50 protein-coding genes and 1 tRNA gene (1 of these 51 running past the window's edge) are annotated in these 57,671 nt (G+C 60.1%); 24 read left to right on the top strand and 27 right to left on the bottom strand.

The genetic code is table 11. From position 1 onward, the window contains the following. Positions 1–352: transposase (locus AU074_RS21880; RefSeq protein ID WP_143503636.1), on the top strand; the 352-nt coding region annotated here is incomplete at its 5' end. 40 nt (positions 353–392) lie between these two features. On the opposite strand, the gene AU074_RS21885 is transcribed toward AU074_RS21880, so the two are convergent. The 3 genes from AU074_RS21885 to AU074_RS21895 form a co-directional block, all read right to left on the bottom strand. Then, positions 393–1,691: an NAD(P)/FAD-dependent oxidoreductase gene (locus AU074_RS21885; RefSeq protein WP_076016476.1), complete on the bottom strand. Its 1,299-nt coding sequence runs from the start codon at positions 1,689–1,691 to the stop codon at positions 393–395. Between the two features lie 60 nt (positions 1,692–1,751). Further along, positions 1,752–1,925, bottom strand: a complete 174-nt coding sequence (locus tag AU074_RS21890) for a DUF3094 family protein (protein ID WP_076016477.1) — start codon at positions 1,923–1,925, stop codon at positions 1,752–1,754. An 89-nt stretch (positions 1,926–2,014) separates the two neighbouring features. Next, a complete protein-coding gene (locus AU074_RS21895; protein WP_076016478.1) occupies positions 2,015–2,644 on the bottom strand; it encodes a DUF1780 domain-containing protein in 630 nt (209 codons plus the stop codon). A gap of 102 nt (positions 2,645–2,746) precedes the next feature. Here AU074_RS21895 and AU074_RS21900 point away from each other — a divergent pair, with 102 nt between their 5' ends. From AU074_RS21900 to AU074_RS21910, 3 genes are all read left to right on the top strand, one after another. Next, positions 2,747–3,214 carry an FAD/FMN-containing dehydrogenase gene (locus tag AU074_RS21900; protein WP_076016479.1) on the top strand — a complete coding sequence of 156 codons (468 nt, stop codon included), beginning with the start codon at positions 2,747–2,749 and terminating at the stop codon, positions 3,212–3,214. After that, the gene (locus AU074_RS21905) at positions 3,211–3,900 is read left to right on the top strand and encodes an energy-coupling factor ABC transporter permease (protein ID WP_076016480.1); all 690 of its coding nucleotides are present in this window, start codon (positions 3,211–3,213) and stop codon (positions 3,898–3,900) included. Before AU074_RS21900 ends, AU074_RS21905 begins: the two co-directional genes overlap by 4 nt. Positions 3,901–3,965: 65 nt before the next feature. Next, a complete protein-coding gene (locus AU074_RS21910) occupies positions 3,966–4,181 on the top strand; it encodes a hypothetical protein (protein WP_003215917.1) in 216 nt (71 codons plus the stop codon). Here AU074_RS21910 and yacG read toward each other — a convergent pair. The 4 genes from yacG to AU074_RS21930 are packed head-to-tail and all read right to left on the bottom strand — an operon-like array spanning position 4,178 to position 7,078. Beyond that, a complete protein-coding gene (yacG, locus tag AU074_RS21915; protein WP_063027056.1) occupies positions 4,178–4,378 on the bottom strand; it encodes a DNA gyrase inhibitor YacG in 201 nt (66 codons plus the stop codon). The two genes, AU074_RS21910 and yacG, sit on opposite strands and share 4 nt — an antisense overlap. Beyond that, positions 4,375–4,998: a dephospho-CoA kinase gene (gene coaE / locus AU074_RS21920; protein WP_076016481.1), complete on the bottom strand. Its 624-nt coding sequence runs from the start codon at positions 4,996–4,998 to the stop codon at positions 4,375–4,377. The genes yacG and coaE overlap by 4 nt, the downstream gene beginning before the upstream one ends. Then, positions 4,995–5,873: an A24 family peptidase gene (locus tag AU074_RS21925; protein WP_371916642.1), complete on the bottom strand. Its 879-nt coding sequence runs from the start codon at positions 5,871–5,873 to the stop codon at positions 4,995–4,997. Before AU074_RS21925 ends, coaE begins: the two co-directional genes overlap by 4 nt. Then, positions 5,870–7,078, bottom strand: a complete 1,209-nt coding sequence (locus AU074_RS21930; RefSeq protein ID WP_076016482.1) for a type II secretion system F family protein — start codon at positions 7,076–7,078, stop codon at positions 5,870–5,872. The genes AU074_RS21925 and AU074_RS21930 overlap by 4 nt, the downstream gene beginning before the upstream one ends. A 200-nt stretch (positions 7,079–7,278) precedes the next feature. On the opposite strand from AU074_RS21930, the gene AU074_RS21935 reads away from it, so the two are divergent. From AU074_RS21935 to AU074_RS21950, 4 genes are all read left to right on the top strand, one after another. Further along, complete coding sequence (locus tag AU074_RS21935; protein WP_076016483.1) at positions 7,279–7,692, top strand: pilin; 414 nt, start codon at positions 7,279–7,281, stop codon at positions 7,690–7,692. Positions 7,693–7,778: 86 nt separating this feature from the next. After that, positions 7,779–9,188: an O-antigen ligase gene (locus AU074_RS21940; RefSeq protein WP_076016484.1), complete on the top strand. Its 1,410-nt coding sequence runs from the start codon at positions 7,779–7,781 to the stop codon at positions 9,186–9,188. 39 nt (positions 9,189–9,227) lie between these two features. Further along, a tRNA-Thr gene (locus tag AU074_RS21945) sits at positions 9,228–9,300 on the top strand. A gap of 136 nt (positions 9,301–9,436) precedes the next feature. Beyond that, positions 9,437–9,742: a DUF6388 family protein gene (locus AU074_RS21950; protein ID WP_076016485.1), complete on the top strand. Its 306-nt coding sequence runs from the start codon at positions 9,437–9,439 to the stop codon at positions 9,740–9,742. A gap of 134 nt (positions 9,743–9,876) precedes the next feature. On the opposite strand, the gene nadC is transcribed toward AU074_RS21950, so the two are convergent. Then, positions 9,877–10,725, bottom strand: a complete 849-nt coding sequence (nadC, locus tag AU074_RS21960) for a carboxylating nicotinate-nucleotide diphosphorylase (protein ID WP_010175009.1) — start codon at positions 10,723–10,725, stop codon at positions 9,877–9,879. Between the two features lie 281 nt (positions 10,726–11,006). Here nadC and AU074_RS21965 point away from each other — a divergent pair, with 281 nt between their 5' ends. The 5 genes from AU074_RS21965 to AU074_RS21985 all read left to right on the top strand — a co-directional run bounded on the left by AU074_RS21965 (position 11,007) and on the right by AU074_RS21985 (position 17,439). Continuing rightward, the gene (locus tag AU074_RS21965; RefSeq protein WP_076016487.1) at positions 11,007–13,166 is read left to right on the top strand and encodes a DUF1631 domain-containing protein; all 2,160 of its coding nucleotides are present in this window, start codon (positions 11,007–11,009) and stop codon (positions 13,164–13,166) included. 61 nt (positions 13,167–13,227) lie between these two features. After that, positions 13,228–13,791, top strand: coding sequence for a 1,6-anhydro-N-acetylmuramyl-L-alanine amidase AmpD (gene ampD, locus AU074_RS21970; protein ID WP_076016488.1), 564 nt, complete (start codon positions 13,228–13,230; stop codon positions 13,789–13,791). Beyond that, entirely contained in the window at positions 13,788–14,624 is an 837-nt protein-coding gene (gene ampE, locus AU074_RS21975) for a regulatory signaling modulator protein AmpE (protein WP_076016489.1), read from the top strand. The genes ampD and ampE overlap by 4 nt, the downstream gene beginning before the upstream one ends. 1,559 nt (positions 14,625–16,183) lie before the next feature. Next, the gene (locus tag AU074_RS34945; RefSeq protein WP_371916643.1) at positions 16,184–16,888 is read left to right on the top strand and encodes a methyl-accepting chemotaxis protein; all 705 of its coding nucleotides are present in this window, start codon (positions 16,184–16,186) and stop codon (positions 16,886–16,888) included. Between the two features lie 119 nt (positions 16,889–17,007). Next, positions 17,008–17,439 carry a hypothetical protein gene (locus tag AU074_RS21985; RefSeq protein WP_076016491.1) on the top strand — a complete coding sequence of 144 codons (432 nt, stop codon included), beginning with the start codon at positions 17,008–17,010 and terminating at the stop codon, positions 17,437–17,439. Here the strand turns inward: AU074_RS21985 and AU074_RS21990 are convergent. Together AU074_RS21990 and cra are read right to left on the bottom strand one after the other, a co-directional pair. Then, entirely contained in the window at positions 17,386–18,162 is a 777-nt protein-coding gene (locus tag AU074_RS21990) for a TatD family hydrolase (protein ID WP_076016492.1), read from the bottom strand. The two genes, AU074_RS21985 and AU074_RS21990, sit on opposite strands and share 54 nt — an antisense overlap. 5 nt (positions 18,163–18,167) lie before the next feature. After that, positions 18,168–19,163 (bottom strand): catabolite repressor/activator, encoded by a 996-nt coding sequence (gene cra / locus AU074_RS21995; protein WP_076016493.1) that lies wholly within the window; start codon positions 19,161–19,163, stop codon positions 18,168–18,170. A gap of 293 nt (positions 19,164–19,456) precedes the next feature. Between cra and ptsP the strand changes: the two genes are divergently transcribed. From ptsP to AU074_RS22015, 4 genes are read left to right on the top strand one after another with little or no spacing between them, the layout of a single operon-like run. Beyond that, the gene (ptsP, locus tag AU074_RS22000; protein WP_076016494.1) at positions 19,457–22,315 is read left to right on the top strand and encodes a phosphoenolpyruvate--protein phosphotransferase; all 2,859 of its coding nucleotides are present in this window, start codon (positions 19,457–19,459) and stop codon (positions 22,313–22,315) included. Further along, positions 22,316–23,236 carry a 1-phosphofructokinase gene (gene pfkB, locus AU074_RS22005; protein WP_076016495.1) on the top strand — a complete coding sequence of 307 codons (921 nt, stop codon included), beginning with the start codon at positions 22,316–22,318 and terminating at the stop codon, positions 23,234–23,236. It begins immediately after the preceding gene. A gap of 11 nt (positions 23,237–23,247) precedes the next feature. Beyond that, positions 23,248–24,957, top strand: a complete 1,710-nt coding sequence (locus AU074_RS22010; protein ID WP_076016496.1) for a PTS fructose-like transporter subunit IIB — start codon at positions 23,248–23,250, stop codon at positions 24,955–24,957. Between the two features lie 55 nt (positions 24,958–25,012). Beyond that, on the top strand, positions 25,013–26,554 hold the full coding sequence (locus tag AU074_RS22015) for an alkaline phosphatase (RefSeq protein WP_076016497.1): 1,542 nt from the start codon (positions 25,013–25,015) through the stop codon (positions 26,552–26,554). Between the two features lie 149 nt (positions 26,555–26,703). Here the strand turns inward: AU074_RS22015 and AU074_RS22020 are convergent, their stop codons facing one another. Then, positions 26,704–29,229 carry a sulfite reductase flavoprotein subunit alpha gene (locus AU074_RS22020; RefSeq protein WP_076016518.1) on the bottom strand — a complete coding sequence of 842 codons (2,526 nt, stop codon included), beginning with the start codon at positions 29,227–29,229 and terminating at the stop codon, positions 26,704–26,706. A 133-nt stretch (positions 29,230–29,362) separates the two neighbouring features. Continuing rightward, the gene (locus tag AU074_RS22025) at positions 29,363–31,654 is read right to left on the bottom strand and encodes a TonB-dependent siderophore receptor (RefSeq protein WP_076016498.1); all 2,292 of its coding nucleotides are present in this window, start codon (positions 31,652–31,654) and stop codon (positions 29,363–29,365) included. 219 nt (positions 31,655–31,873) lie between these two features. On the opposite strand from AU074_RS22025, the gene AU074_RS22030 reads away from it, so the two are divergent. The 4 genes from AU074_RS22030 to AU074_RS22045 all read left to right on the top strand — a co-directional run bounded on the left by AU074_RS22030 (position 31,874) and on the right by AU074_RS22045 (position 33,950). Next, on the top strand, positions 31,874–32,554 hold the full coding sequence (locus tag AU074_RS22030) for a Fe2+-dependent dioxygenase (protein WP_076016499.1): 681 nt from the start codon (positions 31,874–31,876) through the stop codon (positions 32,552–32,554). 2 nt (positions 32,555–32,556) lie between these two features. Next, the gene (locus AU074_RS22035; RefSeq protein WP_076016500.1) at positions 32,557–33,342 is read left to right on the top strand and encodes a tetratricopeptide repeat protein; all 786 of its coding nucleotides are present in this window, start codon (positions 32,557–32,559) and stop codon (positions 33,340–33,342) included. Positions 33,343–33,408: 66 nt separating this feature from the next. Next, positions 33,409–33,675, top strand: coding sequence for a CopG family ribbon-helix-helix protein (locus AU074_RS22040; protein WP_076016501.1), 267 nt, complete (start codon positions 33,409–33,411; stop codon positions 33,673–33,675). Next, entirely contained in the window at positions 33,675–33,950 is a 276-nt protein-coding gene (locus tag AU074_RS22045) for a type II toxin-antitoxin system RelE/ParE family toxin (RefSeq protein WP_076016502.1), read from the top strand. The genes AU074_RS22040 and AU074_RS22045 overlap by 1 nt, the downstream gene beginning before the upstream one ends. A gap of 58 nt (positions 33,951–34,008) precedes the next feature. On the opposite strand, the gene AU074_RS22050 is transcribed toward AU074_RS22045, so the two are convergent. From AU074_RS22050 to AU074_RS22070, 5 genes are all read right to left on the bottom strand, one after another. After that, positions 34,009–35,172, bottom strand: a complete 1,164-nt coding sequence (locus AU074_RS22050) for a type III PLP-dependent enzyme (protein ID WP_076016503.1) — start codon at positions 35,170–35,172, stop codon at positions 34,009–34,011. A gap of 474 nt (positions 35,173–35,646) precedes the next feature. Then, positions 35,647–36,804 carry a betaine/proline/choline family ABC transporter ATP-binding protein gene (locus AU074_RS22055; RefSeq protein ID WP_008437274.1) on the bottom strand — a complete coding sequence of 386 codons (1,158 nt, stop codon included), beginning with the start codon at positions 36,802–36,804 and terminating at the stop codon, positions 35,647–35,649. Continuing rightward, positions 36,801–37,454, bottom strand: a complete 654-nt coding sequence (locus AU074_RS22060) for an ABC transporter permease (RefSeq protein WP_010175055.1) — start codon at positions 37,452–37,454, stop codon at positions 36,801–36,803. Before AU074_RS22060 ends, AU074_RS22055 begins: the two co-directional genes overlap by 4 nt. Before the next feature lie 11 nt (positions 37,455–37,465). Continuing rightward, positions 37,466–38,359, bottom strand: coding sequence for a glycine betaine ABC transporter substrate-binding protein (locus AU074_RS22065; RefSeq protein ID WP_076016504.1), 894 nt, complete (start codon positions 38,357–38,359; stop codon positions 37,466–37,468). A gap of 38 nt (positions 38,360–38,397) precedes the next feature. Next, complete coding sequence (locus AU074_RS22070; protein WP_003215977.1) at positions 38,398–39,114, bottom strand: ABC transporter permease; 717 nt, start codon at positions 39,112–39,114, stop codon at positions 38,398–38,400. 331 nt (positions 39,115–39,445) lie between these two features. Between AU074_RS22070 and AU074_RS22075 the strand changes: the two genes are divergently transcribed. The 3 genes from AU074_RS22075 (at position 39,446) to AU074_RS22090 (ending at position 42,682) form a co-directional block, all read left to right on the top strand. Continuing rightward, the gene (locus tag AU074_RS22075; RefSeq protein WP_076016505.1) at positions 39,446–41,029 is read left to right on the top strand and encodes a peptide chain release factor 3; all 1,584 of its coding nucleotides are present in this window, start codon (positions 39,446–39,448) and stop codon (positions 41,027–41,029) included. Positions 41,030–42,024: 995 nt separating this feature from the next. After that, entirely contained in the window at positions 42,025–42,300 is a 276-nt protein-coding gene (locus AU074_RS22085; protein ID WP_076016519.1) for a hypothetical protein, read from the top strand. A gap of 112 nt (positions 42,301–42,412) precedes the next feature. Then, on the top strand, positions 42,413–42,682 hold the full coding sequence (locus tag AU074_RS22090) for a hypothetical protein (protein WP_076016506.1): 270 nt from the start codon (positions 42,413–42,415) through the stop codon (positions 42,680–42,682). A 108-nt stretch (positions 42,683–42,790) separates the two neighbouring features. Here the strand turns inward: AU074_RS22090 and AU074_RS22095 are convergent, their stop codons facing one another. From AU074_RS22095 to AU074_RS22140, 10 genes are all read right to left on the bottom strand, one after another. Further along, positions 42,791–43,762 (bottom strand): peptide ABC transporter ATP-binding protein, encoded by a 972-nt coding sequence (locus tag AU074_RS22095; protein ID WP_076016507.1) that lies wholly within the window; start codon positions 43,760–43,762, stop codon positions 42,791–42,793. Beyond that, positions 43,762–44,730, bottom strand: a complete 969-nt coding sequence (locus AU074_RS22100; protein WP_017138287.1) for an ABC transporter ATP-binding protein — start codon at positions 44,728–44,730, stop codon at positions 43,762–43,764. The genes AU074_RS22095 and AU074_RS22100 overlap by 1 nt, the downstream gene beginning before the upstream one ends. Before the next feature lie 10 nt (positions 44,731–44,740). Beyond that, positions 44,741–45,652: an ABC transporter permease subunit gene (locus AU074_RS22105; protein WP_076016508.1), complete on the bottom strand. Its 912-nt coding sequence runs from the start codon at positions 45,650–45,652 to the stop codon at positions 44,741–44,743. A gap of 10 nt (positions 45,653–45,662) precedes the next feature. After that, on the bottom strand, positions 45,663–46,673 hold the full coding sequence (locus AU074_RS22110) for an ABC transporter permease subunit (protein WP_003171721.1): 1,011 nt from the start codon (positions 46,671–46,673) through the stop codon (positions 45,663–45,665). A 76-nt stretch (positions 46,674–46,749) separates the two neighbouring features. After that, positions 46,750–48,348 (bottom strand): ABC transporter substrate-binding protein, encoded by a 1,599-nt coding sequence (locus AU074_RS22115; protein WP_076016509.1) that lies wholly within the window; start codon positions 48,346–48,348, stop codon positions 46,750–46,752. Positions 48,349–48,429: 81 nt separating this feature from the next. Beyond that, positions 48,430–49,827 carry an OprD family porin gene (locus tag AU074_RS22120; protein ID WP_076016510.1) on the bottom strand — a complete coding sequence of 466 codons (1,398 nt, stop codon included), beginning with the start codon at positions 49,825–49,827 and terminating at the stop codon, positions 48,430–48,432. Between the two features lie 170 nt (positions 49,828–49,997). After that, a complete protein-coding gene (locus AU074_RS22125) occupies positions 49,998–51,542 on the bottom strand; it encodes an ABC transporter substrate-binding protein (protein ID WP_371916644.1) in 1,545 nt (514 codons plus the stop codon). Positions 51,543–51,905: 363 nt separating this feature from the next. Beyond that, positions 51,906–53,534, bottom strand: a complete 1,629-nt coding sequence (locus tag AU074_RS22130; RefSeq protein WP_076016512.1) for an ABC transporter substrate-binding protein — start codon at positions 53,532–53,534, stop codon at positions 51,906–51,908. A 258-nt stretch (positions 53,535–53,792) separates the two neighbouring features. Then, positions 53,793–55,394, bottom strand: a complete 1,602-nt coding sequence (locus AU074_RS22135) for an ABC transporter substrate-binding protein (protein ID WP_076016513.1) — start codon at positions 55,392–55,394, stop codon at positions 53,793–53,795. Between the two features lie 103 nt (positions 55,395–55,497). Then, positions 55,498–57,671, bottom strand: partial view of a dermonecrotic toxin domain-containing protein gene (locus AU074_RS22140; protein ID WP_143503638.1) — the 3' portion only. 934 nt of this gene lie beyond the right edge of the window; only the last 2,174 of its 3,108 coding nucleotides appear in the window; its start codon lies off the right edge, out of view; it ends in the stop codon at positions 55,498–55,500.

Here is a 57,671-nt window from a genome sequence, read left to right on the forward strand (position 1 = left end):
GGTAGCACTGACGATGGCGTTTCAACGAGGCGAGTTTGAAAGTGCCGATGCCTATATCGCGTTCCTAGGAATGGACTTGAGGGTGTCTGACTCGGGGCAAATGAGCGGACGTCGATCACTGAGTAAAAAGGGGGACTCGGAGATCCGTCGGTTGCTGCATAACGCGGCGTCAGCAGGTATCAAGTCAAACGCTTGGAAACCGCTCTATCAAAGCTATCTGGGCAGAGGCCTGAAAACGACTCAGGCCTTGGTTATCATCGCTCGCAAGCTAGCGCGTATCGCGTTCTCCCTCATGAAAAACCAAAGTGAATACCAGTCGAAAGCGGTTTTGGGGGCTTCCCCTAAACCATAGAATCTCCCACACTAATCGAGTCCTATCCGGGAACGTGCTGTCAGTGCAGTTTCAGGCGCGGCTCAGTGCCTCGCCCAATCTTGCTCCCCAGCATCAGCATCGCCGTGCGGAAGAAGCCATACAGCGCCATCTGGTGCATGCGGTACAGCGACACATAAAACATCCGCGCCAGCCATCCTTCCAGCATCACGCTGCCCGTCAGGTTACCCATCAAGTTACCCACAGCCGAAAAACGCGACAGCGAAATCAGCGAGCCGTAGTCGGTGTACTTATACGACGGCAGGTCCTTGCCCTCGATCCGCAGCTTCAGCGACTTGGCCAGCAACGACGCCTGCTGGTGAGCCGCTTGGGCCCGTGGCGGCACATTGCGGTCGGTGCCGGTTTGCGGGCAGGCCGCGCAGTCACCAAAGGCGAAAATATTCTCGTCACGGGTGGTTTGCAGGGTCGGCAGCACTTGCAGTTGGTTGATACGGTTGGTTTCCAGGCCATCAATGTCCTTGAGGAACCCTGGCGCGCGAATCCCGGCAGCCCAGACCTTCAGGCTGGCCGGAATCACCTGGCCGCTGCTGGTGATAAGGGCGTCGGCCGTCACTTCACTCACGGCGGAGTTGGTCAGTACCGTCACTCCGAGTTTTTCCAGGGTTTTATGCACAGGCCCGCCAATACGCTCCGGCAGGGCAGGCAACACCCGTGGGCCGGCTTCGATCAGGGTGATGTGCATGTTTTCCGGCTTGATCTTGTCCAGGCCATAGGCAGCGAGTTCGTGCGCGGCGTTATGCAGTTCGGCGGCCAGCTCGACCCCCGTGGCACCGGCGCCGACGATGGCGACGCTGATCTGCTCTACCACGTCCGTCTGTCCGGCGTGGGCGCGCAGATAGTGGTTGAGCAACTGCTGATGGAAGCGCTCGGCCTGTTTGCGGGTGTCGAGGAACAGGCAGTGTTGCGCTGCGCCCTCGGTGCCGAAGTCATTGGTGGTGCTGCCGACGGCGATCACCAGGCTGTCGTAGTCCAGCACGCGCGCGGGCACCAGTTCACGGCCTTCTTCGTCGAGGGTGGCGGCCAGCTGGATTTTTTTCTGCTCGCGATCAAGCCCGCTCATGCGCCCCAGCTGGAACTCGAAGTGGTTCCATTTTGCCTGGGCAACATAATTGAGTTCGTCTTCCGAAGAGTTCAGCGAGCCCGCCGCCACTTCGTGGAGCAGGGGTTTCCAGATGTGGGTGAGGTTGGCGTCCACCAGCGTGATGCTGGCGGTGCCGCGCTTGCCCAGAGTCTTACCCAGGCGGGTAGCCAACTCCAGGCCGCCGGCGCCGCCGCCGACGATAATAATACGATGGGTCATGGGGATATCTCGCAAGGCTAAAAGAAATCGATGCAGTTACCCGAGCGAGCGCAAGGCAGCTCATAGCGTCAGGTAACTCAGAAGGCGGCTCAGCAAACCCAGGCCGATCACGGCAACCACCACCACGGCAAGGAGCAGCCAGGGCCGGAAAGGCTTGCGCTCGACTTGGTTCTGGGACAGTTGCAGGTACTCTTCGACATGCTGTTGGTCGTCGGGGTTCAGGCGGCTGGTCATAAAGGCCTCGTCAGGTAGACGTTGCTAAAGGGCGCCACGTTACAGTCGGGTGATTGGCGGCATTGACAGAAGCATAGTCGTTGACCCGATCACAGGCTGATGCCCACATCAAACACTATGCTGCGGCCCAGATTGTTGCGCAAGAAGTCCGGCGCGTCCGGATGCGCGAACAATACGCGGGCAAACGTCGGGCCCACCAGGGACAGCGAACGCCAGCCCTGGCGCAGGTACTCGGTGGGCGGCGGGAAATGACTGTTGAGGTCGAGTACTTCGCGCTTGAGGCTGGCGAAGGCGACGAGGTCGAGCTCCCCCAGGTCCATCCCGCGTTCTTTATAGTTGTGGGCCTTCTTGCGTAGGGTCGGCGCCAGGCGTAGCAGGAATTCGTGGGCGGGAATGCGCCGAGGCTTGGCTTCTCGCCGAACCAACTGGCTCAGGGAGAACGCGCTGCGCCGCCGCAACAGTTCGTCGCGCCACTCATCGTTCAGGCGCCGGCCTTCGTCGAGCACGAAAAACACCTCGAAACTGGCGTCGCGAAACAACACATCCGGCGGCTCCTGCCCGGCAGCATGGAACTCTTCGGCGCGGTAGGGCACGTTCAAGCCTTGTAACAGGCGCTGGCAGACCCAACGCTCACGCTCCCATTTGCGGGCATTGGACAGGAACGCGTTGGCTTGTTCGGCCGCTACGGTGAGCAGGCGCAAATAATCTGAGTCATCCATGTCACCAGCTTAGCGTCCAAATGATGACCGCAGGAAGTCCCGCGTCAAAAGGTCGGTGTAGACTGGCCACTCGACAGTTTCCCATGGCATGAGGAGTATGCAGTGAAGTTTTTTGTGGTGCTGTTCTTGAGTCTTTTGCCCGTGTGGGCCCAAGCCGTCGAAGTGGGTGAGCGTGTTGCACCCTGGACCTTGCTTGACCAGTTCGACCAGGCCTACACCCTGGATGACCAGGCGCAGACCTTGCTGGTCGCCCGCAGCATGGACGCCGCCAAAATCGTCGACGCGGCGCTGCAAGGCCAGCCCAAGGGTTATCTGGAGGCACGGCATGCGGTGTTTCTCGCCGATATCCAGCGCATGCCCCGGCTGATTGCGAAGATGTTCGCGGTGCCGGCCATGCAGGCCTACAACTATCGCGTCATGCTCGACCGTGATGCCCGTGTAACCCCGCGCTATCCGGCACCTGTGGATAAAGTGCTGTGGCTGCAACTGGATCACGGGAAGTTGGTGGCGCAGCACGAGTACGACTCCGCCGCTGAACTGCGCCAGGCCCTGGAGCAGGTGCAGCCGTGATCAGCGCAGCGGTGCTGGCGCCGGAAACCCTTAGCATCGGCTGGTTGCTGTATGCGCCGGTGGTGATGTGGGCGCTCCTGCGATCGCCGTGGGTCGAGCTGTTTGCTGACCGGCGGCGCCAGCATTTGCTGTTTGGCACGGTGTTCGCGCTGTTCATGTTGTGGTTGGTACGTCGGGATTTCGATACAGGGGTGTCCTACCACTTCATCGGCATGACCGCCGTGACCTTGCTGCTTGATTGGCCCCTGGCGATCGTCGGCGGGTTTGCCGCACAGCTCGGCCTGGTATTGCTCGGTCGCCAGGACCTGGCAGCCGTGGGCATCAACGGCATGCTGCTGGTCGTGTTGCCGGTACTGGTCACTGAAGGCTGTGCGCTGCTGGTGGAGCGGGCGAAGCCACGTAATCCCTTTGTGTATATCTTCTGTTCGGGCTTTTTCGCAGCAGCGCTGTCGGCCTTGATGTGCCTGCTGGTGGGCCTGGGCTTGTTGTGGTTCGACGGTCGTTTCGCGATGCCGGAGTGGATCGAGGATTTCGTCGGTTACTTGTGGCTGATCATTTTTCCCGAGGCCTTTATCAACGGCATGGTGATCAGCGCCCTGGTGGTGTTTTGCCCGGAGTGGCTGGAGACGTTCAACCGTACCCGCTACCTCTCGGCGCCCTGGAAGGATGACGATACCGGGCCTTGATCCAGGTCAAATCCCGCACACGCGAGTGGTCTCATGCTCTGCAAAATTTCCAGGAGCACGGAATCATGAGTGTGTACGAATGGGCACGGCAAGAGTTACGCAGAAGCCAGGACGCGGCGCAGGAAATCGGCTTTGACCCGGGCTTGACCCTGCGCGCCATGCTCAGTGCGGTGGTGCAGCAGAGCAAGGGCGTGCGCAGTTTTGAAGACCTGGCCGACGAGCTGCAATACCTCGCAGAGAATCTCGACGACCAGCAGGACTATGGCTTTATGCGGCCTTAGTGTTTGGGCTGAAAGTCTTCTGAGAACAGTTCGTCCTCGGCGTCCGGGCTGACCGGGATCTTGTGTTCTTCCGACGCCCAGGCGCCCAGGTCGATCAGTTTGCAACGGTCCGAGCAGAACGGGCGGTTGGGGTTTTCCGCTTTCCATTCCACGGGTGCGCCGCAGGTTGGGCATTCGACGGTCAAGGGTTGGCTCATGATCGGCCTCCACGCAAAGTAAGGTAAAAGTGGTGCAGTCGCTCGACCTCGGCATGCAGCCGGGCCAGGTCCTGGTCATTGACCAGCACGTCATCGGCATGGCGCAGGCGGTCTTCACGGGTGGCCTGGGCCTTGAGAATCGCCTGCACCTGCGCTTCGCTGATGCCATCGCGCTGCAGGGTACGCTGAATCTGCAACGATTGCGGCACGTCGATCACCAGCACCCGCTGGGTCATGGTGTACTGGCCGGACTCGATCAGTAACGGCGACACCAGAATTGCGTAAGGCGATTTGGCACGCGCCAGATGGCTGCGAATCTCCTCGGCGATCAGCGGGTGCAGCAACGCTTCCAGCCAGAGGCGTTCCTCGGGCACTTCGAAGATCAGCTTGCGCAGCGCCCCACGGTCCAACTGCCCGTCAGGCTGCAGCACGCTTGCACCGAAATGCTCGGCAATTTGCGCAAGGGCCGGGCGCCCGGGTTCGACTACCCAACGCGCAGCGTGGTCGGCGTCAATCAGGTCCACGCCTAGCCGTACGAAGTGTTCGGCTGCCGCGCTTTTGCCACTGCCGATGCCGCCAGTGAGGCCAAGAATCCAGGGTGTTGCAACAGGAGTGGTCATCTGAAACCGACAGACTGCAAATAGAAGTCGGTTATTTGACCACCCCAGAGCAATGCAATCCAGCCGGCAATTGCCAGATACGGACCAAAAGGCATTGGAACCGACACTTGGGCTTTGCGCAGGCGCAATAGAATCAGGCCACCCATCACGCCCACCAGGGACGACAGCAGCAGCGTCATCGGCAGGATCTGCCAGCCGCCCCAGGCGCCGAGCATTGCCAGTAGCTTGAAATCACCGTAACCCATCCCGTCCTTGCCGGTGATCAGCTTGAACAGCCAGAACACCGACCACAGGCTCATGTAGCCGGCCACGGTGCCCCACAGCGCATCGGGCAATGACACAAAAACGCCAAAGCTGTTGAGGATCAGGCCCAGCCACAGCAACGGCAGCACCAGCGCATCTGGCAGCAGTTGATGGTCTACGTCGATCAGGCTCATCGCCAGCAAGCCCCAACTCAACACCATTGCCGCGCCGGCTGCCCAGCCGAAACCGAAATGCCAGGCGACAACCGCCGAGATCAACCCGCACGCCAATTCGGTGAAGGGGTAACGCGCGCCGATAGGTGAATGGCAACTTGAGCAGCGCCCTCTGAGCAGGAGGTAACTGAGCAGCGGAATATTCTCCCAGGGGCGAATCGGGTGGTTGCAGTGTGGGCAACAGGAGTTGGGGCGCATCAAGTTATAGGGCGCCGCGATGGGCTCGGCGGGAAGGCCAAGGACTTCATGGGCCTGGGCTCGCCATTCACGCTCCAGCATCTTCGGCAGGCGCCATACCAGCACGTTGATAAAGCTGCCGACAATCAAGCCCAGCAGCAATGCGCCTGATACAAATACCCATGGCTGATAAACAAGGATCTCAGTCAGTGACGTGCTCAAAAGGCGGTACCGAGTTGAAAGATCGGCAGGTACATGGCGAGCACCAATGCCCCGACGATGCCCCCGAGTACCACCATGATCAGCGGTTCCATCAGGCTGGTGAGGTTGTCCACCAGGTTATCGACGTCGGCCTCGTAGTGGTTGGCGACTTTTTCCAGCATGGTGTCGAGGGTGCCCGACTCCTCGCCGATAGCGGTCATCTGGATCGCCATGCCTGGAAACAGGCCGCTCACGGCCATGGATTCATTCAATTGGGTTCCGGTTGATACGTCGTGCCGCATATGATTGATTGCCTGTTTGAACAGTCCATTACCCGTAGCACTGGCCACGGAATCCAATGCTTGCACCAGGGGGACGCCAGCCGCAAAGGTGGTCGAGAGCGTGCGGGCGTAGCGCGCTACCGCCGATTTTTTCAGCAGTGTGCCTGCCACCGGTGCTTTCAACAAACTGGCATCGAGCCAGTGGCGAAAGCCTGTGGACGAGCGATAGGCTTTGCGCAGTCCCGCGAAACCGGTGCCCGCGACCAAAATCAGTACCCACCAGTGGTGTTGCATGAACTCCGACAGACTGATGACCGCCAAGGTAAAGCCCGGCAGCTGCGCGTCGACGCCGGCAAACAGGCCCTGGAACTGTGGCACAACGTGAATCAGCAAGATCGCACTGACAAGGGTGGCGACGGCCAGCACCGTCATGGGATAGGTCATCGCCTTCTTGATTCTGGCTTTCAACTGCTCGCTTTTTTCCAGGTGGGTGGCGACTCGTTCCAGCAGCGCTTCGAGCGCGCCCGCCTGCTCCCCCGCCGCAATCAGGTTGCAGTACAGTTCATCGAAGTAGCGCGGCTGTTTCTGCAAGGCGACAGACAGGCTGCTGCCGGCGGCGATCTCCTGTTTCAAGGCTTGTACGAGGCTGCGCATATGCCGGTTGTCGAAGCCTTCGGCGATGATATCCAGTGCTTGCAGAAGCGCGATGCCGGCCTTTAATAGCGTCGCTAACTGGCGGGTGAAGAGGGCAATCTCCGCGGGTTTGACCGACGGAGCGAGACCCGGCCAGCCCGTAGATTTTTTGCGTACGCGGCCAGGGTTGATGCCTTGCTGGCGCAACAGTGCTTTGACCAGTGCAGGGTTGTGACCGCTGGTTTCTCCCGAGACCTTGCGCCCTTTGCGGTTGATGCCTTCCCAGACATAGATCGCTGAAACATCATTCATTTCGCAGTTCCGCACACAGACAGTGGAAGATTTATAGCTTAGTCAGGTGACGGATTCGGGCAGGGTCGCCTTGAACGAAAAAATGTCAGTTTGTGCGTCTTGTTCAGCATTGGCCGCGCGGGGGTGAGTACACTGGCGCGGTTGCCGAGCGGGGTGCAGGAAGCGCCTCGCGATAGGTTTTATTCTGGAGAGTGAATGTGATGCGTCAGAAAGGTTTTACCTTGATCGAATTGTTGATCGTCGTGGCAATCATCGGCATTTTGGCCACCATCGGCCTGCCCATGTACACCAAGCACCAGGCCAAGGCCAAGTTCACCGCAGGGCTGGCCGAGGTCTCCGCATTGAAGGCCGGCTTTGAAGACACGCTGAACCAGGGTACTGCGCCAACCCTGGCGTTGATTGGCGGGACCAGCCCAACGGCCAACTGCAGGATTGACGTGACCGGCGACATCGCCACCGGTGCTGGCACGATTGCCTGTGAAATCCTCGACGCACCCGCGCCGGTCCTGGGCAAAATCATCACCTTGACCCGTAATGCCACGACTGGCTGGAAGTGCACCACCACGGCAGAAGACCAATACGCTGCCAAGGGTTGTACTTCCGGCGGCGCCTGATCCGAAGGTCGGCTACTGTTTACGCAACAATCGAGAGCGTGTGCGTAAACCGCTCCATACCTGCCACAAGGAAGTAGAGGGTGCCGATGACGTTGTCTGTTCAGCAGCGGGGAAACATATTCCTCATCGTGGTCATGTGTCTGCTGACGCTGGCTATCTGCGCGCCGTTCAGTAGTCATGACTGGCAGCGTGTGGTGCAGATATCGGTGGCGATATGTGCGGTGTTGTATGGGCTGTGTTTGCCGCAGGCCGGGCGATGCGTTGATAGGCCGACAGCGCTCGGGGTGTCGCTGATTGGGGCAGCGGGGCTGGTTTCGGCCCTGTTGGCCCATCAGCCACTCTGGGCGTTGACGGAGCTGGCGCTGCTCATCGGTTGTGGCGCCATTGCGGTTGCTTTCAGCCAGGTCAGGCGCAATGGGGACGAGTCCCTGGATCGCGTACTGATCCTGTTCGTATTGTTGTTGTGCCTGTTTAAAAGTGCTCAATATCTGCACGCTGGCATCCTCGCCTTTACCAGCGGTGAAACGGTCGTAAACCCCGATTTGCTGTTGTCCGGATTTTCCAACAAGCGCTTCTACGGTCAGTTCCAGACCTTCACCCTGCCACTGCTGGCCCTTCCCTTGCTGGTTTCAAACGTCGCTCGTCCAGCGCGGGGCGCGGTGTTTGCGCTGCTCTGTGTTTGGTGGCTGATCGCGATCAGTGGTGGTACCCGCGGCACGTGGCTCGGTATGGGTATTGCGAGCTTCGTACTGGTGTTTTTGGGGCAGCATGGTCGCCGCTGGGTGGCCTGGCAGTTGGCGGCACTGGTTAGCGGGTTGTTGCTGTACTGGCTGGTGTTCAGCGTGCTGGCAACGTACCTGGGGATTGAAATTTCCAACGCCGCTGCAGACCGCCTGACCACCAGTTTGTCCGGGCGTGGACCTATCTGGTCGCAGGCCTGGAACATGATTCTTGAGCGTCCTTCGCTGGGTTTCGGGCCGATGCATTTTGCCGACATCGCCAACGACATTGCTGCTCACCCACACCAGGCAATTCTGCAATGGGCCAGCGAATGGGGTGTGCCGTCAACGCTGTGCGTGATTGCGTTGGTTGCGTGGGCGGGTTGGGCAACCGTGGGTGTGTTACGCGATCGTGGGTTGTTGTGGGCGCGCGTGGACCTACTGCGCCTGTGCCTGTTTGCCTCGCTGGTCGGTGCGCTGACCCAGGCCATGGTGGATGGCGTGATTGTGATGCCTGTTTCGCAACTCTGGCTGGCGCTGGTGGCCGGGTGGTTGATGGCATTGCATGTGTGGCGAACTCCACCGGTCGCCCCGGCGCCATTGCTTTACAAAATGTGGATGATGGCGAGCGTCGTGGCCGTCGGCTTGTTGGTGTTCGTCGCGATTCGTGATGTGCCTGGCCTCACGGCGCGTAGCGAGCACTACATGGGCCTGAGTAACGGTCACCTGCAGCCGCGCTTTTGGGTGCAAGGTGTGATTGCCCTCGAAAAGCAGTGAGTTGCCGGACGCCCAAGGCAGTGCTAGCTTTAGCCCACCGCCCGTGTAGCTCAGCCGGTAGAGCAGCGCACTCGTAACGCGAAGGTCGCAGGTTCGATTCCTGTCTCGGGCAAAAAGGCAACACAGTTTTCAGATGATCCCAGAATGGTTCTGAAGGCCAGACGAACCGGTATTCATGCCTGTTCTTTTGTATCTGCGCAACCTTGATGACCCAGATGCATCCCCATTCCTCGATCTAAGAGAACGACATGACCATACAAGAAATGACCCAGGAAGCGCGGCACGAAGCAGCCCTCAAAAAGTACGTTGCGGAGTCGCCGGAACTGCTGGATGAGATCAAGGACCTGAGCGCCGATGATCAAAGGGACCAGATCCAATGGTCATTTGAAGATGAGGCCGAAGCCCAGGGCTTGCAGCCATGGGAACTGACCCTGAAATACACCACCACCCCGGAAGAATTCGAGGCGGCACGCCTGGCTTTGCACAAGGAGGCTGCCGAGGTGCTGGGTGTGGACTGGAACGAGTATTGCGGGATGAACAATCTCGCGATCTGACACGAGTTTACTGTGGCGAGGGAGCTTGCTCCCGCTGGAGTGCGCAGCGCTCCCAAGTTTTTTGGGGTCGCTTCGCAACCCAGCGGGAGCAAGCTCCCTCGCCACAAAAGCTTGCGCTTACATTTAGGGGCGTTTCAGAGACTAAGCCGCATCGACAAATCCACCGCCTTCACATCCTTGGTCATCGCCCCGATGGAGATGTAGTCCACGCCGGTTTCAGCGATGGGCAGCAAGGTGCTTTCGTTAATCCCTCCACTGGCTTCCAGCTTGGCTTTGCCGCCGTTCAGGCGCACCGCTTCGCGCATGTCATCCAGGCTCAGCTCATCCAGCATGATGATGTCGGCGCCCGCCGCCAGTGCTTCGCGCAGTTCTTCCAGGCTTTCCACTTCGATTTCCACCGGCTTGCCCGGGGCGATCTTGTGGGCGGCGCTGATGGCCTGGGCAATGCCACCGCAGGCCGCGATATGGTTTTCCTTGATCAGGAACGCGTCATACAGGCCGATGCGGTGGTTGTGGCAACCGCCGCAGGTCACTGCATATTTTTGCGCCAGGCGCAGGCCGGGCAGGGTCTTGCGGGTATCCAGCAGCTTGACCTGGGTGGACGCGACAAAGTCCGCCAGGTATTGAGCTCGAGTGGCAACGCCTGACAGCAATTGCAGGAAATTCAGCGCGCAACGCTCACCACTGAGTAGCGAACGGGCTGGCCCTTCGAGGTGAAACAGCACCTGGTTCGGGCTGACACGTTCGCCGTCACGCACCTGCCAATGCACCGCGACACGCGGGTCCAACTGGCGAAACACCGCCTCCACCCAAGCCGTGCCGCTGATAACGGCGGCATCCCTGGTGATGATCGTGGCCTTGGCCAGGCGTTCGGCCGGGATCAGCTGCGCGGTGATATCGCCGCTGCCGATGTCTTCCAGCAGTGCGCGACGCACGTTGGCTTCGATTTCAGCGGTCAGGTCGGCTAGACGAAGATTGGGCATAACAGGCTCCACAAACAAAGTGCCTGGATTATAGGGGCAGGGCGGGCCCGAACCCAAGACGACAGGCGCCACTGGCGCGGCTTGAGGTGCTCATTTACACAGCGATCACAGAGTTTGCTGGCGCAACAACCTCCATTTGCAAGATAATCTCGCGCCTTGCAATTGGCGTCATAGCTTTGACGTTACAGTGATAGCCCGATTTTCGCAGTGCTCCGGGGTACTTTGCCCCGTCGCCGTCCGATCTTTCACAAAATCGAATACCGCCGTTTCAGGAGGCCAGGATGCACAAAGACGGGAAGGTGGTGCCGATCAATAAGGCACGGGCGACGCCGTCGCCGCTCGCCCGCCTGCCGGTGGTGTTGCTCCAGGTCCGTGACAAGGCGGCGCAGCAGCTTAAACAGGGGCTGCAGGAGCTGTTCGATAACGCCGACGACACCCTGTTCGAAATGGCCGACAAGTCCCGCAGTAACGTCGACCACGGTATTTTCTTTGAAGCCATGCGCGACTTGCGCCTCAAGCGCAAGAATTTCGAGCGCGGCTTCATGGAGCAGCTCTACGAGGCGTTTGCCAATCTTGGCAACGTGGAGCGCGGTGAGCTGCAACTGATTCCGGTGGTGTCCTACGCGGCGGTGCCCGGCGCCTCAAGCGACGAGCTGGAAAAAGCCGTCGCCCTCGAGGCCATGCTGGGCAAGGTGCTGCGCCGTGATGGCCTGGCCCTTGCGCAGTTGACGGCACGCCTGAACGCCTTGCTCGACAAACGCCTGGATGATCGCGATAACCCACTGGGCCCGGCAATGCTCTGCGCGTTCTTTCTGCAAGCGGGACGCAGCCTTGGCGTGGAGATTCGGGTCAAGCTGATCATCCTCAAACTGTTTGAAAAATACGTCCTCAGTGACGCCGACTTGTTGTACGGCGAAGCCAACCAGTTGCTGATCGCCACCGGCGTATTGCCCGAACTCAAGGCGGTGCCATCGCGGCGTGCGGTCGCCACCGCCGATTTGCCTGAGGACACCCCACCGACTACCGGCCATCCCGCAGACGATAGCGGGCAGGAAGTCTTCGCGGCGTTGCAGGAATTGCTGACTGCGGTGCGCGGCAGTGTGGCCCCCACCCTTGAAGCCAGCGCCGAGACCCAGCCAATCTCCACCCGTGACTTGCTGCGCCTGCTCTCGCATTTGCAGCAATACGTGCCTGCGCCCGAGGTCGAGGATGACTTCGACCTGCGCAACCATCTGGAACAATTGTTGACCCGGGTCAGCGTAAAGAGCGGCAAGTCACGGGTGGTTGAGGACGCCGACGAGGACGTAATCAACCTGATCGCCATGCTCTTCGAGTTCATTCTCGATGACAGCACGGTGCCTGAGTCCCTCAAGGCCCTGATCGCCCGCCTGCAGATTCCGATGTTGAAAGTGGCGGTGCTCGACAAGAGTTTTTTCAGTCACGCCAACCACCCAGCGCGACGCCTGCTCAATGAAATCGCTGCGGCAGCCATGGGCTGGAGCCGGCGCGACGATTATCAGCGCGACAGCTTGTACGTGCACATCGAGCAGGTAGTGCAGCGCTTGCTGAACGATTTTGTCGATGACCCGGCGATTTTTTCCCAGTTGCTGGCAGAGTTCACCGCGTTTACCCATGACGAGCGGCGCCGCAGCGAGTTACTGGAGCAACGTACCCGTGATGCGGAAGAAGGACGGGCCCGTACCGAAATCGCCCGCCAGCGGGTGGCCGAGGCCCTCAATCTGCGGCTGTTGGGCAAAGTCTTGCCCGAGTTCGTGGTGCAGTTCCTGCAGCAGGCCTGGAGCCAGGTACTGTTGTTGGCCTGCCTGAAGCACGGCGAACACTCCCCACAATGGGCGGCCGGGTTGCGCACCATGGATGAGTTGATCTGGAGTGTCGGCCTGAGTGAAGACACCGAAGCGGGGCGGCACTTGCTGGAGCAGTTGCCTGAATTGCTCAAGGCGCTGCGGGACGGGTTGAGCGGCGCCGCGTTTGATCCTTTCATAACGCGGGAATTTTTCACGCAATTGCAGACGCTGCATGTCCTGTCTTTCCGGGGCAATGCCGACGGAAAGTCTTCGTTGTCGCAAGTTGAGGTGCGCGAGGCATTCGTCCTCAGTCCCGCCGCACTGGCCGTTTCGGTGAGCCTGCCGGACGATGACCCCGACCTGCTCAAGGTTCGCCAACTGCGAGTCGGTTGCTGGGTCGAATTCCAGGAAGACCCTGAAAACACCCTGCGCTGCAAGCTGACGGCGATTATTGCGCCGGCCAATACCTGTATTTTTGTCAACCGCACCGGCCTCAAGGTATTGGAAAAAAGCCCGGTAGAACTGGCATTGGAGTTCAAGCGCGGCGCGGTGCGAACCCTCGATGATGCGTTGCTGTTCGACCGCGCACTGGCCTCGGTGATTGGCAACCTGCGCCAACTTCATCGCGCCAAGTGATCGCAACCGGATAGCGGAACGCGGCATACTGAGTCACTCGAGCCTCGTTCAAGGAACCTGTATGCAGTTGGACCCCGCCAGCGGTTGGTGCCAGGGCATTCGTCATTGCCCTTCACCCAACTTCAACGAGCGCCCTGGTGGCGAGATTTCCCTGTTGGTGGTGCACAACATCAGCCTGCCACCGGCGCAATTCGCCACCGGCAAGGTGCATGAATTTTTCCAGAATCGTCTGGATGTCACGGAACATCCCTACTTTGAAGGTATTGCCGACCTACGGGTTTCTGCGCATTTTCTGATTGAGCGTGATGGCGCGGTGACGCAATTTGTTTCGTGCCTGGACAGGGCTTGGCATGCCGGCGTATCGAGCTTCGAGGGCCGTGAAACCTGTAACGACTTTTCCCTGGGAATCGAGCTGGAAGGTACCGATGACCTGCCTTTCACCGATGCCCAGTATCAATCCCTGATTGCCCTGACGCGCCAGTTGTTGGCGGCGTACCCGGGCATTACCCGCCAGCGCATTTGTGGCCATAGCGATATCGCCCCGGGACGCAAGACCGATCCCGGACCCGCTTTTGATTGGGCGCGCTTTCGCAGCGCCTTGCAGGATGGAGGACACGCACAATGAGTTTTCTGGTGTTGGTGTTGGCGGTATGGATCGAGAAATTCTCGGCCCTGCGCCAGCGTATACAACGTGATGGGGGTTGGCTGCGGGAGCTGGCCAAGCTGGAAGCGAGCGCCAGCCTGGGCAAACGGCCGTGGCTGATCCTCGCGCTGCTGGTGCTGCTGCCGGTGGCTTTGCTCGCGCTGTTGCTGCTGGTGCTGGAACCAGTGGCTTATGGCCTGTTGGCGCTGCCGGTGCATCTGCTGGTGGTGATCTACAGCCTGGGCCGTGGCGATCTATTGGCCGGGTTGGGACCGTTTCGTGATGCCTGGCGCCGGGGTGACCTGCAAGCGGCCGAGCATGTGGCCGAGCGTGACTTGAGCATCAGCGCTGACAGTGGCGAGCAACTGCTGGAGCGGGTCCAGGGCCATCTGTTGTGGCAGGCTTACCAAAGCTTCTTTGCGGTGATTTTCTGGTACTTCCTCCTCGGGCCAGTGGCCGCCTTGGCCTACCGGCTGCTGGCGCTGGCGACCGAGAACAGCAAGAACCCACTGGTGGCCGAGCGTGCGGGGCAATTGCGCCATGCATTCGACTGGTTGCCCGTGCGCCTGCTGGCGGCAAGTTTTGCCTTGGTAGGCAACTTCGTGGCGGTTGGCCGGGTGATGTTGCATGAGCTGCTGAGCTGGGACATCAGCGCGGCACAACTGGTAGAAAAAGTGGGCCTGGTGGCCGCTGAAATCCCGCCGCCGGTGGTGGGCGCCGAAGGTATCAACAGCCTCGATCGAATCTGGGAACTGCTGCTGCGCGCCGCCGTGCTGTGGTATGCCGGCTTCGCCATCTGGACCGTGTTGCCCTGATCCACGCCTCTCTGTAGGAGCGAGCTTGCTCGCGAAAAACGTCAAGACACCGCGCGCGTCCAGATAGCGCGCGTTCTCGTTGACGTTCTTCGCGAGCCAGCTCGCTCCTACCTCGTTAACCTTAAGTTACAAACCTCCTTTTCGAATTGAGCTATACAGACAGAGCGCCAAATAGTGGCTATCTGCCGCCGCCCTGCGCCCTCAATAAAAATAAAAGAAAAGGGAGTTCACCTGTGAAGAGCTTGCTCTATCCCGCCGTCGCGTTCATGAACCGCCTGACCTTCGGCATGAAGTTCAGCCTTATCAGCGTGCTGTTCCTGTTGCCCATGCTGGCCACCAACTATTACCTGGTGCGCGACTCCTGGCGTGAGTTCCAGGGCACCCGCATTGAGCTGCAAAGCCTCGACCTGCTGGGCAGCAGCCTGGCCCTGCGGCGCGACCTGGAAACCCTGAACAACCAAGTGCAGATCAACGCAACCCTCGGCCAGTCAGGCAAGGCCGGCGATTTTGAAAGCAAGATCGTCGCCCTGGAAGAGAGCCTGCTGCAGCGCTTGCAAAGCTTGCACGCTCTGTCCGCCGACCCCGAGCAAGCCGCCGCCTTCGAAGCCAAGCGCGATGAAATGATCGCCGCCTTCAAGGCCCAGCAACAGGAAACCTCGCTGCTGAGCAAAAGCGCGCTGATCGGCAAACTCCTCAACAAGGCGCAGATGCTCAGCCAGATCATCGCCAGCCAGTCGGGCTTGAGCCGCGATCCACAAGGCGACCTGCGCCAACTCAGCGAACTGATCACCAGCGTCACCCCGCAAGTCACCCAAACCCTGGGCGAAGGCCGGGCAATGGGCGCTTATTCGTTGGGCCAGGGCTTTCTCAACTCGTCCTCCAGCACTCGTTTTGATGAATTGTTGCAGCAACTGGAAAAACTCCAGGCCGAATATGGCCTGAAACTGCAAGATGCCCTCGGCTCCAGCAAACCTGCCCACGCCGCGTTGGCGAGCCTGGCCGACGCGAGCAAGGCCAGCCTCAAGCAAGGCAGTGAGTTGTTCGAAGAGCAGGTTGTTATGGCCGAAACCCTCGACGCTCCATGGCAAGGCTTCTACGACGAAGTCAGCACGTTGATGGCCAAGACCTATCAACTCGACGAAGCCACCCTGACCTTTCTCGAGCAGCAACTGGAGCAACGCCTGTCAGAAAACCGCACGCACATGATCGGATTGGTGGCGGCCCTGGCCTCGGTGTTTTTGCTGATCTTCTATCTGTACGCCGGGTTCTATGCCTCGACCCGCACCACCCTGCGCCACCTCGGGGCGATGATGGACAAGGTGGCGGCGGGTGACATGACTGTCACCTTCATCGCCCAAAGCCGCGACGAACTGGGGGATTTGGGCCAGGTGTTCAACGCCACCGTGGCAAAAATCCATGACCTGATCGAGCGGGTAGGGCACACCGTCAACCAGGTCGAGCACCAGGCCGGGCAAGTGGAATCGGTCTCGGCCAGTAGCAACCATGCCGTCTCCGGCCAGCGCAGCCAGATCGAGCAAGTGGCGACCGCCATGAACCAGATGTCATCCACTGCCCAGGAAGTCGCACGCAGTGCGGCGGCGGCGGTCAGCAGCGCCCACAGCGTCAACGAGGAAACCGTCAGTGGTCGCGGCCTGGTGCAGTCACAGCAATGCAGCATCGCGGCGTTGGCCTCGGAGATCGATCAATCGGTGCGGGTGATCAACCAGTTAGCCATCGACAGCCAATCCATCAGCCGCGTGCTGGAAGTGATCAAGAGCATCGCCGAACAGACCAACCTACTGGCGCTGAATGCTGCCATCGAAGCCGCGCGCGCCGGTGAACAAGGGCGCGGTTTCGCCGTGGTAGCCGATGAGGTGCGCACCCTGGCCCGGCGCACCCAGCAGTCCACCGAGGAAATCGAGCAGATGATTGCCAAGCTCCACAGCGGCGTCGGCGCAGCAGTGAAGGCCATGGGTAGCAGCCACGAGATGGCCAATGGCACGGTAGGGCAGTCGGAAAAGGTCCAGCAGGCTCTTGAAAATATCCTCGGCGCCGTGGGAATGATCGTCGACCAGAACCAGCAGATTGCCGCCGCCGTCGAGCAACAGACTGCCGTGGCACACGATATCGATCAGAACATCGTCGAGATCAACCGTGCGGGTGAGCATGCGGCGCAGGGCGCGCACCAGACCGAGGCAGCCAGCCGGCAGTTGTCCTTGCAAGTGATCGCGCTGAAGCAGTTGATCGGCGCCTTTCGGGTGTGAGGCTTCGCTGTAGGAATAATCCGCGAGGCACGTGGCGCCTGTCTCATTTTTGACGTTGATCTTTTTCCACTGCCAAAATGGGTGAGAATTGTTTCACCTATTTTCGCGGAGGTTCGGTCATGACCAACGCAGTCGTCGGCGTTAGAGGGCATTGCACCCATTGCGATATGTCCTTTGAACTCAAGCCTTGGCAACTCAATGCCATTGCCATGGACGTGCCTTTTGATTGCTCGTATTGCCATAAAGGCGTGCAGCCGAGTTGCCCCAAGCAGCTGAAGCAGTTCAAGTCCCTGGACAACCTTGGGCTGTTGCGTCCGAGCATGATCGTACTCACCAGCGCGGCATTGCTGGTGGCGCTGGTGGCGGAGTGGATAGGGCTGATCAGTGTGATCGGGCAGCTCAATGTCTCGCTGATGGCCGTGCTGATCTACTTCATGACGTTGCGTTATGCCCGTCACCGGCAGCGGATGACGCTGACATTGTGTGAGGTAAAACCCCTACCAGTTGAACAGCTCGCAGGCATTGCGGCTGCTCGCCTCAGCCAACGCTGAAGGGCTGATGCCCATGCGCTCCGCCAGGGCGCCACAGATGTCCGGCAGATGTTCGGGGCTGTTGCGCTGGCCCGCGTACATGACGGGCGCCATGTCCGGCGAATCGGTCTCCAGCACCACAGCTTCCAGCGGCAGCCGGGCGATCACTTTGTGCATGCGCAGGGCTTGCGGCCACGTCGCCGCGCCGCCCAGGCCGAGTTTGAAACCGAGCTTGATGTATTCGCGGGCCTCTTCCTGGCTGCCGGCAAACGCGTGAATGATGCCGCCCCGTGGCAGGCGAATGCGCTTGAGGGTGGCGATCACAGCCGCGTGGCTGCGGCGCACATGCAGCAGCGCCGGTAGCTGGAAATCCACCGCCAGCTTCAGTTGGGCTTCAAACAGGTTTTGCTGGCGCTCGCGGTTCAGCTGTTCGAGGAAGTAATCCAGGCCGATTTCGCCCACCGCGCACAGTTGCCGGTGGCCGTTCAGGCGGGTCAGCCAGTCGCCCAGTTCGGTCAGGTCAGCGGGGCGATGGTCGTCGAGATACACCGGGTGCAGGCCGAAGGCGGCGAATAAATCCGCGTCGGTTTGCACCAGGTCCCACAGCCGTTGCCAATTCTGCTGATAGACCCCCAGCACTACCATCCTGCGCACGCCCAACTGGCGACTGCGGCTCAGGACTTCAGCGCGATCAGCGTCGAAGTCCGGGAAGTCCAGGTGGGTGTGGCTGTCGATCAGCTCCACACCGCTTACTCCGAATGAATCCGTTGCTTGAACGTGCGGCCTATGGCGTGCACCCCTGGCGCGTAGTGCTGCTCTTCAACGGCCGCCAGCGCCAGGCGCAGCGCGGTGTCGGCGATCAATTGATGCTGCTGGGCCATGGCATTCACCGGCAACGGCAGGAAATCCAGCAATTGCGTGTCGCCAAATGTCCCCAGACGCAGCGGGCGGGATTTGAGCGGGAAGTCATGCAACGCATCAAACACCCCTTGCAGCAGGACGTAGGACGTCGTCACCAGCGCGTCAGGCAAATGCCCCAGGCTTTGCAGCAATTGCTCCATCAGCTGTCGGCCACAATCGCGGCTGAACGACTCACCCTGTTCGATCAGCACTTCACCATTGAAGTCTTTCAGCGCTTCCTTGAAGCCAGCGGCACGCTCCTGGCTGATGCTCAGCTCTGGCCGCGCGCCGATCAACACGATCTGCTTGGGCAGCGGTTGCAGCAGGCTGCTGGTCAATTGCTGGCAGGCCTGGCGATCATCACTGACCACCGAGCAGAACTGCGTAGACTCCATCACCCGGTCAATGGCGATCACCGGCAAACCCTTGGCTTGCAGCTCGCGGTAGCTGTCGTCATTGGCCGGCAGACAGCTGGCGACAAACAACGCATCACAGCGGCGGGCGCGGAACAATTGCAGCAATTGCCGTTCACTGTTGGCGTCGTCATCGGAACTGGCGATCAGCAGTTGATAGCCACGCGCCCGGGCGCCTTGCTCCAGCAGCTTGGCGATGCGTGCGTAACTGGGGTTTTCCAGATCCGGCAGGATAAACCCCAGGGTACGGGTATGCCGGCTGCGCAGCCCGGCGGCCTGGGGGTTGGGCGTAAAGCCATGTTGTTCAACCACGGCGCGCACCCGTTCGACGGTTGCGCTGCTGATCCGTTGCTGTTCGGCCTTGCCATTGATGACGTAGCTGGCGGTGGTCACAGACACACCGGCAATGCGCGCGATATCACTGAGTTTCAAACCGGGATTTCCTTGTTTTTTAGAGCTTGCCCCGACACTTTGTCCAATCGTAACCGATTACTGCAGGCGACCATTGTCGTAACTCAACAGCCGAGTGGCGCTTCAATCATGGGAAATTAACGCGTAATCTGCCATAAATTCTAGATTAAACGTTTCAGCAAGCGTATTTTTACGATTATCGCGACGAGCGTGGTCCTGCCAACTGACCACTCAGTCAATTTTTTCGAACGCCTTTGCACTGATTTATTCAAAATAATACCTAGTGCGCACGCCGCACTAACTAGGAGAACGGCATGCTTGAGCTCACCCACGAGCAGATATCCATGGGCCAGACGGCTGTGGATAAGTCTGCTGCCTTGCAACTGCTCGCTGAAAAACTGGTAGCCGATGGCCTGGTCGCCGAGGGTTACCTCAGTGGCTTGCAAGCGCGTGAAGCCCAAGGCTCGACCTTTCTCGGCCAAGGCATCGCCATTCCCCACGGCACCCCCGAAACCCGCGACCAGGTGTTCGCCACCGGGGTGCGCCTGCTGCAATTTCCCGATGGTGTGGATTGGGGCGATGGCCAGATCGTTTACCTGGCGATCGGCATTGCCGCCAAATCCGACGAACACCTGCGCCTGCTGCAACTGCTGACCCGCGCCCTTGGCGAGACCGACCTGGGCCAGGCCCTGCGCCGCGCCAGCTCCGCCGAAGCTTTGCTGAAACTGCTGCAAGGCGCACCGCAGGAGCTGGCGCTGGACGCACAGATGATTGGTCTGGGCGTGTCGGCGGACGATTTCGAAGAACTGGTGTGGCGTGGCGCACGCCTGCTGCGCCAGGCCGATTGCGTGAGCAACGGCTTTGCCGCCGTGCTGCAACAAGTCGACGCGTTGCCCCTGGGCGATGGCCTGTGGTGGTTGCACAGCGAGCAGACGGTGAAGCGCCCGGGCCTGGCTTTTGTCACCCCGGACAAACCGATGCGTTACTTGGGCCAGCCATTGAGCGGCCTGTTCTGCCTGGCCAGCCTCGGCGAGGCCCACCAAACCTTGCTCGAACGCTTGTGCGCCTTGCTCATCGAAGGCCGCGGCCAGGAGCTCGGTCGCGCCACCAGCAGCCGCGCCGTACTGGAAGTACTCGGCGGTGAACTGCCGGCCGACTGGCCAAGCGTGCGCATCGCCCTGGCCAATGCCCATGGCCTGCATGCGCGGCCCGCGAAGATCCTCGCGCAATTGGCAAAAAGTTTTGACGGCGAAATCCGTGTGCGCATCGTCGATGGCGATGTCAGCGCGGTGTCGGTAAAAAGCCTGAGCAAGTTGCTGAGCCTTGGTGCACGCCGTGGCCAGGTGCTGGAATTTGTCGCTGAACCGGGCATTGCCGGTGACGCCTTGCCTGCCTTGTTGGCGGCGGTAGAAGAAGGCCTCGGCGAAGAAGTCGAGCCGCTGCCAGCGGTAAGCGCCCAGCAGGTCGTCGTCGACATCGAACCGGTGCTCAGCGCGCCGGCGTCCGGCAGCCTGATCCAGGCCATCGCCGCCGCCCCCGGCATTGCGATTGGCCCGGCGCATATCCAGGTGCTGCAACCTTTCGAATACCCGCTGCGCGGCGAGTCGCCGGTGATCGAGCGCCAGCGCCTGCACGCGGCATTGACCGACGTGCGCCGGGATATCCAGGGCCTGATCGAACGCAGTAAATCCAAGGCGATCCGCGAGATCTTCATCACCCACCAGGAGATGCTCGACGACCCGGAACTGACCGACGAAGTCGAGACGCGCCTCAAGCAGGGCGAAAGTGCCGAAGCCGCCTGGATGAGCGTGATCGAGGCCGCCGCCAAACAGCAGGAGTCGTTGCAGGACGCCTTGCTCGCCGAGCGTGCAGCCGATTTGCGTGACATTGGCCGCCGCGTGCTGGCGCAACTGTGCGGCGTCGAAACCGCCCAGGAGCCCGACGAACCCTACATTCTGGTGATGGACGAAGTCGGCCCGTCTGACGTCGCGCGCCTGGACCCGGTGCGTGTCGCCGGCATCCTCACCGCACGTGGCGGCGCCACTGCCCACAGCGCCATCGTCGCCCGCGCCCTGGGCATTCCCGCGCTGGTGGGCGCAGGCCCGGCGGTGTTGCTGCTGGCCTCGGGCACGCCGTTGCTGCTGGATGGCCAACGCGGTCGCCTGCATGTCGATGCCGACGCCGCCACCTTGCAGCGCGCTACCGTAGAACGCGACACCCGCGAACAACGCCTGCAAGCCGCTGCCGAGCAACGCCATCAACCGGCGCTGACCCGCGACGGCCATGCCGTCGAAGTGTTCGCCAATATCGGCGAAAGCGCCGGGGTTGCCAGCGCAGTGGAGCAGGGCGCCGAAGGTATCGGCCTGCTGCGCACCGAACTGATTTTCATGGCCCACAAACAGGCGCCGGATGAAGCCACCCAGGAAGCCGAATACCGCCGCGTGCTCGACGGCCTCGGCGGTCGGCCACTGGTGGTGCGCACCCTCGATGTGGGCGGTGACAAACCGCTGCCTTACTGGCCGATCGCCAAGGAAGAAAACCCCTTCCTCGGCGTGCGTGGCATCCGCCTGACCCTGCAACGTCCGCAGATTATGGAAGCGCAATTGCGCGCGCTGTTGCGCTCGGCGGACAACCGTCCACTGCGCATCATGTTCCCCATGGTCGGCAGCGTGGACGAGTGGCGCCAGGCCCGGGACATGACCGAGCGCCTGCGCCTGGAAATTCCGGTGGCCGACCTGCAACTGGGGATCATGATCGAAGTGCCGTCGGCCGCGTTGCTGGCGCCGGTACTGGCCAAGGAAGTGGACTTCTTCAGCGTCGGCACCAACGACCTGACCCAATACACCCTGGCCATCGACCGTGGCCATCCGACGCTGTCGGCCCAGGCTGACGGCCTGCATCCGGCGGTGTTGCAACTGATCGACATCACCGTGCGTGCTGCCCATGCCCATGGCAAATGGGTCGGCGTGTGCGGCGAGCTGGCAGCCGACCCGTTGGCAGTTCCGGTGCTGATCGGCCTGGGAGTGGATGAGCTGAGCGTGTCTGCGCGCAGCATCCCCGAGGTCAAGGCACGGGTACGTGAATTCAGTCTGAGCGAGGCCCAAGGCCTGGCACAAAAAGCCCTGGCGGTGGGTTCTCCCGCCGAAGTGCGTGCGCTTGTGGAGGCCGTGTAAATGGCAAGGATTTTAAGCCTGACGCTGAACCCGGCGTTGGACCTGACGGTGCGCCTGGCGCGCCTGGAACCGGGTGAGGTCAACCGCAGTGAAGCGATGATCACCCATGCTGCCGGCAAGGGCGTGAATGTCGCGCAGGTGCTGGCGGACCTTGGTCATCAGGTGAGCGTGGGCGGTTTTCTCGGTGCAGCAAACCCGCAGGCGTTCGATGCACTGATCGCTAGTCGTGGGTTTGGCGATGCGTTCATTCGCGTGCCAGGAGAAACTCGTAGCAATATCAAGATTGCCGAACAGGATGGCCGGGTCACCGACATCAATGCACCGGGGCCGTGGGTGAGTGAGCAGGCGCAAGCTCAACTGCTGAAACTACTGGCGGTGATCGGCCCTGAATTCGATGCGGTAGTGGTCGCCGGCAGCCTGCCACGCGGCATCACCCCACAGTGGTTCCACGGCTTGCTGCAGCAACTGAAAAACCTCGGTTTGAAAGTCGCCCTGGACACCAGCGGCGAAGCGCTGCGCGTCGGGTTGAAGGCTGGCCCATGGTTGGTCAAACCCAATACCGAAGAACTGGCCGATGCCCTCGGTCATGCCACGGATGCTGTCAGCCAACTGCATCGGCAAGGTGTTGAGCATGTGGTGGTCTCCGACGGTGCCGCAGGCGTGAGCTGGTACAGCCCGGAAACGGCGCTGCACGCCACGCCACCCAAGGTAACGGTGGCCAGTACCGTAGGCGCCGGCGACTCGCTGTTGGCCGGGATGCTTCACGGTTTGCTCAGTGGCGATACGCCGGAGCAAACCCTGCGCCGCGCCACCGCCATTGCCGCGATGGCGGTTACGCAAATCGGTTTTGGCATCACCGATGAGGCACAGCTTGAGTCATTGCAGAGCGGCGTCCACGTGCGCCCGCTGACAGAACAATAAGAGGGTTGGTCATGAAGTTAGCCATTGTTACTGCCTGCCCGAATGGCATGGTCACCAGTGTGCTGTGCGCCCGCTTGCTCGACGCTGCCGCGCAGCGCCAGGGCTGGAGCACCAGCGTCGAAGTGGTGGACGTGCAACACCCGGAACGCCAATTGTCGGCGGCCACTATTGAAGCCGCCGAGTGGGTGTTGCTAGTCAGCAGCACGCCGGTGGACATGCAGCGTTTTGTTGGCAAGCGCGTATTCCGCAGCACGCCGGCCCAGGCGCTGCAGGATGTGGACGCGGTATTGCGTCGCGGGGTCGAAGAGGCCCAGGTGCAGGTAGCTGATGCGGCGCCGCCGAAAACTACGCCGCGTATCGTCGCGATCACCGCTTGCCCGACCGGCGTCGCCCACACCTTCATGGCTGCCGAAGCGTTGCAGCAAACCGCCAAGCGCCTCGGGTATGACCTGCAGGTGGAAACCCAGGGTTCGGTGGGCGCCCGCACGCCGCTGAGCGCCGAGGCGATTCGTGACGCCGACGTGGTGCTGTTGGCCGCCGACATCGAAGTCACCACCGAGCGCTTTGCCGGCAAGAAAATCTACCGCTGTGGCACCGGGATTGCGCTCAAGCAATCCGAGGCGACCCTCAACAAGGCGCTGGCCGAAGGCAAGCAGGAATCCGCCGCCAGCGGTGCTGCCGCCAAACCGGAGAAGACCGGCGTCTACAAACACCTGCTCACCGGCGTGTCGTTCATGCTGCCGATGGTGGTGGCGGGTGGTCTGCTGATCGCTCTGTCGTTTGTGTTCGGCATTCATGCCTTTGAAGAAAAAGGCACCCTGGCCGCCGCGCTGAAAACCGTCGGCGACCAAGCATTCATGTTGATGGTGCCGCTGTTGGCGGGTTATATCGCCTACTCGATTGCCGACCGTCCGGGCTTGGCTCCCGGCATGATCGGCGGCCTGCTGGCCAGCACCTTGGGCGCGGGTTTTATTGGCGGGATTTTTKCCGGTTTCCTCGCCGGCTACTGCGTCAAATTCATCAGCCGTGCGATCCGTTTGCCTCAGAGCCTGGAAGCCCTCAAGCCGATCCTGATCATCCCGTTGCTGGCGAGCCTGTTCACGGGTCTTGCGATGATTTACCTGGTAGGGCCGCCAGTGGCGAAGATGCTCACCGGGCTCACGGATTTCCTCAGCACCATGGGCACCACCAACGCCGTGCTGCTGGGCATCTTGCTGGGCGGCATGATGTGCGTCGACCTCGGTGGCCCGATCAACAAGGCGGCCTACGCGTTTTCCGTCGGCCTGCTGGCGGCGCAAAGCGGTGCACCCATGGCCGCGACCATGGCCGCCGGCATGGTGCCGCCGATTGGCATGGGCATCGCCACCCTCTTGGCGCGGCGCAAGTTCGCCCAGACCGAGCGCGAAGCCGGCAAGGCCGCGCTGATCCTCGGCATGTGCTTTATCTCTGAAGGCGCGATTCCGTTTGCCGCCAAGGATCCGCTGCGAGTGATTCCGGCGAGCATCGCTGGCGGCGCGCTGACCGGTGCGCTGTCGATGTATTTCGGCTGCAAACTGATGGCGCCCCATGGCGGGTTGTTTGTGATGCTGATCCCGAATGCGATCAACCATGCGCTGCTGTATTTGCTGGCGATTGTGGCGGGGAGTTTGTTGACCGCTGTGGTGTATGCGTTGATCAAGCGTCCCGAAGTGGTCGAGCTGACGGTCAAGCCGGTGTCATAACTCGTTCATCCCTTCATGCTTAAGTTTCTCTTTTGCTGCTCGAGAGGGAAACTGCATGACCCACTTCAACCTCGGTCGCCGCCGTGTGATGCAAGCCGTCGGCGCCGGCCTGTTGCTGCCGGGCCTCGCGCCTGCGGTGATCGCCTCGGTCAAGGATCGCCCGCAACTCACCGACGGTGTGCAGTCCGGCGACCTGCTGGGCGATCGCGCGATGATCTGGAGCCGCAGCGACCGCCCGGCGCGGATGGTGGTGGAGTGGGACACCCGCAGTGTGTTCAGCAACCCGCGCAAATTCGTCTCGCCCCTGGCCGACAGCCACACCGACTTCACCGCCCGTGTCGAACTCACCGGCCTGCCTGTCGACCAGGCGATTTTCTACCGTGTGCACTTCGAAGATGCCCAGACCGGCGTGGCCAGCGAGCCCTGGTTTGGCCACCTGCGCAGCGTGCCGCAGCAACGCCGGGATATCCGTTTTGTATGGAGCGGCGACACCGTCGGCCAGGGCTTCGGCATCAACCCGGACATCGGCGGCATGCGCATCTACGAAGCCATGCGCCTGCGCCTGCCGGACTTCTTTATCCACAGCGGCGACACCATCTACGCCGACGGCCCGGTGCCCGCGCAACTGACCACCGAAGACGGACGCATCTGGCGCAACATCACCACCGAAGCCAAAAGCAAAGTCGCCGAAACCCTGAATGAATACCGTGGCAACTATCGCTACAACCTGATGGACGAAAACGTGCGTCGCTTCAATGCGGAAGTGCCGCAGATCTGGCAGTGGGACGACCACGAAGTGATCAACAACTGGTCGCCGAGCAAGCAGCTGGATGAGCGCTACAAAACCCGCGACATCAACACGTTGGTAGGCCGTGCGCGCCAGGCCTGGCTGGAATATTCACCCATGCGCCGGCAAAGCGCCGACCAGGGCGGGCGGATTTATCGCAAGCTCAGCTACGGCCCGTTGCTGGATGTCTTTGTGTTGGACATGCGCAGCTATCGCGGGCCGAACGACGACAACCTGGGCGGCGAAAAACCGTTCCTGGGGCGTGAGCAACTGGACTGGCTCAAGCGCGAATTGAAAGCCTCCCAGGCGCAATGGAAAGTCATCGCTGCGGACATGCCCATTGGCCTTGGCGTGCCCGATGGCGAAGTCAGCCCCGGCGTGCCACGTTGGGAAGCGATCGCCAACGGCGACCCGGGCCCGGCCCAGGGACGCGAATTGGAGATCGCCGAATTGCTCGGGTTTTTGCGAGCGCAACAGGTGCGTAATCATGTGTGGCTCACGGCGGATGTGCATTACTGCGCGGCCCATCACTACCATCCGGATCGAGCGGCGTTTCAGAACTTCGAGCCGTTTTGGGAGTTTGTCGCCGGGCCGCTGAACGCCGGGAGTTTCGGGCCTAATCCGCTGGATAAAACCTTTGGCCCGGAAGTGGTGTTCGAGAAGGCACCGACGGTGCAGAACAGTTCGCCGTTTGCCGGGTTCCAGTTTTTTGGCGAGGTGCAGATTGACGGGCAGACGGCGGAGCTGACGGTGATTTTGCGGGACCTGGATGGCGTCTCGGTGTTTGAGCAGAAGCTGGCGCCAGTGTGATTGCAATGCAATCTACCTACTGAACAAGAGCCAATGTGGGAGCGGGCTTGCTCGCGAAGGCGGTGTGTCAGTCAACAGATGTATCGACTGATCCACTGCCTTCGCGAGCAAGCCCGCTCCCACATTTTGATCGGTGTATTTTCAGGGGGTCAGTAAACATCCCGGCGATAACGGCCCTGCTCGATCAACCGCTCAACCGCCTCACTGCCCAGCACCTCGTGCAGCACCTGATCCACACCCGCCGCCATCCCCTGCAAACTGCCGCAGACGTAAATCGCCGCGCCATCCGCGATCCATTTACGCAGCACATCCGCCGACTCACGCAGGCGATCCTGAACGTAGATTTTTTCCGCCTGGTCGCGGGAAAACGCCAGGTCCAGCAACGCCAGGTCACTGCTGGCCAGCCAGCCTTGCAGCTCGTCCTGGCAGTGGTAGTCGTGGGCGATATTGCGTTCGCCAAACAGCAGCCAGTTGCGCTGCTGACCGTCGGCAATCCGCGCCTTGAGCAAGCTGCGCAACCCGGCAAGGCCGGTGCCGTTGCCCAGCAGAATCATCGGCACCGGCTCGCTCGGCAGGTGGAAACCACTGTTACGCCGCAGTCGCAGGCTGATGGTCGAGCCCAGCGGTGCATGTTCGGTCAACCAGCCGGAACCCACGCCCACGCTGCCATCGGGGTGACGTTCCTGGCGCACGATCAGTTCCAGCACGCCGTCGCCGGCGATCGACGCGATGGAGTATTCGCGCATGCTCAACGGCACCAGTGCATTGACCAGCGCCTGGGCATGCAGGCCGACCAGATGCCCGCGATTGTCCGGTAGCTGGCGGCTGGCCAACGCGCGGTCGAGGGTGAATGCCAGGCCGTCGATCACCACACCTTCGCTGCCCGCCAGTCCCAGGCCGTCGAGGAAGTGTTCGATGGCCCATGGGCAATTACGCGGCAGCACTTCTACCAGGTCACCGGCCAGCCAATCCCGTGGGGCTGGCGGGGTGAGCCCGAGCAGATAGACGCCGGAGCCGCTGCTGTCCGGATTGAGCAGGGTACGGTGCTTCACGGTCCAGTTTTCATAGGTCGCGGTGGCCCATGCCGCCGCGGGTGCATGGCCGGTCAGTTGGCCGAGTTGTTGTTGCCAGTGCAGCAACGCATCGGTGTCGCCGCTGTCGACTTCCACCGGGGCGAACAGCGGGTTGCCGCCCTGGTGGGTCAGCCAGAAATGCAGGCGCCGGGCGAAGCCACAGAAGTGTTGGTACTGGCGATCACCCAAGGCCAGCACGGAGTAGTTCAAGCCCTTGAGAGAGACGTCCTGGCCGAGCACGCTGCGTTCGAACCCCCGGGCGCTGTCCGGCGCTTCGCCGTCGCCGAAGGTGCTGACCACAAACAATGCATTGCTCGACTGGCGCAAATCTTCTTCGCTGACGCTGCCCAACGATTGCACCTTCACCGGCAAACCGGCGGCCTGCAATTGGCCGGCGGTCTGCCAGGCCAGTTGCTCGGCAAAACCGCTCTGGCTGGCAAAGCCGATCAGCCAGGCAGGGGCATCGCTGTGGTTATCGGTCAGGCCTTTACGCGCATCGCGCACCTGGCGCTTTTTGCGGCGGCGGTCCAGGTACAGCAGCCAGCCCGTGATAAAGAACAGCGGCATGAGCAGCGCGGTGAGGGTCAGGATGATGCGGCCGGGCAGGCCGAAATAACTGCCGGTGTGCAGTGCATAAATGCTGGTCAGGATCTGAGCCTTGAAGCTTTTGCCGGCGTAGGTGTCGTGGGATTTGACCTCGCCGGTGGCCGGGTCGAGGTTGATCTGGTTCAGAGCGCGGTCGTGAGGCGAGGTCTTCAGCAAGTAGTAGACAGTGGCGGGTTGCCCGGCGACCGCTGGCATCCGGATGTTATAGCCGCTCAAACCGGGGCCGGCGTTGCTGTAGATGCTGCTCCAGATGGCGTCGTAATTGGCCACGGGCGCTTGGCCTTCCGGCGCCGGGCCGCGTTTGCGTACGCGTTCGTTTTGCGGGGCGTCGGACAGCATTTTGGTCAGGCCATTGCTGTACCACTCGTAGGACCAGAACAGCCCGGTCAGCGCCGCCAATAGATAGAACAGCAGGCACCAGGTGCCGAACACCGAGTGCAGGTCCCAGTTGAAACTGCGGCCCTTTTTGCGCCAGTCGAGGGTCAGCCATGCGCGCCAACTGGCCACTTGGCGCGGCCAGCGCAGGTACAGGCCCGAGAGGCAGAAGAAAACCAGGATCAGCGTACAGGCGCCGGTGATTTGCCGGCCGGTGTCGCCGATGGCGAGGAAACGGTGCAGTTGCAGCACGAAGCCGAAGAACTCCTGGCCGACGGCGTCGCCCAAGTAGTCGCCGGTGTACGGGTCGAAGTAGCGCATCTGGCCACGACGTTCACCGGGCGGCGGGGTGAACCAGACCTTGGCGGCGTCGGTGCTGTCGGGTTGCACCGTGAGCATCGACACCACTTTGCCTTCACGGGCCTCCAGCAGGCGCACCAGCTCAGCGGGCGGCAGCACGCCGGCCGGACGCTTTTCCACCGTCAACACCGTCGGGTTCAGCAACTCGATGATTTCATCCTGGAACGACACTGTCGCGCCGGTGATCCCCATCAAGGCCAACACCAGCCCGGCGGTAATGCCGAAGAACCAATGCAACTGGAACAGGGTTTTCTTCAACACGTCGTACGGCCTCGTCATCGGTTAGGTGTTTCACGGCGCGCATTATGCCGCGAGTTGTCGAGAAACATTCTTTTTTACACGCAAAAACCCCACGCATCCGATGCGTGGGGTTTTTGCGGTGATTTGTATCGGTTTAGAAATGGAAACTGGTGGTCAGCATTGCTGTGCGGCCCGCTGCCTGGTTGGCGAAGTGTGCCGCGAACGCCTTGTCGTAATACGTCTTGTCGGTGAGGTTTTGCAAGTTCAACTGCAGGTCGACGTTCTTGGTCAGCTTGTAGCTGGCCATGGCGTCGTAGCGGGTATAGGACGGCACGTAAACGGTGTTGCCCGCGTCGCCATAGACTTCGTCGACATAGAACGCGCCGCCACCGATGGTCAGCTTTGGTGTCACGTCATAGGTGGTCCACAGGCTGAAGGTGTTCTTCGGCGTGTTGGGCATCTGGTTGCCTTTGTTGGAGCCGGCACTGACGACGCCGTTACGGCCGTTCAAGCCTGGGTCCACCAGTTCGCTTTTCAGGTAGCTGTAGCCAGCGAACACTTGCCATTGATCAGTGAGCTTGCCGCTGGCGGACAACTCCAGACCATCAACGCGGGACTCGCCGCCGTTTTCATAGGTCAGCGCGTCCACCAGGATGCGTGTGTTTTTCTTCTCGGTGCGGAACACCGCGGCGGTCAGGGACAGGCGATCGTGGAACATGTCCCACTTGGTGCCCAGCTCGTAGTTGACGGTTTCTTCGGGTTTCAGGTCGCTGGCAGCGGCGCCGGCAGACAGCGGGTTGCCATCGGCACCTTCGCCCACCAGGCCGCCGGCTGGCGATGCCGAAGTGGCGTAGGACGCGTAGATGCTGCCGTTCTCCACCGGCTTCCAGACCAGGCCGGCCTGCCAGTTGAAGAACTGGCTGTCGTCCTTGATCTTGCTGCGTGCCTTGACGGTAGCGCTTGGCACCGCGTTGGTGTTGGCCACGGTGTCGAAGGTGTCGTAGCGCAGGCCAACGTTCAGCAGCCATTGCGGGTCCAGCTCGATGGTGTCGAACACATACGCCGCACGGCTGGTGGCTTTGGTGTTGGTGCCGTTGTAGTTGCGCGCGATGCTGCTGGTCCACGGATCGCCCGGGTTCGGGTTGCTCAACGACGTACAGCTGGGTGCGGTGCCGGGGTTGCACACTTGCGCGTTGTTGGAGCTGCCGAAGTTGTAGCCGCTGACGCGGGTTTCTTCACCAGTAAATTCCAGGCCAGTGGAGTAAGAGTGCTTGAAGCCCAGGGCCTGGAAGCTGCCAAACAGATCCGTCTGGTTGGTGGTGGTTTCGGTAGTGGACACGCGTGCGTTGGCGCGGCGCCATACGGTGCCGAACTGGCTGACATTACGCTTGCTGTCGTCCGGTTGCGTGAGGATGTAGTCCTGCCCGGTGTTGCCATGGCGCAGGGTGTTTTTCAGCGTCATGTTGTCGTTCAGGTCGTGCTCGATGGAGACCGTGCTTATGTCGGCGCGGGTCTTGCGGAAGTCGCGGCTCTTCAGGCCGTAGAAGTTATTGCTGTCACCGCCATCGGTGGGTTTGTCATGCACGTGGGCGGTGGCGGTCGGCGAGCTGTAGCCATACGGAATCCCCGAATCCGGCAGGTCGTTGCTTTCCATGTGGTAGTAGCTGAGGTTGACGCGGGTCGGGGTGCCCAGGCCAAAGGTCAGCGATGGGGCCACGCCCCAACGGTCGTAGTTGACGGCGTCACGCCCGGCGACGTTCTGTTCGTGGCTCATCAGGTTCAGGCGGAACGCCGCGCTGTCGAGGAACTGACGGTTGACGTCGAGCACGTAGCGGCGGGTCTGGTCGGAGCCATAGGTGAAACCGCCATTGGTGAAGTCCCGCGCCTGTGGCGTCTTGCTCACCAGGTTGAGGCTGCCGCCCGCCGAGCCGCGGCCGCCGAAGGACGAATTGGGACCTTTGCTGACTTCGATGGACTCGATGTCGAAGATCTCGCGGCTCTGGCCGCCGGTGTCGCGCACGCCGTCGAGGTAAGTGTCGCCCTGGGCGTCAAAGCCGCGAATGAACGGACGGTCGCCCTGTGGGTTGCCGCCTTCACCGGCGCCGAAGGTAATCCCCGGCACGGTGCGCAAGGCATCCTGTAACGAGGTGGCGGCGGTGTCCTTGAGGACTTGCTGTGGCACAACGGTGACGGAGCGCGGGGTGTCTACCAGCGGTGCGGTGTACTTTTGCGAAGAGGCTTTCTCGACCTGGTAGGACGTGCTGTCCTGTTCCTGGCCGGTGATGCTGGTGGCTCCCAGGGAAATGCTGTTGCGTTCGCCTTTCTGCTCGGTGTTTTCAGCCGCTTGCGCCAGTTGGGCGGCAGAGCTTGCGCTGATGGCAACGCCGATGGCCGAGGCCAGCAAACGCGGTGAACTGGCAGGTGTTTTTATCGAAGTGCGCGGCATGAAAGTGTCCTTTCCCCAAGGAGGTGAGGCCGCGGAATATAGGGAGAACAAGACTTTATATCAATTGCGATACATTACTATTCGCACTGAATTTACGTTCTTTACACTTTTTGCTTACGGTTTTTACATTCTCGTTCGTCTATTGCGCGGCAGTAGGGTTGTACACAGTCAATAAGAATCACTACCATTGGCGCCTCACTGTTTTCAGGTAACGCCCCCATGTTGCTGCACGTTCCCGGCCTGTTCTCTCGCGAGGAAGTGCTGCGCATCCGCGAAGCCCTGACGCACACCGAGTGGGCCGACGGCAAAATCACTGCCGGGCATCAATCGGCCAAGGCCAAACACAACCTGCAACTGCCGGAAGGCCACCCACTGGCGCAGGAAATCGGCGCGGCGATCCTTGATCGGCTGTGGAAAAATCCGCTGTTCATGTCAGCGGCGTTACCGCACAAGGTCTTCCCTCCGTTGCTCAACTGTTACACCGCCGGTGGCAGTTTCAACTTTCATATCGACAATGCCGTGCGCCAGTCCAAGGGCAGCCACGAGCGCGTGCGCACCGACCTGTCCTCCACGGTATTTTTCAGCGACCCCGACGACTACGACGGCGGCGAGCTGGAAATCCAGGACACCTTCGGCCTGCAGCGGGTCAAGCTGCCGGCGGGCGACATGGTGCTGTACCCCGGCTCCAGCCTGCACAAAGTCAACGCCGTGACCCGTGGCGCGCGCTACGCCTCGTTTTTCTGGACCCAAAGCCTGGTGCGCGAAGACAGCCAGCGCACGCTGCTGTTCGAGATGGACGGTGCGATCCAGCAACTGAGTCGGGACGTGCCCGACCACCCGGCGCTGATCCAGCTCACCGGGACCTATCACAACCTGCTGCGCCGCTGGGTTGAGGTCTGACCGTGGGCTTTTTATTGCGCCGTGAAGAAGTCCTCAACGTTGAGCAACTGCAGTCCATGCTCGACGATTCCCCGGTGCGCGCCGCCCAGGCGATTTTGATCGCCGCGAAGGAAGGCGTTGTGGATGCCCAGGCGCTGCTCGGGCAAATCCTGCTGGAAGGGCGCGGCATCGAGCGCGATGAAGCACTGGCGGTGCGCTGGTTCCGGATCGCCGCCCAAGGCGGGCATTTAATGGCGCGCAATATGCTCGGGCGTTGCCTGGAGCATGGTTGGGGATGTGGGGCGGATGCCGTGGCGGCAGCGCGGGAATATCGTCTGGCGGCCGAGGCGGGTCTGGATTGGGGGTTGTACAACTACGCCAACCTGCTGGCGACCGGGCGCGGGGTTGCCGAAGACCAAACCCAGGCGCTGGCGTGTTATCGACAGGCGGCGGAACTGGGTCATGCGAAGTCGATGAACCTGCTGGGGCGTTATCTGGAAGAAGGGCAGTTCTGCCCGAGGGATGTGGAGGCGGCGGTGGCGTGGTATCGCCGGTCAGCAGAAGGCGGGGATTTTCGCGGGCAGTTCAGTTATGCGGCGGTGTTGGCGGACCGGGGCGAGATAGAAACGGCGCTGGAATGGTTACGCAAGGCACTGGCGGGCGGGAATTTGAAGTTCTTGCGGGTGGCTTACAGCGCGTTGGTAAAGGCAGAACAACCTGAAATCAGGCTTTTGGCCAAGGATTATCAACTGCGTGCGATTCAACTAAACGATGAGCGGCAGAATACAGAGGTTGCTGCACAAGTTTAAATCACTATGATTGGCTCTGATTCATTGTTAATCGGCTGTGTGTTACGCACCAGCGAAGGAGATTTTATGGGCGCCGATACCAAAGTCCTGACAGCTCACGTTCCAGCGGCGCTGGCTCAAAAAGTTGATCAGATGGCAGCGCGAATGGACCGCTCACGCGGTTGGATCGTCAAGCAGGCCCTTGCCGACTGGGTCGATCAAGAAGAGGAGCGCAGCCGGCTTACGCGAGAGGCTATGGCGGATGTCGATACCGGTCGCGTAATAGACCAGCATGCGGTTCAAGCTTGGGCTGATAGCCTGAGTACTGATAACCCGCTTCCGGTACCGCGCTGATGGAGTTGAAATGGACGAGTAAGGCCTTATCAGATCTGGCTCGACTTTTCGATTTTCTCTCCGTTGTAAATCGGTCGGCAGCTGCGCGTACCGTGCAATCACTTTCTCAGGCTCCCATCAGTTTGCTGAGCAATCCGCGAATCGGCGAACGCATTGAAGAGTTCGAGCCGCGAGATGTGAGAAGGCTGTTGGTCGGACACTATGAGATGCGCTACGAGATTCAGCAGTCGACGATTTATATTTTGCGCTTATGGCACGTTCGCGAAGATCGTTGAGAATTGAGACCCATAAAAAAACCCATGACGCGTCATGGGTTTTTTGTTTGCCGTCGGCTTACAGGTAGAACGATTTCAACGGCGGGAAGCCATTGAACTCAACAGCGCTGTAGCTGGTGGTGTACGCACCGGTAGACAACCAGTACATCCGGTCACCAATCGCCAGGTTCAGCGGCAGGCCGTACTTGTAGTTCTCGTACATGATGTCGGCGCTGTCGCAGGTGGGGCCCGCGATGACCACTTCTTCCATCTCGCCTTTCTTCTCGGTCCAGATCGGGAACTTGATGGCTTCGTCCATGGTTTCGATCAGGCCGGAGAATTTGCCCACGTCGGTGTATACCCAACGCTCGACGGCGGTGCGGGATTTACGCGCAACCAGTACCACTTCGCTGACCAGGATGCCGGCGTTGGCGATCAACGAACGGCCCGGCTCCAGGATGATTTCCGGCAGGTCGTCACCGAAATCTTCCTTGAGGAAGCGGATGATTTCTTCTGCGTAGGTTTCCAGGCTGTTGGTGCGGGTGATGTAGTTGGCCGGGAAGCCGCCGCCCATGTTGATCAGCTTGAGGTGGATGCCGTCTTCTTCCTTCAGGCGCTCGAAGATCACTTTGACCTTGGCGATCGCCGCGTCCCACACGCTGATGTCACGCTGTTGCGAGCCGACGTGGAAGGAGATGCCGTAAGGCACCAGGCCCAGGTCGCGGGCGAGGATCAGCAGGTCCATGGCCATGTCGGTCTGGCAGCCGAATTTGCGCGACAGCGGCCAGTCGGCCGTGGTCGAGCCTTCAGTGAGGATACGTACATACACTTTCGAACCCGGGGCGGCCTTGGCGATGTTGCGCAGGTCGGCTTCGGAATCGGTGGAGAACAGGCGCACGCCTTTCTCGTAGAAGTAGCGGATGTCCTTGGATTTCTTGATGGTGTTGCCGTAGCTGATACGGTCGGCGCTGACGCCGCGGTCCATGACCTTGTCCAGCTCGTAGATCGACGCGATGTCGAAGCTCGAACCTTTGTCTTTGAGCAGGTCGATGATCTCGACGGCCGGGTTGGCCTTGACGGCGTAGTACACCTTGGCGAATTCGAAACCGGCGCGCAGGTCATCGTAGGCCTGGCTGATCATTGCGGTGTCGATCACCACGAACGGGGTTTCTTGCTTGTCGGCAAACGCCTTCATTTTGTCAAAAGTGGCGCGTGCGAAATAGTCTTCGACGTTAATCGACATGCTGGGAACTCCTAAGGGCAAACTAAATTGATCAATGGGTGCAAATGAACGTCCTCCGTATCCCCACTTTGGTTCGCCTACTTCCCAAGGCATGTCGCCGAAAGCAAAAAGGCCATGGGATCAACCGCTTCCCTTGGCCTTGCTGTCTCGTCGTCAGTACTTGAGCCGGATGGATCGTTTCCAGCATGGACGTTCGGCGCGAACTTTAGGACGTGAGGGGCTATAGATCAACTAAAAATGTCGCGTTTTTGCACGCGTTCGTCGTGAGGCCGTGTGCAGCTACTTATGTAACCGACCGGTATGACGGATTGATGTTCCCCGGGAGGGGCAATTTGAGGTGTTTCAGGCACAGTGAAGATCCAATGTGGGAGTGGGCTTGCTCGCGAAGGCGGTGTATCAGCCAATGCATCCGGTGACTGACACTCCGCCTTCGCGAGCAAGCCCGCTCCCACATTTTGACCGCGGTGTGTCAGGTCATGCGAGCGCAGTCTCGGCAGGCGACACGATACTGGTCTTGCCCCCACGGGACTTACCGGAACTCAGGTACTCGGCAATCGACTCCTGGGTCACTTCCCCCAGAAACACCCGCTCCGCATCCATCACCGGCAACCACGAGCGGTTGAACTCGTACATGCGCGACAACAGGATGCGCAAATGCTCGTCATACGCCGCCGTGGCGTTGAACTCGCGCAGGTATTGGCCGCAGGTGCCGGTCTGACGATGCAGGTCGCGACGTCGTACATAGCCCAGCGCCTTGTTCTCGGCATCGGTAACCACCACGTAGCGACGGTCCAGCTCGTCCATCTGCTCCAGGGCGTCCGCCACTGGCGTCTCCGGGCTGACCGACGGCGCGTTGTCCGCCGCATCTTCGGCTTTCACCAGCAACAGACGCTTGAGGGTGCTGTCCTGGCCAACGAAATTGCTGACGAACTCGTCGGCAGGGTGGGCCAGCAGGGTGTCCGGGTGATCGATCTGCAGCAGCTTGCCGGCACGGAAGATCGCGATTTTGTCGCCCAGCTTGATGGCTTCGTCGATGTCGTGGCTGACCATAATCACGGTCTTGTTCAGCGCGCGCTGCATCTCGAAGAATTCGTTCTGGATCATCTCGCGGTTGATCGGGTCGACCGCGCCGAACGGCTCATCCATCAGCAGCAACGGTGCATCCGCCGCCAGGGCGCGGATCACGCCGATCCGCTGTTGCTGGCCGCCGGACAGTTCACGCGGGTAGCGGTGCAGGTACTGCTTGGGTTCCAGCTTGATCATGCTCATCAATTCGCGGGCGCGGTCATGGCATTTCTGCTTGTCCCAGCCCAGCAGCTTGGGCACCACCACGATGTTCTCTTCGATGGTCATGTTCGGGAACAAACCGATCTGCTGGATCACGTAGCCGATGTTGCGACGCAGGGTCACTTCGTCCAGGTCGGTGGTGTCTTCACCGTTGATCAGGATCTTGCCCGAGGTCGGCTTGATCAGGCGGTTGATCATTTTCAGCGTGGTGCTCTTGCCGCAGCCCGACGGGCCGAGGAATACGCAAATTTCGCCTTCGTTGACGGTCAGGCTTACGGAATCAACGGCGGTAATGGTCTTACCGTTGCTTTGGAAGGTCTTGGTCAGGTTTTGAAGTTCGATCATTTGAGCAGTCCTTTTGGAGTCAGCGTGCGTTGCAGCCATTGCAGAAGCAGGTCGGCGAAGATGGCCAGGAGACTGACCAGTACGGCGCCAACGATCAGCATCGACATGTCGCTGCGGCTGATGGAAGCCAGAATAAGTACACCCAGGCCACCGGCGCCGATGGTGGCGGCGATGGTCATCACACCAATGTTCATCACCACGGCGGTGCGCACACCGGCGAGGATCACCGGCACGGCAATCGGCAGCTCGACCATGCGCAGGCGCTGGCCGAAGGTCATGCCGATGCCTTTGGCGGCTTCGCGGATGCCTGGCTCAACGCCGGTGAGGGCGAGGTAGGTGTTACGCATGATGGGCAGCAGGGAATAGAGGAACACGGCGGTGATCGCCGGCATCGGCCCCAGGCCCTGGCCGAATTTGGAGTAGAACGGCAGCAGCAGGCCGAACAGCGCAATCGACGGCACGGTCAGCAACACCGTGGCGCTGGCTTGCAACGGGCCGGCCAAGGTCGGGAAGCGGGTCATCAGCACGCCCAGCGGCACGCCCACGACGATTGCCAGGATCACTGCAATGCCGACCAGGGTGATGTGCTGCCAGGTCAATTGCAGGACGAGTGCCCAATCAAGATGGGAAAAGGCGTTCAGGAATTCCATGTCTTCTCCTCTTAGTTGATCGGATGCTGGCGCAGGAAATCTGCGGCCACAGCGGATGGGCTTTCATGGTCGACGTCGACCCGCGCATTCAGTTGGCGCATGGTTGCGTCGTCGAACAGTGCGGCCAAGGGCGCAAGGTCTGCGGCCAGTTGCGGGTGGGCGTCGAGGTAAACCTGACGCACCACAGGGGCTGCGGTGTAGTCCGGGAAGTAATGCTTGTCGTCATCCAGCAGCTTCAGTTTGAAGGCGTTCAGGCGACCGTCAGTGGTGTAGACCAAACCGGCAAACACCTGGCCATTACGCAGCGCGGTGTAAACCAGGCCGGCGTCCATCTGGCGGGTGTTTTTGCGGGTCAGGTTCATCTCGTACAGCTTGACCATGCCGGCCATGCCGTCGGAACGGTTGGCGAACTCGGTGTCCAGGGCCACCAGGCGGTTTTCCTTGGTTTTCTCGGCCAGTGCCGCAGTCAGGTCGCTGATGCTGTTGATCTGCGGAAATTCCTTGGCCACGTTCTCTGGCAAGGCCAGGGCGTAGGTGTTGCTGAATTTCGACGGGGAGAGCCAGACCAGGCCTTTTTTCGCATCGAGTTCTTTCACTCGGGCGTAGGACTGTTCGCTGTCGAGCTTCTCGTCGACATGGTTATAGGCCACCAGCGAAACGCCGGTGTATTCCCAGATCAGGTCCAGTTGCCCGCTTTCCTGGGCACTGCGCGCCAGGTTGCTGCCCAGGCCGCCGGTCACACGGGTGTCGTAACCCTTGGTGCGCAGGTACTGGGAAGTGATTTCGGCGAGCAGGGTTTGTTCAGTGAACACCCGGGCGCCGATGCGGATGACCGGTTTTTCAGCGGCTTGCGCAAATCCTGCGAACAGCAGGACGCAGCTCAATATCAATGTCAGTTTTTTCATGTGAATTCCTGTTTCAGGCCCAAGACGGGGCCAAAGCCTTAAGACGGACGCAACCCGCGTTCCAGCCAAAGGCGGCTGGCCATGGTCACCAGACCGTCGAGCAGCAAGGCCAGCAGCGCGGTGCACGCGGCGCCGAGCAGCAGTTGCGGCTGATTGTTCAGGGCAATGCCGGGGAAGATCAGGCTGCCCAGGCTGTTGGCGCCAATCAGGAACGCCAGGGGCGCGGTACCGACGTTGATCGCCAGGGCCACGCGCACACCGCCGATGATGATCGGCACGGCGTTGGGCAGTTCCACGCGAAACAGCACTTGGCGCGGCGTCATGCCGATGCCGACGGCGGCTTCTTTCAGGGAACCTTGAACGTTTTTCAGGCCTTCATAAGTGTTGCGCACGATGGGCAGCAACGAGGCGAGGAACAGCGCGAAAATCGCGGGGCCGCTGCCGATGCCAAGGACACCGAGGGCGATGGCCAGTACGGCCAGGGGAGGGACGGTATTGCCGATGTTGAAGATCTGCATGAAGCGTTCTGCGCGCCCGACCATATTCGGTCGGCTGAGCAGGATACCGGCGGGAATCCCTACGATCAGGGCGGCCAGCATCGAAACAAGGACGAGGATCAAGTGAGCTTGCAGGTAAAACAACAAATCGTCGCGGTACAGTTCGATCGTGTTGATGCCGATCCAGTGGACCAGCAGGGCCAGGAGAGCGACGACAACCGCTCCTCCTATCAGCCCTTTGCCATAGCGAATAGCCACAGGCGGACTCCTTTTTTCTTCTGTCGGCGAACACATTTCCGAGCGGCAATGCCATTCCTGGCTGTCGGCAAATATGGTCGCGAAATGCAGCTCGCCAATACCGGCAACGCGGTATGAGGTCGAGCCATGAGCGCAGCCTCGTCAGGCTAACTTGCTGATTTTTCAGCCCCTGTTACGAGTGCGATAGCAGGGGAGTGGACGTCTCTACCTTTTAAAAGGTTCCATACTTGGCAGCAATTAGCCACCCCCAATGGGGTGAACGGTGGTCTGTAACCCCGGGTTTGCGCTATACTCGCCGCCCTTTTTTGACTCACCTGCCAGGCGATTTCCCATGACCCACCAGGCCGCCGAAGTCGCGAAACGCCGCACTTTCGCCATTATTTCCCACCCCGATGCCGGTAAAACCACCATCACCGAAAAGCTGTTGCTGATGGGCAAGGCGATCGCGGTGGCCGGCACGGTGAAATCCCGTAAATCCGACCGCCATGCCACCTCCGACTGGATGGAAATGGAAAAGCAGCGTGGTATCTCCATTACCACGTCGGTCATGCAGTTCCCGTATCGCGACCACATGATCAACCTGCTCGACACCCCGGGCCACGAAGACTTCTCCGAAGACACCTACCGCACCCTGACTGCGGTGGACTCGGCACTGATGGTCCTCGACGGCGGTAAAGGCGTTGAGCCACGGACTATCGCGCTGATGGACGTCTGCCGCCTGCGGGACACGCCGATTGTCAGCTTTATCAACAAACTCGACCGTGACATCCGCGACCCGATCGAACTGCTGGACGAAATCGAAGCCGTCCTGAAGATCAAAGCCGCGCCGATCACCTGGCCGATTGGTTGCTACCGCGACTTCAAGGGCGTGTATCACCTGGCCGACGACTACATCATTGTGTACACCGCCGGCCATGGCCACGAGCGTACCGATGTGAAAATCATCGAGAAGCTCGACTCCGACGAAGCCCGCGCCCACCTGGGTGACGAGTACGACCGGTTTGTCGACCAGCTGGAACTGGTGCAGGGCGCCTGCCACGCGTTCAACCAGCAGGAATTCCTCGACGGCCAGCTGACGCCGGTGTTCTTCGGTACTGCCCTGGGTAACTTCGGTGTCGATCACGTGCTCGACGCCGTGGTCAATTGGGCACCCAAGCCGCTGGCACGTGTTGCCAACGAGCGTACCGTTGAACCGGTGGAAGAGAAGTTTGCCGGCTTCGTGTTCAAGATCCAGGCGAACATGGACCCGAAACACCGTGACCGTATCGCCTTTATGCGTATCTGCTCCGGCAAATATGAAAAAGGCATGAAGATGCGCCACGTGCGTACCGGCAAGGACGTGCGCATCGGCGACGCCCTGACCTTCTTCTCCTCCGAGCGTGAGCAACTGGAAGAAGCGTTTGCCGGTGACATCATCGGCTTGCACAACCACGGCACCATCCAGATCGGCGACACCTTCACCGAAGGTGAAGTGCTGGGCTTTACGGGTATTCCGCACTTCGCCCCGGAACTGTTCCGCCGCGTACGCCTGCGTGACCCGTTGAAATCCAAGCAACTGCGCCAGGGTTTGCAGCAGTTGGCGGAAGAGGGCGCCACCCAGGTGTTCTTCCCGGAGCGCAGCAACGACATCATCCTCGGCGCCGTTGGTGTGCTGCAGTTCGATGTGGTGGCCAGCCGTTTGAAAGAGGAATACAAGGTGGAATGCTCCTACGAGCCGATCACCGTGTATTCCGCGCGTTGGATTGATTGCAGCGATAAGAAGAAGCTGGAAGAGTTCAAGGTCAAGGCTGTGGAAAACCTCGCGATCGACGGCGGTGGGCACCTGACCTACCTGGCCCCGACCCGGGTCAACCTGGCGCTGATGGAAGAGCGTTGGCCGGATGTGAAATTCCGTGCGACTCGCGAACACCATTAAGGGTTAGTGGTGGGCGAAAGGGCGAAGCTGTCATGGCTTCGCCCTTTTTTGTTGGGCAGTTAGGCGGGGTGTATATCCGTTATCTGCGTAACGGCCTCTATTGGTTCCGCTCTTACAGCGGGTCACTTTTGAAAAGAGCCCAAAAGTAACCAAAAGGCTCTTGCCCCACCACTCGGCACCTCGCTTGGGCTCGGTGTGCCCGCACTCCGGCTTTGGAGCGTGGGCCGCCGCGATGGGCCATCCTTGGCCCAGCGCGGCTAACCCGGCGTCCTGCCGGGTTACCCACGCTCCAAAGCCTGCGTTCGGCCAGCGTGGTTTAACGGGGCGCCTAAGATCAAGATCAAGATCAACAGCAAAAGCACAGCGGCCTCCCGGCCGGCTTGAGTGTGGTGAAGCAAAATCAAAAGCTAAAGCGGGCACGGTCCAAATGTAGGAGCGAGCTTGCTCGCGAAGGTCGTTAACGATGACGCTGGCACCCTGATTCAACGCGGCGCTCTCAGGTTTTTCGCGAGCAAGCTCGCTCCTACAGAAAATCGCTTTTAACACTCAAGCCGGCCTGTAGGCCGCTGTGCTCTTGATCTGCTTTTGATTTTGATCTGCGGGCCCCGTCAACCACGATGGCCGCAAGTAGGCACGGTGGAGCGGGTAAATCGGCAGGGAAGCCGATTTAGCCGCGCCGGGCCATGGATGGCCCGTCGCGGCGGCCCGCGGAATCGGGCCGGAGTGCGGGCATGCCGAGCCTAGGCGAGGCACCGAGTGGTGGGGCAAAGACCTTTTGGTTACTTTTGGGGCATTTGCCAAAAGTGACCCGCTGTAAGAGCGGAACCATAGGTGGCCGTTACCGAAGAAACGGATATGTACTCAACCCACCCCACCCACCCCACCAGAGCCCTCTGCACAAGGTATGTACATACTCAAGCTCTATTGGCGAAACACGCGCATTGAGACTAGCGTCTTGAGTACGGGATGTACTCACCGGCAGGAGGGAAATGAGCATGCGTGTTTTACCGCGGGTCGTGTTGTTGTTGAAAGTGCTGGCACTGGCGTCCCTGGGCATATCGTCAGCCTGGGCGCATCAGCCGGCGCAGGGCGAGATGCTATTGGCCGCTACAGGGGACCAGACCTGGAAGGACACAGGCAAGACCAGCGGTACCAAGGAAAGCAATTCCGGCAGCTGGAAGCCACAAACCAGCACCACCAGCAGCGATGACGCCGAGAACCCGGATAACGAGGGTGAAGACAGCCAAACCTACGATGATGGCAATAGTTGAGTGCGCCGCCGGACTGCGCTGGCGAAAACCCTGCATGGGGACTAACTTCAACGCTGACGGCGGAAAAAGGCTGTCGTGCGGGATTTACTTACTGACTGGACGGAAATCGACCATGAGTATCTTTCAACGTGTGGTGCTGTTGCTCAAAGTGCTGGTGATGTTGTCGCTGGGCATGTCCTCTGCGTGGGCCACTACGGCCGTGCAAAGCTATTCCACGGGGTTTGTGGCAGCGAAGACGGTACAGGCAGGTGGTTTGCAGCTGGCCAAGAGTGAATCCGAGCCTGGTGACGAGGACCAGGGCGGCTCCAAGGATGATGATGATCAACAAACACCGCCGGATGACGATGATAGCGATGCGGGTGATGGTGACAGCGATACTTGAGTCGCGCTAAAAAAAAGCCCCTCCTGCCAGACAGATGCGCTATCCGGCGAGAGGGGCTGTAGAACACAGTCGATGCCCTGGGCTTAACCCCAAGGCATTTTTTGTGGGTCAGGCCACGAACTGTTCCGCGTAGTGGCAAGCCACCTGACGGTTGTCGAGTGGCCGCAACAGTGGCTCGTCGGTGCTGCACAGTTGGGTCGCGTACGGGCAGCGCTTGTGGAAGGCGCAGCCAGACGGCGGGTTCAGCGGGTTGGGCAGTTCGCCGACGATCTTGATCTTCGGCTTGTTCGGGTCCGGGTGAATGGTCGGGGTCGCCGACAGCAGCGCCTGGGTGTACGGGTGCAACGGGCGTGCGTAGATATCTTCCTTCGGACCTACTTCCACCGGGCGGCCGAGGTACATCACCATCACGTCATCGGCGACGTGTTGTACCACCGCGAGGTTGTGGGAGATGAACACGTAGGCGGTGTTGAATTCCTGCTGCAGGTCCATGAACAGGTTAAGCACCTGAGCCTGGATCGACACGTCCAACGCCGAGGTCGGTTCATCCGCCACCAGCACTTTCGGTTGCAGCATCATCGCCCGGGCCAGTGCGATCCGCTGGCGCTGGCCACCGGAGAACATGTGCGGGTAGCGCTGATAATGCTCAGGGCGCAGGCCCACTTGCTTCATCATCGCCTGGACCTTTTCCCGGCGTTCGGCGGCGGACAGGTTGGTGTTGATCAGCAGCGGCTCGCCCAGTTGGTCACCGACTTTCTGGCGTGGGTTCAACGAGGCGTACGGGCTCTGGAACACCATCTGCACGTCTTTGCGCAATTGCTTGCGCTGGGCCTTGTCGGCGCCGGCAACTTCCTGGCCGGCGATTTTCAGCGAGCCGGAAGAGGGTTCTTCGATCAGCGTCAGGGCACGGGCCAGGGTGGATTTGCCGCAACCGGATTCGCCCACGACAGCGAGGGTCTTGCCGGCTTCCAGCTCGAACGACACACCATTGAGCGCGCGCACCAGGGCGTGGCCCTTGAACAGGCCACGGGACACTTCGTAGTGACGGGTCAGGTCGCGGGCGGTAAGTACGACGGCCATTACGCCACCTCCTGATTCAGCGGGTAGAAGCAGCGGGCGAGGCTGTTGCTTTTCGGGTCAAGGCCCGGGCGTTGGGCGCGGCAGGATTCCTGCACATACGGGCAGCGTGGCGACAGCAGGCAACCCTGCGGGCGGTCATAACGGCCGGGAACGATACCCGGCAGCGTGGCCAGGCGCGTGGCGCCCAGGCTGTGCTCGGGAATCGCCTTGAGCAGCGCTTCGCTGTACGGGTGCGCCGGGATGTCGAACAACTGCGGCACCTGGCCGACTTCCACGGCTTGGCCGGCGTACATCACGCACACGCGCTGAGCAGTTTCAGCCACCACCGCGAGGTCGTGGGTGATCAGCACCAGGCCCATGTTCTGCTCTTTCTGCAAGGCCAGCAGCAGTTCCATGATCTGGGCCTGGATGGTCACGTCGAGTGCCGTGGTCGGTTCATCGGCGATCAGCAGTTTCGGCTCGCCGGCGATGGCCATGGCGATAGCCACACGCTGGCTCATACCACCGGACAGTTGATGCGGGTAGGCATCCATACGGCTGGCAGCGCCCGGGATTTCCACCTTTTCGAGCAGTTCGATGGCACGCTTGCGCGCTTGCTTGCCGGACATTTTCAAATGCAGGCGCAGTACTTCTTCGATCTGAAAACCCACGGTGTAGCTGGGGTTCAGGGCGGTCATCGGGTCCTGGAAAACCATCGCCAGGTCTTTACCGACGATCTGCCGGCGCTGGCGGTTGCTCAGCTTGAGCATGTCCTTGCCGTCGAAGTTCAGGGCGTCGGCGGTGACGATGCCGGGGTGCTCGATCAGGCCCATCAGCGCCATCATGGTCACGGATTTACCCGAACCCGACTCGCCAACGATCGCCAGTACTTCGCCTTTGTCGACGGAGATGTCGAGGCCATCGACCACCGGCACGGCGGTCTTGTCGCCGAAGCGGACATTGAGATTCTTGATTTCTAGCAGTGACATGGGAATCTCCTCAGGCGGCGTTCTTGAGTTTCGGGTCCAGCGCATCGCGCAGGCCGTCGCCCATCAGGTTGATTGCCAGCACGCTGAGCAAAATGGTCAAGCCAGGCAGGCTCACTACCCACCAGGCGCGTTCGATGTAGTCGCGGGCCGAAGCCAGCATGGTGCCCCACTCCGGGGTTGGCGGTTGTACGCCAAGGCCCAGGAAGCCAAGGGCTGCGGCATCGAGAATTGCCGAGGAGAAACTCAGGGTGGCCTGAACGATCAACGGTGCCATGCAGTTAGGCAGCACGGTGACGAACATCAGGCGCGGCAGGCCGGCGCCGGCGAGGCGGGCGGCGGTCACGTAGTCACGGTTCAGTTCGCCCATCACCGCAGCACGGGTCAGGCGGACATAGGACGGCAGCGACACGATCGCGATGGCGATCACGGTGTTGATCAGGCCAGGGCCGAGGATCGCGACAATGGCCACAGCCAGCAGCAGCGATGGCAGGGCCAGCATGATGTCCATCAGACGCATGATGGTCGGGCCAAGCATGCGTGGGAAGAAACCGGCGAACAGACCCAGCAGGATCCCCGGGATCAGCGACATGACTACCGACGACAAGCCGATCAGCAAGGACAGGCGCGAACCCTGGATCAGGCGCGACAGCAGGTCACGGCCCAGTTCGTCGGTGCCCAGCAGGAACTGGATCTGCCCACCTTCCAGCCAGGCCGGAGGGGTCAGCAGGAAGTCACGGTATTGCTCGCTCGGGTTGTGCGGGGCCACCCAAGGGGCGAACAGCGCGCAAAACACTACCAGCAACATGAACAGCAGGCCGGCAACGGCGCCTTTGTTCTTGGAGAAGGCTTGCCAGAATTCTTTGTACGGGGACGGGTACAGCAGGCTTTGATCGACTGCTACCGCGGGAGTAGGTGTGGTCATGGTCATGATCTCAGCGCTGGTGACGGATGCGTGGGTTGGCGAAGCCGTAGAGGATGTCCACCACGAAGTTCACCAGAATCACCAGGCAGGCGATTAACAGGATACCGTTTTGCACCACGGGATAGTCCCGTGCGCCAATGGCTTCAATCAGCCATTTGCCGATGCCGGGCCACGAGAAGATGGTTTCGGTCAGGACCGCACCCGCCAGCAGCGTGCCGACTTGCAGGCCGACCACGGTGAGTACCGGGATCAACGCGTTACGCAGGCCGTGGACGAATACCACGCGTGCCGGCGACAGGCCTTTGGCCTTGGCGGTACGGATGTAGTCTTCACGCAGGACTTCAAGCATCGACGAACGGGTCATCCGCGCGATCACGGCCAGCGGGATGGTGCCGAGCACGATGGCCGGCAGGATCAGGTGGTGCAACGCATCCCAGAACGCGTCCGGCTCGTCAGCCAGCAGGGTGTCGATCAACATGAAACCGGTGCGCGGCTCGATGTCGTAGAGCAGGTCGATCCGTCCCGACACTGGCGTCCAGCCCAGGCTCACGGAGAAGAACATGATCAGGATCAGGCCCCACCAGAAGATCGGCATCGAATATCCCGCCAGGGAGATGCCCATCACCCCATGGTCGAACAGGGATCCTCGTTTCAAGGCCGCGATCACCCCGGCTAACAGCCCCAGGATGCCGGCGAACAACAGGGCGGCCATGGACAGTTCCAGGGTCGCCGGGAAGAGGGCGGTGAACTCGGTCCACACGCTGGTACGGGTACGCAGCGATTCGCCAAGGTCCCCTTGGGCGAGCTTGCCGACGTAGTCCAGGTATTGCGCATACAACGGCTTGTTAAGGCCAAGGCGTTCCATTGCCTGTGCGTGCATCTCGGGGTCGACTCGTCGTTCGCCCATCATGACTTCGACGGGGTCGCCTGGGATCATGCGAATCAACGCGAACGTCAGCAAGGTGATGCCGAAAAACGTGGGGATCAGTAACCCCAATCGGCGGGCAATAAAACTAAACATCTTGTTGTGTACCTCAATCAGCCGGTTAGGCAGGTTCGGCACCGTCAATGTCGACGGTGCCGAGCGTTTCTCTTATTTACTTCACCTGGGTGGTGGCAAAGTTATTTGTAGTCAGAGGGCTTTGGGTAAAACCTTCGACGTTTTTACGCATGGCGGTAAACATTTTCGGGTAAGCCATGGGAATCCATGGTTGGTCCTTGTCGAAAACGTCCATTGCTTGTTCATAGAGTGCAGCGCGCTGGGTGGGTTCAGCGATAGCGCGCGCCTTGTCGATCAAGTCTTGAAACTCTTTGTTACACCAGCGGGCGTAGTTTTCGCCGTTTTTCGCTGCATCGCAACTCAAGTTCGGGGTGAGGAAGTTATCCGGGTCCCCGTTGTCCCCCGCCCAACCGGCGGAGACCATGTCATGTTCGCCATTCTTGGCGCGTTTGAGCATTTCGCCCCATTCCATGACCTTGATGTTCACTTTCAGGCCGATTTGCGCCAGGTCCGCCTGCATGCGCTGGGCGCCGAGCATCGGGTTGGGGTTGGTCGGGCCGCCGCCGTTACGGGTGAACAGGGTGAACTCGGTGCCTTCCGGTACGCCGGCTTCCTTGAGCAGGGCGCGGGCCTTGTCCAGGTCACGCGGCGGGTTTTTCAGCTTGTCGCTGAAGCCCAGCAGGGTTGGCGGGTACGGGCCGGTGGCATCGATGGAGTTGCCTTTGCCGTACAGGGATTCGTTGTAGCCTTTCTTGTCGAACGCGATGTTGATCGCGTGACGTACCCGCGCGTCGCTCATGTACTTGTGGGTGGTGTTCAGGGCGGTGTAGGCGGTGGTCATCGCTGCCAGTTCCGCAACCTTCAGGTTCGGGTCGGCCTTCATGCTCGGCACGTCATCCGGTTTTGGGTACAGCGCGATCTGGCATTCGTTGGCCTTGAGCTTTTGCAGGCGCACGTTGTTGTCAGTGGTGATGGCCAGGATCAACGGATCCGCCGGCGGCTTGCCACGGAAGTAGTCCGGGTTGGCCTTGAAGCGCACTTGGGCGTCTTTGGCGTAGCGGGTGAAGATGAACGGGCCGGTGCCGATGGGCTTGGCGTTCAGGTCATCGGTCTTGCCGGACTTGAGCAACTGGTCGGCGTATTCGGCGGAGTGAATCGAGGAAAATGCCATGGCCAGGTCGGCCAGGAACGGTGCTTCAGGGCGGGTCAGGGTGAAGACCACGGTGTGGTCATCGGTCTTCGTTACGCTCTTGAGCAGTTCCTTGAAACCCATGCTTTCGAAGTACGGGTAGCCCACGTTGGACTTGTTGTGCCACGGGTGATTCGGGTCCAGCTGGCGCTGGAAACTCCAGAGCACGTCGTCGGCGTTCAGGTTGCGCGTGGGTTTGAAGTAGTCGGTGGTGTGGAACTTGATGTCGTCACGCAGGTGAAAGGTGTAGGTCAGGCCATCGGCGCTGATTTCCGGCAGTTCCTTGGCGAGGGCCGGGATCACGTCGGTGGTGCCGGGCTTGAAGTCCACCAGTCGGTTGAACATGGTTTCAGCGGCGGCGTCAGCGGTGACGGCCGTGGTGTACAAGACCGGATCGAAACCTTCCGGGCTGGCTTCGGTGCAGACGACCAACGGTTTGGCCGAGATGCCAACAGCGACGCTCAACAGCGCAGCGGCAATGGCAGCTTGTAACGGGAGCATTTTCATCTAAGAGCCCTCTGCAATCGATTGGACCAGACAAGCGTAGGCGGCGGGCTCGTCCTGAGCCCGCCGCCCACCTGGCGCTGATTAAAGAATGTTGAACGGGATGGTGGTCACCAGGCGGAACTCACGCAGGTTGCCGTCAGCCTGGTTGGCGCTGGCACGGTGAGTCACGTAGGTACCGCGGAAGGTAGTGGCCTTGAGTGCGCCGCTCTGGATCGCGTAAGCCGCGCCTACACCGTATTCCTGGTGTTTCTCGCCGTCCTGGGCCTGAATGCCGTTGTAGGCAAAGCCCGCGCGGCCGCCGTCGCCGGTGTAGTGAGTACCGTCGATACCCCAGCCACGCGCCGAGTAGATGTTGAACTTCAGGCCTGGCACGCCGTATTCGGCCATGTTAATGCCGTAGGCAATCTGGAAGGACTTCTCGTTCGGACCGTTAAAGTCGGACGTCAGGGAGTTGGCCAGGTAGATGCCGTTGGTTTCGTGCAGGTAGTCGAAGTACTCGTCACCGTTCACGGCCTGGTACGAGAAGGTCAGGCTGTGAGCCTGGTGGGTCAGGCCGAACGACAGCGAGTAAGTGTCGTTGTCGATCTTGCCCATCAACTTTTTGCCTTCGTCGACGGTTTTGTAGTAGTTCAGGCCAGTGGTCAGGGACAGGGTCTGGCTGTCACCCAGCTCGTGGGTAGCGCCGAAGTAGTACTGGTTCCAGAAGTCTTCCACGTTGGCGGCAAACAGGCTGGTCTTCAGGCTCTTGAATGGCTGGTAGTTGACGCCAAAGGTGTTGACCTTGTCGGTTTCCTGGCGGCCATTGCCATATTCACTGCGGAATTTCGACAGGCTCTGCTCGGTCCGTGGCGAAACGCGGTCAAACACGCCGCCCTGGAACGACAGGTTGCTGAACTCTTCGCTGTTGAAGCTCACACCTTCAAAGCTCGAAGGCAGCGCACGGTTGCCGATGGTGTCGACGATGCCGCTGCTGAAGTTCTGGCGACCGGCAGTCAAGGTGGTGTTCGAGACACGGAACTTGACGTTGGCCAGGCCCAGTTTGCTCCACTGGTCTACAGCGTCGCCGTCGGAGTCGGCCAGGGTACGGTTGGAACCGCCCTTGATGTCGCGCTTGCTACGGTCCAGGACCACAGCATTGTAGACCGCAACCTCAGTGCTCACGCCCACGGTGCCTTGGGTGAAGCCCGAGGTAGCGTTGAGGATGGTGCCTTGCACCCAGTTGGTACGGTAATTGTCAGTACGGGCTTCGCCGTGCTTCTGATAGGTGAATTTGCTGCCGCGGAAGCGTTGTTCGTTGGAGAACCAGTTACGGGTTGTACCGCCCAGGCTGAATCCATCGATAAAGCCTTTGGCCTCGCTTTGGGCGCTGGTGCCGGCCAGTGTGGTTGGAACGAAGTCCTGGCTTGCAGGTTCAGCGTAGGCGGTAGCCGTGATGCTGCTGATGGCCAGGGCCAGTAGCGCGGTGCTGCTCAGTTTCATGGGTGAAGCTCCTTTGGTTCTCTTTTTAATGCCGGTCTTTTTAGGTGAACCGGCTATTGGGTGTGTAACTCTTTCAAGCCTTTGCAAACGTTTGCCCGAGGGTAAAACCCGAAATAAGGCTGCACGTTTGCAGCAGGGTGAATTCTCACCCTGCGCAATCCGGTTATTTTTTATGGGGTAATGCTGACGCCCGAGAACACGTTGCGGCCGAAGGGGCTCACTTTAAAACCTTCGACTTTGGCGCTTAACGGCTGGTTGACCGTCGAGTGGGCGACTGGCGTGATCGGCACCTGCTGCTTGAGCAGTTGCTGCGCCTGTTTGTACAGAACAGTCCTTTGTTCGCGGTCGGTCACGACCTTGGCTTGCTTGATCAGCTTGTCGTACGCCGGGTCACACCACATGGAGTAGTTGTTCCCGCCGATGGCGTCGCAGCTGTAGAGAGTGCCCAGCCAGTTGTCCGGGTCACCGTTGTCGCCGGTCCAGCCGATCAGGCTGATATCGTGCTCGCCATTCTTGGTGCGCTTGATGTACTCGCCCCATTCATAGCTGACGATCTTGACCTTGAGACCAATCTTGGCCCAATCGCTTTGCAGCATTTCGGCCATCAGCTTGGCGTTGGGGTTGTACGGCCGTTGCACCGGCATCGCCCACAGGGTGATCTCGGTACCTTCCTTCACGCCGGCAGCCTTGAGCAGTTCCTTGGCTTTTTCCGGGTTGTAGGCGGCGTCCTTGATGGTGTCGTCGTAAGACCACTGGGTCGGTGGCATGGCGTTGACCGCCAGTTGCCCCGCGCCTTGGTAAACGGCGTTGAGAATGCTCTGCTTGTTCACCGCCATGTCCAGGGCCTGACGCACTTCGAGCTGGTCGAAAGGCTTGTGCCGCACGTTATAGGCGATGTAGCCGAGGTTGAAGCCTGGCTTGGTCAGCAGTTGCAGCTTCGGGTCGGCCTTCAGCGCTTCGACGTCGGCCGGGCGCGGGTGCAGGGTGATCTGGCATTCACCGGCCTTGAGCTTTTGCACCCGCACAGACGCGTCGGTGTTGATCGCAAAAATCAGCTGGTCGAGCTTCACGCGGCTCGGGTCCCAGTACTGTTTGTTGCCGGTGTAGCGAATCTGCGAGTCTTTCTGGTAACGCTGGAACACGAACGGCCCGGTGCCGATCGGCTTCTGGTTGATGTCGCTGGGCTTGCCGATCTTGAGCAAATGGTCGGCGTATTCAGCCGACAGGATCGAGGCGAAGCTCATGGCGATGTTCTGGATGAACGCGGCGTCGACCGTGTTCAAGGTCATCACCACGGTGTGCGGGCCGGTTTTCTCGACCTTCGCGATGTTCTTGTTCAGGCTCATCCCGTTGAAGTATGGGAACTCGGTGGGGTAGGCCTTGCGGAACGGGTGTTCGGGGTCAAGCATGCGATTGAAGGTGAACAGCACATCGTCGGCGTTGAAATCACGCGTCGGCTTGAAGTCCTTGTTGCTGTGGAATTTCACCCCTTCACGCAGGTGGAAGGTGTAGGTCAGGCCGTCTTCGGAAATATCCCAGCTGGTTGCCAGCCCTGGTACGACATTGGTCGCGCCTTTTTCGAACTCGGCCAGGCGGTTGTAGAGAGGCTCGGCGGCGTCGTTGTCGGTGGCCGTCGTGTATTGCGCGGTGTCGAAGCCAGCCGGGCTGCCTTCGGAGCAAAACACCAGGCTCTTTTTATCGGCAGCCTGGCCCATCGAGGCCACAGCCAACAGGCTGGTGCCGAATATCGCGGATAGAACGGTGGTATGGCGCATGACAATCCCGATCCTTGTTTGTTGTTTTCGTCAGTGAGCAATCGCCCGGTCATTCATGACCTGGCGACATCACTGATCCCACAACGGCAATTGCCCTACAGAGACGATGCTTCTGCCGTGCCACGACGTTAGGGGTCGGGAGCCGGGCAGTAAATACAACGAATCTGACAGACCTTGTAGGTAACGGAGCCGCGATTCGCAGTTAACAGCCGTAAGACGGCGGCGCGTGCGGATGTGGTCTATTTCCTACGGTCTTGGCAGATGCAATAACGGCGACGTTATAAACGTCGCCGTCAGAGCCTCTTACTTGCCGCTTACGCTCACGCCGTAGAAGGAGTTCAAGCCAAATGGGCTGATCTTGAAGTCCTGCACGTTGTTGCGCATGGGTTGATACACCGTCGAGTGCGCGATAGGTGTCATCGGGACTGCATCTTTGAGGATATGTTGCGCCTGCTTGTACAGCTCGGTGCGTTTGGCTACGTCGGAAGTCGCCTTGGCTTCTTTCACGATGCCGTCGAATTTCTTGTCGCACCACTTGGAGAAGTTGTTGCCGGCCAGGGAATCACAGCCGAACAGCACGTTCAACCAGTTGTCCGGGTCACCATTGTCGCCGCTCCAGCCAATGATCATGGCCTGGTTCTCGCCGCCTTTGGAACGCTTGATGTACTCGCCCCACTCGTAGCTGACGATGTTCACTTTCAGGCCGATCTGTTTCCAGTCGTTCTGCAGCATCTCAGCCATCAGCTTGGCGTTCGGGTTGTACGGACGCTGGACCGGCATCGCCCACAGGGTGATCTCGGTGCCTTCCTTGACGCCGGCTTCCTTGAGCAAAGCCTTGGCTTTGGTCACGTCAAACGGCGCATCCTTGATGGTGGTGTCGTAGGACCACTGGGTTGGCGGCATGGCGTTGACGGCCAGTTGACCCGCGCCCTGGTAAACCGAATCAATGATCTGCTGCTTGTTCACCGACATGTCCAGGGCTTCACGCACCCGGATGTCCGACAGCGGGTTAGGCGCGGTCTGGCCCTTGAGGACCGGCATTACGTTGTAGGCGATGTAGCCCAGGTTGAAACCGGCCTGGTGCGGCAGTTTCAGGTCCTTGTCTTCACCCAGCGCCTTGAGGTCGGCCGGACGCGGGAACAGGGTCACCTGGCATTCGTTTTTCTTCAGCTTCTGGATACGCACCGACGGGTCAGTGGTGATGGCGAAGATCAGGTTGTCGATCTTCACGTCTTCAGGCTTCCAGTAATCCTTGTTGCCGGTGTAACGGATGTTGGAGTCTTTCTGGTAGCTCTTGAACACGAACGGACCAGTGCCGATTGGCTTCTGGTTGATGTCCTGAGGCTTGCCTTCCTTCAACAGTTGGGCGGCGTATTCGGCCGACTGGATGGAGGCGAAGCTCATGGCCAGGTTCTGGATGAAAGCGGCGTCCACGGTGCCAAGGGTGAACTTGACGGTGTGGGCATCGACTTTCTCGATGTTCTTGATGTTGGTGTCCATACCCATGTCCGTGAAGTACGGGAACTCGGTTGGGTAGGCTTTACGGAACGGATCATCTTTGTTGATCATCCGGTTGAAAGTGAACAGTACGTCGTCAGCCGAGAATTCACGAGTTGGCTTGAAGTACGGGGTGGTGTGGAACTTGACGCCTTCACGAAGGTGGAAGGTGTACGTCAGGCCATCCGGGGAAACGTCCCAGGTCGTGGCCAGCCCAGGAACAACAGCGGTGCCGCCGCGCTCAAACTGGGTCAGACGGTTGAACATGGTTTCGGCCGAAGCATCGAAGTCTGTTCCGGTGGTGTACTGGCCTGGGTCAAAACCGGCCGGGCTCCCTTCGGAGCAGAACACCAAGTTGCTCGCCGCTTGGGCGAAAGGTGCAGCAGCCATTAAACCGGCGCTGACTAATAACGGAATGACTGCGTGTTTAAGCATGTTGGCCTCATGATTTGTTGTCATTTTTGGTAGTGAGGGCGACCTCGTGAGTCGACCTGCGGATACTTATGCAGGGCCCATACCCATTGCAAGATGTTGAGAGCCTACAACGGCTAAACAGTGGTACGAACGTACACGAATGTCGCATATGTGTAAGTTCGGGCACATTTACGCATTTTTGAAGGGTTTTTTCGGTGCGAGGCGCGCACCAGGAATGCCCAACCGAGGCGTCTGGCGCACTCGGTTGGGGCGTTGCTGTTACTTATTCAGACTGACGCCATAGAACGGTGTGAGTCCAAATGGGCTGATCTTGAAGTCCTGCACCTCCTTTCGAAGGGGCTGGAAAACCGTCGAGTTTGCAATAGGTGTTATAGGCACTTGTTCTTTAAGGATTTTTTGTGCCTCTTGATACCACTTGATACGCTGCTCGCGGTCGCTGCTGACCTTGGCCTGCTGCACCAGTTTGTCGTACGCCGGGTTACACCATTTTGCGTAGTTGCTGCCCTTTACCGCGGCACAACTATAGAGCACGCCGAGCCAGTTATCGGGGTCGCCGTTGTCGCCGGTCCAGCCGTAAATCATCACATCGTGCTCGCCGGCTTTCGCGCGTTTGATGTACTCGCCCCACTCATAGCTGACGATATTGGCCTTGATGCCGATTTTTTCCCAATCCTGCTGGATCATCTGCGCCGACATTCGAGCGTTGGGATTCGACGCGCGTTGAACCGTCATTGCCCACAGGTTGAGGGTGGTACCTGGTGCAACCCCTGCTTCTTTTAGTAGCGCCCGGGCCTTGGCCGGATCGTAGGGCGCGTCCTTGATCGTCGGATCATAAGACCACTGCGCCGGAGGCAGTGCGTTCTGCGCCAATTGTCCGGCGCTCTGGTACACGGCCTTGATGATTGCCGGCTTGTCGATGGCCATGTCCAAGGCCTGGCGGACCTTGAGCTGGTCCAGGGGCGGGTGGGTCACGTTGTAGGCGAGAAAGCCCAGGTTAAAGCCGGCTTGCTGGAGCACCCGCAGATTCGGGTCCTGCTTCATCACTTCGATGTCGGAAGGACGCGGGTAACCGCTGACCTGGCACTCGCCGGCCTTGAGTTTTTGCAGGCGCACGGCGGCGTCCGGGGTGATCGAGAACACCAGGTTGTCGAGCTTCACATCCTCGGGCTTCCAATACTGTTTATTGGCGCTGTAGCGAATCTGCGAATCCTTCTGGTAACGCTTGAACACGAACGGCCCGGTGCCTACCGGTTTCTGATTGATGTCGGCGGCCTTGTCTTCTTTGAGCAACTGCGCGGCATATTCGGCGGACTGCACCGAGGCGAAACTCATGGCCAGGTTTTGCACAAAGGAGGCGTCGACGTTGTTCAGGTTGAAGCGCACGGTGTGCTCGTCGAGTTTTTCGACGCTCTTGATCGTGGTGTTCAAGCCCATGTCGGTAAAGTACGGTGACTCGGACGGGTAGGCCTTACGGAACGGGCTCTCGGGGTCAAGCAGGCGCTGGAAGGTGAACACAACGTCGTCGGCGTTGAAGTCGCGGGTCGGGGTGAAGTAGTCGGTGGTGTGGAACTTGACGCCATCGCGCAGGTGGAAGGTGTAGGTCAGGCCGTCTTTGGACACGTCCCAGCGAGTCGCCAGGCCGGGTTCGACTTCGGTGCCGCCGCGCTTGAACTGGGTCAGGCGGTTGAACACGGTTTCGGCGGAGGCATCGAAATCCGTGCCGCTGGTGTACTGGCTGGGGTCGAAACCGGCGGGGCTGGCTTCGGAGCAGTAGACCAGGGTACTGGCCGCCTGGGCCATCGGCATAAACGCCATCAGGCCGGCGGCGAGGAGCAGCGGTTTAAAGGTGATTCTTTCCATGGAGACCCCTGAAGTGGCAGGTAAACGCTGCGCAAACGAAAACGGCAGTCACCGAGGTTACCGCCGTTCAGGATTGCCAGGTAGGGGAGATGCTTATAACTTTTTACACGACAGATACTTCTATGCGTGTGGGCGCTGATTTGTCGATTGAGAGCCCATCACCGTCAAGCTCGTTACTTTCACTTATTTTAAATACTCTACTGGCCCTTGCGCTGGTGCCGTTGACGAGTTTGAAATCCGACCCTGAAACATCGGTAACCGTAAAGTCGATATTGGCTGTGACGGTAGCCGATTGAGTGGCCGGGTCGTAGTCAATGTAGAAGTGCCTATCGGTTCCAGTGCTCATATAGTCATCTTTTAATCCTGCTTGTACCTCTCCCCACGCAGGGGCCGTAGCTCCTTGATGAGCAACTTCAGAGATGCGGGCTCGCAGGGCAGGCTCCGGAACGATTTGCTCAAACTGTTGGATGGCTTGCTTTATAAGCGCATTCATTTCTGACTGTGGGACGTTATTGCCGGGAAAATTAAGCGCCTTAATTTGTTTGGGTATATTGATCTCTACCTGTTTCCCATTTACCCGCAAAGTGTAAGGGTTGCGATTGAGATCCGTAATGAACTGATCACTGTAATCGCTGGATCCGAATTCTGTGGGTTTCGCCTTTTCCGAGGTGGCGACTGTAAAGTTGTCAACGTTGTCACTCCAGGAGACGTTAAGTTTTCTTTTGATAACACCTGCCTCTTCGTAGTTGTTGCTGGAGAAGTCGTAGTTGATTTTTTCGTTAACGTTCAGAAACTGATCAAACTTTTCAGCTTCGTTAATTTTCGAACCATCCAGGTTATGGAAGTGATTTGCGAACCCTGGAGTCGGTTTTATCTCTTCGCTAGGGGTTGGCGATATCGTGCGTTGCCATGGCCATTTTGGCCGGCCAGCTTGACCTCCGACCCGCACCCACTCTCCATCGCCATTCGAATGTACGGTCATCACCGGTTTTCGGCTTATCGGGTCAATTATCTGCACATAGTTGTCACTGAGTTTGAAATCCCCCCGGATCTCGAACACCTTGCTGACGCCCGTGTCGTCGGTATGCCGGATTAACCATTGGTCGGCGCCGTTAACGTCCTTGGCCTGATAAATGCCCTTGGCGTTGGGTGTGCTATTGGCAATCAGATGATCACCGTCAGCTACCGCATGGCCACTGATATTGCCCGCTTGTGACGGCTGCAGGCGATTGGGCAAGCCACGGCCTGCGCGGCCCTCCAAGGCGTTGATGGAGGTTGCCTGGCCGGGCAACGTCGTCATGTTCTCGCGCGGTATTGCAAACGGGTCTTCGGCCTTCCCGCCCCCGCCGGCCGAAAACAAGGTATTGAGAGCGCCATCGAAGGCTTTCCAGGCGCCATCACTGCGTTCTGCCTGTGTGTCGCCTGATGCGGACTTTTCCGCACCCAACGCCAGTTCCGTGACGCCGAGGGCGGCGGCGGCCGCTGCAACGGGAGCAGCAATAGGCGCCATGGGCGCGAACAGCTTGGCGGCTGCGGAAATGTCATTGAGCCAGGTGTCCCGGGTTACCTCGCTGTTGGATTTAATCGCGATGTCCGCATCGCTGATCATGCGCTCCTTCGCCTGATCCTTCATTTGGCTGAAGACGTCACCTTCGATGCGCTTATAGTTGCGGTCAATGGTTTCGCCTTCCATCTTCGACCAGTCACCGTTGCCCAGATGAGCGAGTGAGGAGTCGACGCCGAATTTTCCGAACGCGCCGCCGTCCTGGCGGTTGTAAAGGGAGAAATGCGAAGCGAGCGCCTCGCGTTTTTTCGGGTCCTTGGCTTGGTCCACCACCCATTCGTCCATTTTGTCGAGGGAGGCGAACCTCAGGAATGCCGGCGTTGCACCTGGGATGTAGAGAATTTGCGTACCGTCGCGACGGTTGTTCTGATAGTTGTACTGCCCGTCATCCAGGACGGCGAACCGGATAATGTCGCTGGAGCCCCAGCCATTGATGTCGAACGGATAGGCCCGCAACTGGTCTTTAGCCGGTGCGTCTGTCTGTAGTTGGGCTACCGTCAGTGGCGCGTTTTCATCCTGCGCAATATTGGAGGCCGCCTTCATCACCAATCGATAATCGTCCCGGGTGAACTGGTGTTCGGCCGGCATCAGCTTTTTTTCGAGGGGTGTCTTGGCGTCATACCCGCTCAGTTGCTCGCGTGCCTGCTGGATGAACTGCCCTTTCAACGTTGTTCGGTAGTCTCCCCCCTTGGCACTCCAAAACTCGTTTATTT

This window comes from Pseudomonas sp. ATCC PTA-122608 (assembly GCF_001952855.1).
Classification (GTDB): domain Bacteria; phylum Pseudomonadota; class Gammaproteobacteria; order Pseudomonadales; family Pseudomonadaceae; genus Aquipseudomonas.

What these genes read in the sequence shown, in the direction of transcription:
- AU074_RS21885 (WP_076016476.1), bottom strand. Translation starts at nt 1,691, where the DNA reads ATGACCCATCGTATTATTATCGTCGGCGGCGGCGCCGGCGGCCTGGAG.
- AU074_RS21890 (WP_076016477.1), bottom strand. Translation starts at nt 1,925, where the DNA reads ATGACCAGCCGCCTGAACCCCGACGACCAACAGCATGTCGAAGAGTAC.
- AU074_RS21895 (WP_076016478.1), bottom strand. Translation starts at nt 2,644, where the DNA reads ATGGATGACTCAGATTATTTGCGCCTGCTCACCGTAGCGGCCGAACAA.
- AU074_RS21910 (WP_003215917.1), top strand. Translation starts at nt 3,966, where the DNA reads ATGAGTGTGTACGAATGGGCACGGCAAGAGTTACGCAGAAGCCAGGAC.
- yacG (WP_063027056.1), bottom strand. Translation starts at nt 4,378, where the DNA reads ATGAGCCAACCCTTGACCGTCGAATGCCCAACCTGCGGCGCACCCGTG.
- coaE (WP_076016481.1), bottom strand. Translation starts at nt 4,998, where the DNA reads ATGACCACTCCTGTTGCAACACCCTGGATTCTTGGCCTCACTGGCGGC.
- AU074_RS21930 (WP_076016482.1), bottom strand. Translation starts at nt 7,078, where the DNA reads ATGAATGATGTTTCAGCGATCTATGTCTGGGAAGGCATCAACCGCAAA.
- AU074_RS21935 (WP_076016483.1), top strand. Translation starts at nt 7,279, where the DNA reads ATGCGTCAGAAAGGTTTTACCTTGATCGAATTGTTGATCGTCGTGGCA.
- AU074_RS21940 (WP_076016484.1), top strand. Translation starts at nt 7,779, where the DNA reads ATGACGTTGTCTGTTCAGCAGCGGGGAAACATATTCCTCATCGTGGTC.
- AU074_RS21950 (WP_076016485.1), top strand. Translation starts at nt 9,437, where the DNA reads ATGACCATACAAGAAATGACCCAGGAAGCGCGGCACGAAGCAGCCCTC.
- nadC (WP_010175009.1), bottom strand. Translation starts at nt 10,725, where the DNA reads ATGCCCAATCTTCGTCTAGCCGACCTGACCGCTGAAATCGAAGCCAAC.
- AU074_RS21965 (WP_076016487.1), top strand. Translation starts at nt 11,007, where the DNA reads ATGCACAAAGACGGGAAGGTGGTGCCGATCAATAAGGCACGGGCGACG.
- ampD (WP_076016488.1), top strand. Translation starts at nt 13,228, where the DNA reads ATGCAGTTGGACCCCGCCAGCGGTTGGTGCCAGGGCATTCGTCATTGC.
- ampE (WP_076016489.1), top strand. Translation starts at nt 13,788, where the DNA reads ATGAGTTTTCTGGTGTTGGTGTTGGCGGTATGGATCGAGAAATTCTCG.
- AU074_RS34945 (WP_371916643.1), top strand. Translation starts at nt 16,184, where the DNA reads ATGTCATCCACTGCCCAGGAAGTCGCACGCAGTGCGGCGGCGGCGGTC.
- AU074_RS21985 (WP_076016491.1), top strand. Translation starts at nt 17,008, where the DNA reads ATGACCAACGCAGTCGTCGGCGTTAGAGGGCATTGCACCCATTGCGAT.
- ptsP (WP_076016494.1), top strand. Translation starts at nt 19,457, where the DNA reads ATGCTTGAGCTCACCCACGAGCAGATATCCATGGGCCAGACGGCTGTG.
- pfkB (WP_076016495.1), top strand. Translation starts at nt 22,316, where the DNA reads ATGGCAAGGATTTTAAGCCTGACGCTGAACCCGGCGTTGGACCTGACG.
- AU074_RS22015 (WP_076016497.1), top strand. Translation starts at nt 25,013, where the DNA reads ATGACCCACTTCAACCTCGGTCGCCGCCGTGTGATGCAAGCCGTCGGC.
- AU074_RS22025 (WP_076016498.1), bottom strand. Translation starts at nt 31,654, where the DNA reads ATGCCGCGCACTTCGATAAAAACACCTGCCAGTTCACCGCGTTTGCTG.
- AU074_RS22030 (WP_076016499.1), top strand. Translation starts at nt 31,874, where the DNA reads ATGTTGCTGCACGTTCCCGGCCTGTTCTCTCGCGAGGAAGTGCTGCGC.
- AU074_RS22040 (WP_076016501.1), top strand. Translation starts at nt 33,409, where the DNA reads ATGGGCGCCGATACCAAAGTCCTGACAGCTCACGTTCCAGCGGCGCTG.
- AU074_RS22045 (WP_076016502.1), top strand. Translation starts at nt 33,675, where the DNA reads ATGGAGTTGAAATGGACGAGTAAGGCCTTATCAGATCTGGCTCGACTT.
- AU074_RS22050 (WP_076016503.1), bottom strand. Translation starts at nt 35,172, where the DNA reads ATGTCGATTAACGTCGAAGACTATTTCGCACGCGCCACTTTTGACAAA.
- AU074_RS22055 (WP_008437274.1), bottom strand. Translation starts at nt 36,804, where the DNA reads ATGATCGAACTTCAAAACCTGACCAAGACCTTCCAAAGCAACGGTAAG.
- AU074_RS22060 (WP_010175055.1), bottom strand. Translation starts at nt 37,454, where the DNA reads ATGGAATTCCTGAACGCCTTTTCCCATCTTGATTGGGCACTCGTCCTG.
- AU074_RS22065 (WP_076016504.1), bottom strand. Translation starts at nt 38,359, where the DNA reads ATGAAAAAACTGACATTGATATTGAGCTGCGTCCTGCTGTTCGCAGGA.
- AU074_RS22075 (WP_076016505.1), top strand. Translation starts at nt 39,446, where the DNA reads ATGACCCACCAGGCCGCCGAAGTCGCGAAACGCCGCACTTTCGCCATT.
- AU074_RS22085 (WP_076016519.1), top strand. Translation starts at nt 42,025, where the DNA reads ATGCGTGTTTTACCGCGGGTCGTGTTGTTGTTGAAAGTGCTGGCACTG.
- AU074_RS22090 (WP_076016506.1), top strand. Translation starts at nt 42,413, where the DNA reads ATGAGTATCTTTCAACGTGTGGTGCTGTTGCTCAAAGTGCTGGTGATG.
- AU074_RS22095 (WP_076016507.1), bottom strand. Translation starts at nt 43,762, where the DNA reads ATGGCCGTCGTACTTACCGCCCGCGACCTGACCCGTCACTACGAAGTG.
- AU074_RS22100 (WP_017138287.1), bottom strand. Translation starts at nt 44,730, where the DNA reads ATGTCACTGCTAGAAATCAAGAATCTCAATGTCCGCTTCGGCGACAAG.
- AU074_RS22105 (WP_076016508.1), bottom strand. Translation starts at nt 45,652, where the DNA reads ATGACCACACCTACTCCCGCGGTAGCAGTCGATCAAAGCCTGCTGTAC.
- AU074_RS22110 (WP_003171721.1), bottom strand. Translation starts at nt 46,673, where the DNA reads ATGTTTAGTTTTATTGCCCGCCGATTGGGGTTACTGATCCCCACGTTT.
- AU074_RS22115 (WP_076016509.1), bottom strand. Translation starts at nt 48,348, where the DNA reads ATGAAAATGCTCCCGTTACAAGCTGCCATTGCCGCTGCGCTGTTGAGC.
- AU074_RS22120 (WP_076016510.1), bottom strand. Translation starts at nt 49,827, where the DNA reads ATGAAACTGAGCAGCACCGCGCTACTGGCCCTGGCCATCAGCAGCATC.
- AU074_RS22125 (WP_371916644.1), bottom strand. Translation starts at nt 51,542, where the DNA reads ATGGGCCAGGCTGCCGATAAAAAGAGCCTGGTGTTTTGCTCCGAAGGC.
- AU074_RS22130 (WP_076016512.1), bottom strand. Translation starts at nt 53,534, where the DNA reads ATGCTTAAACACGCAGTCATTCCGTTATTAGTCAGCGCCGGTTTAATG.
- AU074_RS22135 (WP_076016513.1), bottom strand. Translation starts at nt 55,394, where the DNA reads ATGGAAAGAATCACCTTTAAACCGCTGCTCCTCGCCGCCGGCCTGATG.